Source organism: Gaoshiqia sp. US2 (assembly GCF_059705485.1).
Map to the genome: position 1 here is coordinate 5305342 of NZ_AP048550.1, position 57671 is coordinate 5363012.

Genomic DNA, 57671 nt, shown 5'->3' on the forward strand with positions numbered 1-57671 from the left:
CGACTACGATAGCTGCGACCGCCTGTTTTTTGACGAACTGACCTTTGAACGGGTCATGGATATCGTTGACCTGGAAAACCCCAAGGGAGTCATCCTCTCAGTGGGCGGCCAAATACCGAATAACCTGGCGATGAAACTTTACCGGCAGAACGTGCCGATCCTGGGAACTTCGGCCCTGAAAATCGATAATGCCGAGGACCGCAAAAAATTCAGCGCCCTACTCGACGAGATTGGTGTTGACCAACCCCGCTGGAACGAGCTGACCAGCATCGACGATATCTACAAGTTTGTGGATTTGGTTGGTTTCCCGGTACTTATCCGGCCTTCCTACGTGCTTTCGGGCGCAGCCATGAACGTGGTGTCGAACCGCGACCAGCTGGAACACTTCCTGCAAATGGCCTCCGATGTTTCGAAAGAACATCCGGTAGTGGTCACCGAGTTCATCGAACTGGCCAAAGAAGTGGAAGTTGACGCCGTAGCCGATAAAGGCGAAATTGTCGCTTACGCCATTTCGGAACATGTCGAATTTGCCGGGGTGCACTCGGGCGATGCCACCATCGTGTTTCCGCCGCAAAAGTTGTACGTGGAAACCATCCGGCGGATCAAGAAAATCTCACGCGAAATTGCCAGGGCGCTCGAAATCACGGGGCCGTTTAACATGCAGTTTCTGGCTAAAGACAACGATATCAAGGTGATTGAATGTAACCTGCGGGCATCGCGCAGTTTCCCCTTTGTGTCGAAAGTAATGAAGATCAACCTGATTGAAATCGCCACCCAGGTGATGTTGGGCCTTCCCTACACGAAACCCGACAAATCGCTGTTCGAGCTGGATTACGTGGGCGTTAAAGCCCCGCAGTTCTCCTTTGCCCGCTTGCTGAATGCCGATCCCGTTTTGGGTGTCGACATGTCGTCGACCGGCGAAGTGGGCTGCATTGGCGAGAACTTCTACGAAGCCCTGTTGAAATCGATGTTATCTGTGGGATACAAGTTCCCGGAGAAAAACATCCTGATTTCTTCGGGTCAGGCCCGCTCGAAACTGGAATTACTGAACAGCGCTAAGATGCTGGCCGAAAGGGGATTCAATATTTACGCGACAGAAGGTACGCACCGTTTCCTGCGCGAAAACATGGTTGAGTCGACCCTGCTGCACTGGCCCGACGAAGAAGACCAGAAGCCAAATACGATTGACTACCTGCGCGAGAAAAAAATCGATCTGGTGGTGAATATACCGAAAAACTACACCAAACGCGAGCTGAGCAACGGGTATAAAATCCGTCGGAATTCGATCGATTACAATATCCCGCTGATTACCAATGCACGCGTGGCCAGCGCTTTTATTTACGCCATCTGTAAGTATAAGCTGGAAGACATCAGCATTAAGCACTGGGACGAATACAAAGCATAAGCAGATCAGCGTTTCATGATATAATCCCGGCTGCCTGGCAGTCGGGATTTTTTATGGTGCCTCCGGCGAATGCCCATTTTTATTCTCAATTTGTTTCCATTTTTCAACAATGTTTTCTTCTCCCTCGAAATAACCCGGTTTTGAATCTTTACCGAATACCTCCATCGACGGAGCGATTAACAATTTATTCGAATCGGGATACTCGCAAACATCAAAACCAATAAACGTCCGTATATCCAGGTACATACAAATCCCGGATGTGTGATTATATAACTGATGCGCACCGGATTCTCCCATCTCAAAAAAGATCAAATCTCCGCTACCGACAATATCCAATCCATCGGGAGTCCTTAAGGTTGCGGAGCCGGAAATTATCAGAAACAGTTCCTCCGCATGCCGATGAAAATGATATGGCGCAGAATATTGCCCCGGGTTTAATTGTCTTAAATCGAAGTTTAAATTTCTCGAAAGAAAAAAATAACTGTTTCATAATCCTGTATGAAGTTCAATATCATGTCCCTTAATCAGGTGTGCGGTCAGAACTTCCGGAAGCATTGGGTCTTTCCGTTTTCACCTCTTATTTCGTCAGAACATCGTTTTTCCATCAAAACAGCGTGGTATTATTCCTGTTTTGCACCCAAATTACAAAACCTGATCAAATAAACCTCACTTATCGGCCAAGTTAATATCTCGAAGAAAATCTGAGGAGTTATTCATCTTGTTCCGGCGAAGTTCTTTACGCAGTTCGGAGGAAATAAAAATTTCGTTTTTCGTGAACATAACCCCGTTTTTTTTGTCTGTATAAACGATTTTAAAATCGTTTATTTATCCTAATGTCATGAGCGCGCCAAAAAAAGATCTGATTGGTGACCATTCATCTTTCTTTCAAACAAACCGGGCCGATTATCTGCTTGTTATGGACGAATTCCGTTCCCGCTTGTCGGTCGTTTGTTCGCATGGCCCTGAGCTGGCGGTGCAAAAGCACCGCGAACGCGGCAAATTGCTGGCCCGGGAGCGCATTAACCTCTTGCTCGATCAGCAGACGCCTTTTCTCGAACTCTCGTCGTTCGCGGCCTGGGGTCAGTACAACGATGCCTTCCCGTCGGCCGGAATCGTAACCGGTATCGGCTTGGTGCAGGGCCGCGAATGTATGATTGTGGCCAACGATGCCACGGTGAAAGGCGGGACCTATATCCGCGAAACCATCCGCAAACAGGTACGCGCCCAGGAAATTGCCCTGAAAAATAACCTGCCCTGCATTTACCTGGTCGATTCGGGCGGAATTTTCCTGCCCGAACAAGCCAATGTATTTCCCGATCGCTTTGACTTTGGCCGGGTGTTTTTCAACCAGGCCCGCATGTCAGCCGAAGGAATTCCCCAAATAGCGGTAGTGATGGGCTCTTGTACGGCCGGAGGCGCTTATGTGCCTGCCATGAGCGACGAAACCATCATTGTGCGTAACCAGGGAACCATTTTTATTGGTGGCCCGCCACTGATAAAAGCAGCAACCGGCGAAGAAGTAACAGCCGAAGAGTTGGGCGGCGGCGAAGTGCATGCGCAAGTTTCGGGAGTTGCAGACCATTTGGCCGACGACGATGTTCAGGCATTGGAGATTTGCCGGAAAATTATCGGCGGCCTGCCCAAAACAAACAAACAACCGGTTGATTTGGCCGAAGCCGCCGAACCGCTTTTCCCTTCGGAAGAGATATACCGTTACCTGTCAACCGATCTCAAAAAGCCCATCGATGTAAAAGCGGTTATTGATCGGTTGATTGACGGCAGCGATTTCCGCGAATTTAAAGCCGGTTACGGAAAAACGCTGGTCACAGGCTTTGCCCGGATCAAGGGAATTCAGGTGGGCATTCTCGGTAACCAAAGCTTTCTGACGGCCGAAAGCGCCCGAAAGGGTGGACATTTTATCCAATTGTGCAACCAGAGGCAAATTCCGTTGTTATTCTTACAAAACATTACCGGCTTTGTTGTCGGAAAAAAATATGAACACGAGGGCATTGCCCGAGATGGCGCCAAGCTGATCAACGCGGTGGCTAATTCAACTGTCCCGAAAATCACGGTGGTGATTGGCGGTTCGTTTGGAGCCGGGAATTACGCGATGGCCGGACGCGCGTATGATCCCGATTTTCTGTTTATGTGGCCGCATGCCCGCATTGCCGTAATGGGAGGCGAGCAGGCCGAAAGCGTTTTACAAACCATTGGCGGAAATTGCGAAAACGGCAGCTTGATCGGGCAGTTTGAACGGGAAAGTTCAGCCTATTTCAGTTCGTCCCGCTTGTGGGATGACGGCATCATCGATCCGGCCGAAACACGCGATATTTTAGGCCTGACCTTTTATGTCACCCTGAATCAAAAGTTGAACAAAGCCGGTTATGGCGTCTTTAGAATGTAAATGATGGAAAAATTCAAACATATCAAATTCAGTAAATCGGGAATTCAATCCACGATTCTATTAAACCGTCCGGGTTTGCACAACGCGTTGAACCCGGAAATGATGGAAGAACTGCATGTCGCACTTGACGACCTGGCCGGCGACGAAACCATCCAATTTGTGGTGTTGGCCGGCGAAGGTCAGTCGTTTTGTGCCGGCGCCGATATTAACTGGTTTGCCGGTACCGTTGATCGCGGGAAAGGCGAAAACTGGCAGGAATACCTGCGAATGGCCGAGCTGCTGAAAAAACTGGCCTGCTTCCCCAAAATAACCATTGCCGCGGCACATAAAAATGTGTTGGGCGGAGCCAATGGTTTGCTGGCTGCCTGCGACTTTGCGGTGGCCGAAAAATCAACGGTCTTTGCTTTTGGCGAAGTAAAACTGGGCCTGATACCGGCCATCATCCTGCCCTTTGTGGCCAAGCGGCTATCCACCCAAAACATGAAGAAACTGATGTTCTCGGGCGAGCGTTTTGGAACCGTGGAAGCGCATGCTATCGGGCTGGTCGATTTTCTGGCAGACGACGGAAAACGAATGGAGGTGGTGGATCAGCTGATCGGCAGCCTGAAAAAGGTTTCGCCAAATGCACTGAAAGCATGTAAACAACTGATCCTGAAGATTGATACAGGAGAAGTAGGAGTCGACAGCAGCGAATACACGGCTGCAGTTTTGGCCAACCTGGTCAACTCGGACGAAGGGCAGGAAGGCCTGCGGGCTTTCCTCGAAAAACGAAAGCCCGAATGGTCGGTCAAATCATTCATGACGGGCTTGCATAATCAGTGATTTCGGGCTGCTTCAGATTCCGGCTTGTATCAAATCAATCAGCATCGTACTTAACCTGTTCAATCTTTGAAAAAGTATTTCCATAAAATATTAATTGCCAACCGCGGCGAAATTGCCGTTCGAATTATACACACCGCCCGGAAAACAGGCATGAGGACCGTTGCTGTTTTTGCCGAAGACGATGAAAATTCCCTGCATGTTCAACTGGCCGATGAGGCTTTCTTACTTCCGGGAAACAGCCTCTCCGAAACTTACCTGAATCAGGAAAGATTGTTGGACCTGGCGCTTCAGTCCGGGGCAGAAGCCATTCATCCGGGATACGGTTTTTTGTCTGAAAATGCTGGCTTTGCCCGAAAAACCGAAGCCGCCGGGTTGGTATTCATCGGCGCTACAGCCGACCAGATCAGCCTGATGGGCGAAAAAACGCGGGCCGTTGGTTTTGCAAAAAGCCTCGGTATTCCGGTGATTCCGGGCCTGCATGGCCGGGTTGACGATGTGGCAGGCAGATTGGGCCTTCCCGAATTCCCGCTGTTGGTAAAAGCTTCGGCCGGTGGCGGCGGCAAAGGCATGCAGATTGTTGAACAGGAAGCTGATTGGCTGCCGGCCTTGCAACGTGCCCGACGACAATCGCTCGAATATTTTGGGAACGATGAAATTTTTGTGGAGAAATATTTGCCGCAGTCCCGTCACATCGAAGTGCAAATTGTGGGCGACGGCGAAGGAACCGCGGTGCATTTATACGAGCGCGAATGCAGTATCCAGCGGCGTTATCAGAAACTGCTCGAGGAGGCTCCCGCTGCTTCCGTTTCAACCGAAATAAAAGAAAAACTTTATGCCGATGCCCTTCGCCTGGCCCGGGCGGTGAATTATCGCGGTGCCGGCACCGTCGAATTTTTGGTTGACCGACAGGGAAATCATTATTTTCTCGAAATGAATACCCGCTTGCAGGTGGAACACCCGGTTACCGAAGCCATCACCGGATTGGATTTGGTGGAATGGCAACTGGCTGTTGCAGCCGGGCAGGGTTTGCCCTTTAGCCAGTCCGAAATCAGTCAAACCGGGCATGCTATGGAGTTCCGGATTTGTGCCGAAGATCCGGAAAACGGTTTTTTACCTTCTTCGGGAACGGTCAGGGCATTGTTACTTCCTGAAAACTGCCGGTGGGATAGTTTTCTTTTGGAGAACACGCGCGTTTCGCCGACTTACGATTCGCTGTTGGGAAAACTGATTGTGTACGGCGCCACCCGGCAGGCAGCACTGCATCAGTCAGAACAGGCTTTGTCGTCTTTGCTGATCGGCGGACTGCGGACAAACCAGTCATTCCTTCGGAAACTCGTTCAAAGTGAACTCTTCAGACAAAATAACATCCATACCGGCTTTCTGGAGAATGGCCTTCCCGGTTTCGTTCAGCAAATGCGCGACGAACGGGAAAAGATACCGTTTGATCTGCTGTTTGGCGTTTTTTTGCTGTTTCATTTTTATCGCCCTTCCTGCAAAACAAACCTCTGGAACCAGACCGGGTACTGGCGTTTACACCCCGTTTTTCAGATTGAAATGAATGGAAAAATCTTCCCGGTTCAATTCATGAAACGAAAAAAAGCTTATTTGTTAAGTCTCGGGAGTGAACAGCATGAGCTTTGCGATGTTTCATATAACAATAATCAAATCACCTTGAGCCGGGATGGAACCATTCACCGGTTTTACGTGATTGATCAGGGACAGTCAACCGGGATTTATGGCAACAGCTACCAGTTTACGCTGAAAAGTCCTTCTGTGCAGGGACAAGTCAGGCTGGAAAAACAAACCGGGAACAGGGATGGCGTTATCCAATCGCTGATCCGCGCTGATTTGCACGGGAAAGTGATTGACGTGATGGTTCAACCCGGCGAACGGTTAACCAAGGGTCAAGATTTATTGGTGATTGAATCGATGAAAACGGAGTTTACCGTTCAATGCCCGGTAGATGCCGTTGTGAAAACAATTTATGTATCGAAGGGAAAAATCGTTCAGGATAAAGAAATATTAGTGGATTTTGAATCCTAAAAAAGCGAGAAATCAGATATGAACGCGTTGTTAAAGAAAGTACACCACGAGCTGAGGTCCAGAGTCAGGGCCTTTGCCGAAGAAAAAATCAAGCCTGTTATTGGCGAATTTGAAGCGCTGGAACAGTTTCCTGCTGAGTTGATTAAATCCATGAGCAGCCTCCGGGTATTTGGGATGCACGCTCCGGTTGAATACGGGGGACAGGGCAGCGATTACCTTTCCTTTATTGTGGCTGTTGAGGAGTTAGCCCGCGTCGACAGTTCGGTAGCTGCCACGCTGGCTGCACATAACTCGCTTGGTGTTGGCCCGATCATTGAGTTTGGGACAGAGGCCCAAAAACAAAAATACCTTCCATCGCTTTGCACGGCGCAAAACCTTTGGGCTTTTGGACTGACCGAAGAAAATGCGGGATCGGACGCCCAGGGTGTGGAAACCGTTGCCGGGGAGAAAGAGAGCGGTTGGCTGGTTAACGGTCATAAAAAGTACATCACCAACGCGGCATCCGATATGGCCGCGGGGATTAGCTTTGTGGCCCAAACCGGGATACGTGCCGACGGGAAAAAAGAATTCACCGCCTTTTTGGTATCAAAAGGCACCGACGGTTACACCCGCGAATTTATGAAACAGAAGTTCCTGTGGCGGGCAGCCGACAACGGGATGGTTTATTTTAAAGATTGTTACATTCCGTCCGAAGATCAGCTGGGCGAACGTGGACAGGGAATCAAAATCATGCTGCGAACCATCGATTCCGGGCGCTTGTCAATTGCTGCAATGGGGCTGGGATTGGCGCAGGGTGCATACGAAATGGCCGTTTCATTTGCCAAAAAACGAAAACAATTCGGAAAGGCGATTTCCGGCTTTCAAACCATCGCGTTCAAACTGGCCGACATGGCCACGAAAATTGAAACAGCCCGTACCTTTTTATACCACGCCTGCTGGCTGAAAGATCAGGGAGAACCATTCGGTACCCAATCGGCTATGGCAAAACTTTATTGTTCGCAGGTGGCCAGCGATGTGGCCAGCGATGCCTTGCAGATTTTTGGCGGAGCCGGTTTCTTTCGCAACGACGAGTATCCGATTGAACGTTTCTTCCGCGACCAGCGTTTGTTGTCGATCGGCGAGGGGACCTCGGAGGTATTACGCATGGTGATTTCGCGGGATGTGTTGAAGGATTAAGGTAGGGAGCAGGGACAAATGAAATGATCGTTCTGCTGAATTACGCTGCGTTGTGCCGCATGAAATCCGATTTTTTTTACAAAAACGAACCGCATTTTGAACGTATTTTATAAGGAACGGGCCAATCCGTTTTTTACTTTTGCCTGTAACCTTATTCAGCTGATACATGGACAAAGACCGTAAACTGGAACACATTCAACTGGCATTTGATTCGCAAACCGGGTTCCCGGAGCAGGATCGGCGCTTTATTTATGAACCCCTGACGACGGCTCATCCCGGATCGGAACCATTCGCTTTTCCATTTTTGGGAAAAACGATGAATGCCCCGGTTTGGGTGTCGAGCATGACGGGTGGCACGGGAATAGCAAAAAACATCAACCGGAATATGGCCCGCGCCTGCGGCGAACTGGGTTTGGGAATGGGCCTGGGCTCGTGCCGTACAATTCTGTTTGATAAAACCCATTGGGCCGATTTTGATGTCCGTGACGAAATCGGGCCCGACCGTCCGTTTTGGGCTAACCTGGGCGTGGCGCAGGTCGAAGAGCTGTTGAAAGAAAAGAAGGAACAGGCGATTGTCGATTTAATTGGCAACTTACGCGCCGATGGACTGATTGTCCATGTCAACCCCTTGCAGGAATGGTTTCAGCCGGAAGGAGACCGGATTGCACAACCGCCGCTGGAAACCATCCGCCAGTTATTGTCGAAGGTAAAGATACCGCTCATTGTGAAAGAAGTGGGACAAGGCATGGGGCGCGAAAGCCTGAAGCAATTGCTGCAACTGCCCTTGGCCGCGATAGAGTTCGGCGCGTATGGAGGAACCAATTTTTCGCGACTCGAACTGAAACGCGATGATCAGCAAACCCGCGAATTGTACGATCCATTTGCTTACGTGGGGCAAACGGCCCTTCAAATGGTGAACGATATCAACCAATTGGTGAACGAAATCAATCCCGTTTGTCAGCAATTAATTATTTCGGGCGGCATAAAAAATTATTTAGACGGTTATTATTTGGTTTCGCTGAGCAAATTGCCTGCTGTTTACGGAATGGCTTCATCGGTGTTGAAACAGGCAACCGGCGATTACGAAACCTTAAAACGATATTTGGAAAATCAGCTTAAAGCATACCGGTTGGCGCAAACTTACCTGCGTTTAAACCCTAATTATGAAGGACAATAAACCCATATCAGGATTTTCAAAGCTCAGCAAAGCGCATAAAACCGACTGGCTGGTGCAGCAACTTGAACTGGATGAGTCGTTGGCAGATTTTCTGGCTGCATTTGAACTGAAAGATAAAATCCGGCAAACCATCATCGCCGATCTGAGCGAAAATCAGATTTCTAATTTTCATTTTCCCTTTGCTGTGGCCCCCAATTTTCTGGTGAACGGACAATACCGGGTTTTTCCCCTGGTGACAGAGGAAAGCTCGGTGGTTGCTGCTCTGGGCAAGGCTGCCGGTTTTTGGGCTAAACGAGGCGGTTTTCATGCCGGGCTGTTGGGCGCTGCAAAAAAAGGGCAGCTGCATTTTTCGTGGACGGGAAATCCTCAAAAACTTCATGATCATTTTGCAGAAATACGAAAAGGACTGATCGATGAGGTCGCTCCGTTCACCCGGAACATGGAAAAACGCGGCGGCGGCATTCGGGGTATTCAATTAATATATTTGCCCGAAATACTGCCGGCTTATTACCAGCTGGATGTGTCGTTTGATACGCAGGATGCGATGGGCGCCAACTTCATCAATTCGTGTCTCGAACAGTTCGGAAAAAGCCTGAAAGCCTGGTTGAACAATCAAACCGCCTGGCCGGACGAGGAGAAAGACTGCGAAATCATCATGGCTATTTTATCAAACTATGTTCCGGATAGCCGGGTAAAAGTATGGGTGGAATGTCCGGTGGAAAAGTTGTCCGATCAAAACGATCGGGAAGAAGCGTATCGGTTTGCTGAAAAATTTGTCCGGGCGGTGCAGATCTCGCGCAAAGATGTATCGCGGGCGGTTACGCATAACAAGGGTATTTTTAACGGGGTGGATGCGCTGGCCCTGGCAACAGGCAACGACTTTCGGGCCATTGAAGCGGGAGGGCACGCTTTCGCCGCCCGCAACGGACAATATGCCGGTTTAAGTGAGGCCAAAATTGAAGATAACCGCTTTATCTTTTCGATGGAATTGCCGCTGGCCGTTGGCGTCGTTGGAGGTGTGACCGCCCTGCACCCGATGGCCGGACTCGCTATGCAGATTCTCGAAAACCCATCGTCCACCCAACTGATGCAATACCTGGCGGTAGCCGGACTGGCATCCAACTGGTCGGCCGTTCGGGCCCTGGTGACAACCGGTATTCAACAAGGGCACATGAAAATGCACCTGAGCAATATCTTAAATAGTTTGGGTGCAACCGATGAACAAAAACAGGCCGCCCGGTTTTATTTTCAAAACCGGAAAGTGAGTTTCGCAGACGTAGAGCAATACCTGAAAAATGACACAGGACCTTAAACAAACCTATTACGCGCACGGAAAATTGTTGCTGACCGCCGAGTACATGGTGTTGTACGGCGCCAAAGCCATTGCCCTGCCGCTGCAATACGGCCAGCGGATGGAGGTTGCCCGGGGCCGGCAGGAAGGCGTGTTGATCTGGAAGGCATTTAACCAGGAAAAACTTTGGTTTTCGTGCGAGCTGGAATTACCATCTTTTCAGCTGATCAACAGTTCCGATATTGAAAAGGCGGTTATATTACAGGATACTTTTCACGCAATCCGGCAACTTAATCCCGGATTCCGGCCCGGAAATTCACTGGAGATCCATACCCGGACCGATTTTAACAACCAATGGGGACTCGGGAGCAGCAGTACGCTGATAGCCAACCTGGCCCGCTGGGCCGAGGTCGACGCTTTCAAACTGAATGAATTGATATTTCACGGAAGCGGCTTCGATATTGCCTGTGCAACGGCCTCAGGCCCTATCTGTTATCAGAAAGATCAGGCGCCTGAACCGGTCTGTCTCGCTTACCCGTTCCTCGGCAACCTGTATTTTGTATACTCGGGAACAAAAAAAAGTACCCGTAACGAGGTCCACCGGTTTCTGGATAACAAGGCTGGAAGCCGGAATGAGGTGGAGCAGGTCAGCCAATTGTCTGAACAAATTGCGCGCGAACAGAAATTGGACGGTTTTCAGAAATTAATGGCCGAACACGAAAAGCGGATTTCTTCGCTGTTGGACGTTCCAACGGTCAAATCGGTCTACTTCAGTGATTTTGATGGTGAAGTGAAGTCACTTGGCGCCTGGGGCGGCGACTTTTACCTGGCAGCTACCCGGCTCAGCGAGCGCGATGTGTTTCAATATTTTAAAGAAAAGGGATTAAACGTTGTTTTTCCCTGGAAAGAACTGGTATTAAATGAACAATAAGGGAATGAGTGAATTACAGGTAAGTTGGGTGTGCCCGTCGAATATTGCGCTGGTCAAATACTGGGGAAAGAAGCCCGAACAGTTACCCCTCAATCCATCGTTAAGTTTCAGTTTAAAAAAAGCAAGGACCCGGACACGCGTTCAGCTTCTTCCTGAAAACAAAAGACGGGTATCATTTTTATTTGAAGGAGAACCCTCGCCTTTTGCTGCGCGGGTCGAAAAATACCTGAACCGGCTATCCATCGAAATGCCCTGGATGAATGATTATTCATTTTACATCGAAAGTGAGAATACCTTCCCGCATTCGGCCGGTATTGCTTCTTCGGCCTCTGCTTTCGGGGCACTCGGCCTGTGCCTGGCCGAGCTGGACGGCCAACTGACAGGAACCGTGCAGGAACCGGAGCAATTTATCCAGGTAGCCTCGCGCCTGGCACGCCTGGGTAGCGGCAGCGCTTCGCGGTCGGTGTTGCCGGGTTTTGCCTGGTGGGGAAAGTCGGCTGCTTTTCCCGGCTCAACCGATTGTTATGCCTTGCCGGTCACCGCCATTCACGATTGCTACTTTTGGTTGTGCGATGCGGTTTTGCTGGTCGACTCGGGAAAAAAGAGAGTTTCGAGCTCGGCCGGGCACGAGTTGATGAACAAGCATCCGTACCAGGCTGCACGAATCAAACAGGCAAATCAGAATATGGAGCAATTGGTGCAGGTGATGAAAACCGATAACCGGTTCCGCTTTTTGGAGTTAGTCGAAAACGAAGCCCTGAGCTTGCATGCCCTCATGATGAGTTCAACACCTTCTTTTATGTTGTTGAAGCCCGAAAGCCTTTATATCATTGAAAAAATACGTATTTTCCGGGAACAAACAGGCTTGCCTGTCGGTTTCACCATCGATGCCGGACCGAATATTCATTTACTGTACTGGGCGGAACATCAACCGGAGGTACATGAGTTTATTCAGAACGAGCTGTATCCGTTTCTTGAAGACGGCAAATGGTTGGATGACCGCATCGGCAGCGGACCTGTAAAAGAATGAACATGAGGGCTTTTTCTGCAAAATTGTTGTTGTTTGGCGAATACGGATTGATGTTTGGGGCAAAGGCATTGGCCATTCCGTTTGCAAATTACCAGGGAAGCCTGGTTAAACCCGAAAGCGCTGATTCTGATCCGGGAAACCGGGACAGTGTGGTTGAACTGGAACGTTTTGTTTCGTGGATTCAGCATGAAGGCGTAAATGCGAAAATGAATTTTCCGCTCGACCTAAGCCGGCTAAACCTGGATATCGGGAAGAACCTGCACTTTCGTTCGGATGTGCCTTTGCAATATGGCGTAGGTAGTTCGGGTGCGCTTTGCGCGGCCCTGTTTCACGAATACAGTTGTTACGGGCAACTGATTGGACGGGAAAAACGAAAACACAGCCTTCCTAATTTGTTAAAACAGGATTTTGCCTTGCTCGAGTCTTATTTTCACGGGCGTAGTTCGGGACTCGATCCGCTCGTTTCTTTTTTAAATCAGCCGGTATTGCTCGAAGACGGGCAAATTTCTCTTCCCTCGTTAACCTTGGACCAACTGCCCTGGTCGGTTTACCTGATTGATACCGGAATGACCGGCGCCACCTCGCCCCTGGTCAGACTTTTCCTGAATAAAATGGAGGATCGGGATTTTAACGCTTTGTTTCAGCAGGTGTACCTGCCTGCCAACGACGGAGCAGTTGCGTCGTTTATCGCACACAATCAAACAAAACTGTTTACCTGTCTGGAGGAGATTACCCGCTTTCAACTGGCTCACTTTTCAGAGATGATCCCCGCTGGTTTTGTCGAAATGATCAGTTCGCTCCGTGGGCAGAATATCTTTGTCAAGTTGCTCGGATCCGGTGGTGGCGGTTTTTTACAGGCTTATGTTCCCAAAAATGTTCAGTTTCCGCTATTGCAAGGCAGCATAAAGGTGTTTTAGCTTTCCTGAACCTCATATGGTCAGCCTGCTTCGGTTTGTCAAATCAGGAACCGAAAAACCCTTATATTTATAGCCCGTATTGATTCAAGATATTTGGCACACGAACAGGTATTCTGGCCGACAGATACGGCCGGAAGCTGATTCTTGTCCCTTCCTTATTTTTATTTGGGTTGGCTGGTTTTACCTGTTTCTTTACTAAAGTTTCCCACGTTGGGAAGTGTTGATTTATATGAGGATTGAAATTAAATAAGTAGTGGTAAAATAGAATTTAAATTGCTATATTTGAGTTAGTTACACATCAAAAAGCAGTTTATTCACAAAACCACTACTTATGGGATCAAAAATAGCATATTTAAGCGAATTAGAGAGCGTTCTTTGCAATGATGAAAAAACCAATGAGGGGATCCTCCATTTCTTTTCGGCCTTCAGGGTTGGCCGGTTTTTAGGCTCCTTCAATTCTTTCAAGAGCAAAGGGTACGACGTTTCTGTACTTTTACTTTCACTTCTGGTTTTCAGGTTACGCAGCGAAAGTATTTGCAGGATGCAAAACCGGTGCAAAAATTTTCTTGAAAGCATTGACGACAATACCTTTTATCGTTTGATGAACAACCAGTGGATGGACTGGCGAAAATTACTGATGGGCTTTGCCAAACAATTTGCCTGGCAGGCAAAGGCCAAGGGCGGTCCTGTTTCAGGGACAACTTGTTTTGTTTTGGATGATACGGACATTGAAAAAACGGGCAAAACAGTCGAGTTTATCGGCAGGGTTTTCAACCATGTGACCAAACTTTACCCGTTGGGTTTTAAAATGCTCCTGCTTAGTTTTTGGGACGGAAAGACACTGGTTGCAACCGACTTCTCGCTCCACCGGGAGAAAGGGCAAAAGGGGACTTACGGTTTGTCAAAGAAAGAGTTGCAATCGCAGTTCAGAAAAAAGCGTGACGGCAAATCTCCCGGGCAAAAAAGGGTCGAAGAATTGGACATGAAGAAAGGCGAAGTTGCTGTTTCAATGCTCCGGCGGGCTGTAAAAAATGGGATTATAGCCAGTTATGTTTTGATGGACAGTTGGTTTGTGAACGATTACATGATCAAAAGTGTCCGTGCCATCAAAAAAGGGGCCATGCATTTACTGGGGATGTGCAAGCTTGACAGGCGAAAATACATGGTTGGCAACAAGGAATTGAACGCCCATCAGTTGATCACTAAAAACCAGAGGAAGAACAGCAAGTATTCCAGAAAATACAAGTCAACCTACATCTCCACCGTGGTCGATTACAAAGGTGAGAAAGTCCGGCTCTTCTTCATACGTTACAATAATGCAAAGAACTGGACATTGCTATTGACAACCGATTTGACCCTGTCTTTCGTACAGGCGGTTGAACTGTACCAAATCCGTTGGACCATTGAAGTCTTGTTCAAGGAATGCAAGCAGTACCTGCGTTTGGGCGCAAGCCAGAACACTGATTTCGATGGACAAATTGCAGATGCAACTATCATCTTGGCAACCCATACGATATTGTCGCTGCAAAAGCGGTTCAGTTCTTATGAAACCATGGGCGAGCTGTTCAGGGAAACACAACAGCAACTGCTCGAACTAACTTTGTGGGAACGCCTGGTCAAGGTATTCTTTAAAATGTTGACCCAGATGGCCGCGATACTAAACATTGACAGTGAAGCATTAATAGAAAAACTAATGCAAAGCGACCAAACAAGTAGGCAACTACTGGCAATGCTCAAGGCACTGGATGAATTTGATGATAATGACCAAAATAACAACAAAACTGCCATCTGCCAGGTAGTAGCTTGATAACATGATAATTAGTTGCCAACTGAACAGATAATTATGAAATTTAACATGCCCAATTATAGGGCTTAATATATGTGGGAAACTTTAGTTTCTTTATCCGCGATTACCAATGGCTGTTGGTTTTCAGGTTTATCCAGGGGGTTGGGGCCAGTTCCTTGTCCAGCATGGGCATCACCCTGATTGGCGATATCTTTCCCGGTGAAAAACGGGTGGCCGCCATGGGCTATAATGCCAGCGTTTTGAGTATCGGGACGGCCACGTATCCTGCGGTTGGAGGTGTATTGGCCTCCCTCGACTGGCCCTTCATCTTTGTACTGCCGGTGTTGGCTATTCCATTGGGTCTTTGGGTCATCTACGGGCTGAAAAATCCGGAACCAACGACAGAGCAAGGTTTAAAAGACTATTTCGCGAATGTGTGGCAAACAATCAACCGGCATACCGTTTGGGGCTTGTTTCTTGCAAACGTCCTGCTGTTTGTCATTTTGTATGGCGCGTACCTGACTTATTTTCCCCTGTTACTGGCAAGCCATTTCAAAGCAGGTTCAGCGGTTATTGGTATCACGATGTCGCTGATGTCGTTGGTTACAGCGATCACCTCCTTTAATTTGCCGCGCATCAACCGTTTTTTGTCGTCCAAACAACAATTGACAGGTGCATGCGGGTTCTATTTTTTCTCCATGTTGATTTTAAGTATGGCAACACGTTGGGAGATGATCATTGCCGGAGTATTGTTTCTTGGCTTGGGGCATGGCGTGATGATCCCATCCATTCAAACCTTGCTGGTAGGCATGGCGGGTATTGAAGAGCGTGCCGCCTTTATGTCGTTAAACGCGATGTTGCTGCGTTCGGGCCAAACCATTGGCCCTTTGCTGATCGGCGTTTTTTATGCGATGGGTGGCTTGCCGGCTGCTTTTTGGGCCGGCGCCGGTTTGGCGGTCCTGATGGCTGTGTTGATTGTAACGATGATCAAATCCTGATCTCCCGGCCTGCCCGGATGCTGTGTTATTCCACCATTTTCAGGATACGTAGCTTCTTGCCGGTTTTGTAGTTGATGGCAACCAGAGATAAGCAGGATCCGATGATCACAACAGCCCCGATGGTTTCGACCGAAGAAAATTCTTCACTGAAAATAAAATAACCCGCGAGCAGGTTTAAAACGGGGACCAGGGATTGAAAGATGGATCCCGTAGCCACGTTTACATACCGATAACCTTCAGTCATCAATAATTGGCCGAGCGTTGCGACCAGCCCAATCAGCAACAGGATGACCAGGTCGAACGAGTTTCCCGGACTTTGCGTTAGTCCCGAAGGAATCAAAAAAAGCCAGAAGCCCATAATGCTCTGGGCAAAAAAAATGGAATAAGAGTTGTCGCTGTCGTGGAGTTTTTTGACGAAAACGACGGCAAGTCCGGTTGTCAACGATCCGGCGATGCCAATCAGTTCGTACCCGCTAAACCCCGAAAGCGATGCTGAGCCATGTTTGAACGAAAGCAATACCAGCCCGCCAATGGATGCAATAATGGGGATAAATTTAACCGGTTCAACCTTTTCTTTTAAAATAAGCATACTGAACAAGGTGGCGAAAACCGGGTACGAATACACGTAAACCGAACCTTTTCCGATGCCCAGTTTAACGATAGACAGATAAAAGAGGTACACAGCGATCCCGCCGATAAGCCCGCGCAGCAACAGGAATTTACGATCGCGGAATTTCATCGGGATGATGCGGAACATCCCCAGCAGGCCAATGATCCCTAAGCCAACAGAAAACCGGAAAAAACTGGATTGAAATGATGACACGTGGGGAATCGCCCGTACCAGAATGGCCATCAGAGCAAATGCGATGACGGAGCTTAATGTCAGCAGGATTCCTTTTAAATGGGTCGACATGGGCGATCTGGTATCATTGGATGAATGAAAATCGTTTTTGGGAACTAATCACTCGGATAGATGAAAAAAATCAACCATTCCGGCGCGAATATTTCTCCGCCTGCAGTGGTTGATTTTTTTAGTTTTGGCAGCAACTGATTTATTCTTCAATAATCACAATCTGTTCAATCAGGTCGCCGGCACGGATGGCATCAATCACTTCCAGTCCTTCGTAAACTTTGCCAAAGCAGGTGTGATTGCGGTCGAGATGTGCCGTATTCTTCCGGCTGTGGCAAATGAAGAACTGTGAGCCCCCGGTGTTTCTTCCGGCATGTGCCATCGATAGTACCCCGCGGTCGTGGTATTGGTTGTTCCCGTTAAGTTCACATTTGATCGTGTAGCCTGGTCCGCCTGCTCCGGTTCCGTCAGGGCATCCTCCCTGGATGACAAAATCGGGGATAACCCGGTGAAAGGTCAGTCCGTCGTAAAAACCGGATTTCGAAAGTTTGACAAAATTTTCGACCGTGCCGGGGGCGTCGTCTTCGTAGAAGTTCACCTTCATCGTACCTTTGCTGGTATGAATTTCTGCTTTTCTCATGATAGATCTTTATTTGATTCAAGGCAAAAATACAAAATTACCAGGCTGAACTAAAACGATTCTTCTGTTTTACGGTCACTGTTCTTATAGATCTGAAACAAACTGAATGAAAACAGGAGGGCAGCAGCCATGTAAAGGATTAAATAGACAGCAGTGTTATTGATGAGTTGGTCAGGACTGATGTTGAAACCGAACTTCCATATAAAAGCAAAGGCCAGTGCGTTATTCACGATGTGAATGAGGATGCATAAAAATAAAGACCGGGTTTTCCAGTAAATAAAGCCAATAAAACATCCGATAACGAAAGCGGTAACCAGTTGCGACAGATTGAGGTGGATGATCCCGAATAACAGGGAAGAAAGGATGATGGCTTTCACCGGGTGGTAATTTTTCAGAAAACCCCGCAAAATGATACCTCTGAAAATGATTTCTTCGAGTATCGGCCCCAACAGGATAATGTGTAAGGCAGCCAGTATTTTATGGCTCATCAGTTGATGGAAAATTTGTTCGAAACTGCTTGATACAGGAATGAGTTGTTCGATCGGCTGAAGTAGAAAATCGAGCGCCAGGATGGAGAGCAATGCAAACGGAGCAAAATGGTAAGCACGAAACCGAAGCTGATCGGATAATAGGAAACTCTCCGTTGTTTTGATTTTTCTGATAGCAAAACCGATGAGCCAAATTTCGGCGAGAACAACGGGTATGGTAACAAGATAGGCGGTCAGCGTAGTATACTGGTCGTCGTTATTCAGGAAGATTCGGATGATCAAAAAAGGAATCGTCAGCAGAACGGCAAACAGGAATAGCCTTAAAATCAAACCGATTGAATTTTTGATAGATGGATAATGTTGTTGCATGAGTTATTCTTTAATGATCGGTACAGTAAAGTTATGATCATTTGACGAAAGAGTTTCGGATTTTTGTTAAAACTTGACGAATAACTCATTTTGAGCAGTTAAACCTGCATATTTCTGTCATAAACGATGGGTATTATGTTCGTCAGAATAAAGAAGACGTCTGTATGAGACGTCTGGTATTAAACCGCTGCTATTAAACATTTCGGAGGGCTTAAAAACTTGCCTAAAATCAGCTTTTTATCCGCTATTCCTCATTTCCTTTGTTTGAAATAACAATAATTCATTTTGAATCAAAAAGAGCAAGATGAGAACAGATATCAATGATTTCATGGAAGCCTTAAAGGCCCGGACTCCAAGTGAAACGGAGTTTCATCAGGCAGTTCAGGAGGTGGTTGAATCCATCTGGGATGTTTACAAAAAGAATCCAAAATATCAAAAGGCGAAGGTTCTTGAGCGCATGGTTGAACCCGAACGGGTCATCCTGTTTCGTGTGCCGTGGATTGACGACCAGGGCGAGGTTCAGATTAACCGCGGTTACCGGATTGAGTTTAACTCGGCATTGGGCCCTTACAAAGGGGGCTTACGCTTTCACCCTACCGTAACCTTATCGATCCTGAAATTTTTAGGATTTGAGCAAACCTTTAAAAACAGCCTGACGACCTTGCCGATGGGAGGCGGAAAAGGCGGCTCGGATTTCAGTCCGAAAGGAAAATCGGACAATGAAATCATGCGTTTCTGCCAAAGTTTTATGACTGAATTACAGCGGCATATCGGGCCAAATACAGATGTCCCTGCAGGCGATATTGGTGTGGGCGGCCGCGAAATTGGCTATTTGTTCGGACAGTATAAACGGATTCGGAACGAGTTCACCGGTGTGCTCACCGGCAAGGGCCTCGCCTGGGGCGGAAGCCTGATCCGGCCGGAAGCAACCGGTTTCGGTGCAGTCTATTTTGTTCACCATATGTTGGAAAACCTGGGAAAAGACATTGCTGGGCACACTTTTGCCATATCCGGTTTCGGGAATGTAGCCTGGGGCGCTATCACGAAGATAAATGAGCTCGGCGGAAAGGTCGTCACCATCTCAGGCCCCGACGGTTACATTTATGACCCGGAAGGTATTGGCGGCGAAAAACTGGAATATCTGCTGGAGCTCCGGGCAACGAACAATGATGTGGTTGAACCGTATGCCACTGAGTTTGGCGCTGAATTCCATTCAGGAAAAAAACCCTGGGAACAGAAAGTCGATATTGCCATTCCCTGTGCGACCCAAAACGAAGTAGACCTGGATGATGCCCAAATGTTAGTGGGCAATGGTTGTTTTTTGCTTGCCGAAGCTTCCAATATGGGTTGCACCGCCGAAGCGGTTGAATACCTGACCGAGCATATTCATTTTGCTCCGGGAAAGGCCGTTAATGCCGGTGGAGTAGCTGTTTCGGGACTGGAAATGACCCAAAACAGCCAGCGTCTGAACTGGAGCAGGGAAGAAGTAGATGCCCGTTTGCATATCATTATGCGCGATATTCACGAAACCTGCGTGAAGTATGGGAAGAACGGATCAAAGATTAACTATGTGAAGGGCGCCAACCTGGGCGGATTTGTGAAAGTCGCCGATGCCATGCTTGCCCAGGGCGTGGTATAATAACCCGCTGCAAACAGATTGAATGGTCTGAAAAAGAGTGATTTTCTTTTCAGACCATTTGTTTGAATTAGCGATAAGATAATATTAAAAAAAAGGTCATCTGCTTTTTTAGTATTTTCTTTGCGGTTAAATTTTTTTCTATGTTGATTGATACACACTCGCATATCTATTCTGAAGACTTTAATGTCGATTTGGAAGAAGTTATTCAGCGGGCAGTTGAAAAGGATGTCAGAAAAATTATCTTGCCCAACATTGACAGTTCGTCGGTTAAAAAGATGTTTGATCTGACTGATCGGTACCCGCAAGTCTGTTACCCCTTAATGGGCTTGCATCCGACTTCGGTAAATGAAGATTTTGAAGAAGAACTGGAACTGGTTGAGTTTTGGTTGAAAAAAAGGAAATTTTTTGGCATCGGAGAAACCGGGATTGACCTGTATTGGGACAAAACCTTTATACGGGAACAAACCGAAGCATTTCGCCGGCAAATCCAATTGGCCAAAAAATACGATTTGCCGGTGGTGATTCACGTCAGGGAGTCGTTTGATGAGGTTTATGCCGTATTGAAAGAAGAAGCGGGTGAAAACCTGCGGGGGGTTTTCCACAGTTTTACCGGAACAGCCGAACAGGCATCTCTTGTTACTGATCTGGGATTTTTGATTGGAATAAACGGCATCGTGACTTTTAAAAACAGTCATTTAGGGCAGGTAGTCGAAAAAATTGATCCATCTCATGTTTTATTGGAAACAGATGCCCCATATTTGGCGCCTGTTCCGTTCCGGGGAAAACGAAACGAAAGCTCCTACCTGGTTTATGTGGCTGAAAAGCTCGCAGAAATCTATCAGCTGTCGGTGGATGAAATTTCCGGGATCACAACGCGTAATGCGGAAAATTTATTTCATATTTGACGGGGCTGAATAAGTTATCTTTGCATCGGTATATGGAACTGAAAAGACCATCGATCTTATTAATTTATACAGGCGGAACCATTGGGATGGTTCAAAAGTCTGAAACCGGAGCCTTAAGCCCGGTGAAATTCGACCAGATTCTGGATGAAGTGCCTGAATTGAACCGTCTGGGTTATTCGCTGGAGTCGATTACCTTCAACCCGCCGATTGATTCGTCGGATATGACCCCGAAAATTTGGGGAAAGCTGGCGAAGACCATTCACGAAAACTACAGTAAATTCGACGGATTTGTGATTTTGCACGGGACGGATACCATGGCCTATACCGCTTCTGCATTAAGTTATATGCTCGAAAACCTCGACAAGCCGGTGGTGATGACCGGCTCTCAGTTGCCTATCGGCATCCTTCGTACCGACGGGAAAGAAAATCTGATTACCTCGGTCGAAATTGCCGCTGCCCGGGAAAACGGACATGCTATTGTCCCCGAAGTCTGTATATATTTCGACTTTAAATTATCGCGGGGAAACCGGACAAGCAAGCGGCACGCTGATCATTTCAGCGCATTCAGTTCAACAAATTACCCCCTGCTGGCCAAAGCAGGGGTCGATATTATTTATTTTCACGAGAATATTTATCATCCAAAAAATAAAGGCATATTAAAAGTCAGGACGAATTTCGACGAAAATGTGGTCGTTCTGAAGATTTTCCCGGGGATGAGCAGGCTTGTTTACGAGAACATCATCAATATCCCGGGGTTAAGGGGAATTGTACTCGAGTCGTTTGGTTCGGGTAATGTACCTACATCACCCTGGTTGATTCGGCTGATTAAGAAAGCAATTCGACAAAGGATTATTATCGTCAATGTCACACAATGTGAGGGAGGCGCCGTAAAAATGGGCCATTATCAGGCCAGCAGGGAACTATTGATGGCAGGAGTGGTAAGCGGGAAAGATATGACAACGGAAGCAGCCGTTACAAAATTGATGTTTTTGTTGGGACAGGGATTGAGTGATGATGACATAAAGCTCCATTTGAATAAAAGTCTGAGCGGTGAAATAAGTGAGTAGCTTATTTTTTTTTCACATTTTTTTTGTAATTTGCAGCCCTGAAAAAAATGGTGCCAGCATATTGGAGAGATGCAGGAGTGGCTGAACTGGCACGCCTGGAAAGCGTGTGTACCTCAAAAGGGTACCGAGGGTTCGAATCCCTCTCTCTCCGCGTAAAGGGTTTATACGTTCTTAAACAAACCTGTAAAGAAAAAGTTTTGAACTTGGTCCGGGGGATTCAACGGTTCCTGGTCATTCAGAATAAAAAACAAATAGTATACAATAAAAATTAAGGAGATTTACTAATTAAAATTGAAACCAATGATGAAAAAACTATTTGCGTTTATAGCAGTTCTTGGAATGCTTTATTTGGGAGCATCGAACAATGCCGTAGCTCAGGATCAAACAGGAGGGTCTGCTACAGAAGTGGCTGCCAAGCAAGCTGATGCTGAAGAAGCTGCAGCTGCCAAAGCAGAGGCAGGACAGTCCTTGCACAGCCAGTTGAAACAAAAATTCATTGAAGGTGGTGCCGGATTTATGTCTTTTGTATTGATCTGTTTGATTTTAGGTCTTGCCATGGCGTTGGAAAGAGTAATTTATTTGAATCTTTCAACCAGCAACAACAAAAAATTATTGGTTAATGTGGAAGAAGCTTTAGCCAATGGCGGAATTGAAGCTGCCAAAGAAGTTTGCCGTAATACACGTGGTCCGGTTGCCAGTATTTTTTACCAGGGTCTTGATCGTTCAGAAGAAGGTATCGATGTGGTAGAAAAAACAGTTGTGGCATACGGTGGCGTACAAGCTGGTTTGTTGGAAAAAGGATTAAGCTGGTTGGCATTGTTTATCGCTTTGGCTCCGATGCTCGGGTTCATGGGAACTGTAATCGGTATGATCGCAGCTTTCGACGCGATTGAAATTGCCGGTGACATTAGCCCGTCATTGGTTGCCGGTGGTATTAAAGTAGCTTTGATTACAACAGTATCTGGTCTTGTGGTTGCCATTATTCTGCAAATTTTCTACAACTATTGCGTTGCTAAAATTGACAGTATTGTAAACAGCATGGAAGATGCTTCTATCTCTTTGATCGACATTTTGGTAAAACACAATCTTAAAAAATAATTACACTTATGAAGCTTGAAAAAGTATTAAACATTACATTGTGGGTACTTTTGGCAGTTTCAGCATTTCTGATTGTGTCTTTAATGATGAATCTCAGTGATAATGAAGCTGATCCAACTATGGGTGCCTGGATCAATACCAACCTTACCTGGTCGTACATCTTGCTGGGTATTGGTGCGGCTGTTGCAATTATTTTTGCCTTAGTACAAACTTTTACCGATAAAGCAGCAGCTAAAAAGGGATTAACCGCCCTTGTTTTTGTCGCAGTTGTTCTGGTCCTCTCTTATATTCTGGCCTCAGATGCAATGCCTCAATTTCATGGTGTGGAAAAATACATTGCCGACGGCAGCCTTACCAATTCCATTTCAAAATGGATTGATACGGCGCTGAATGCAACGTATATCTTACTATTCCTTGCCATCATGGGAATCGTAGTTACCTCTGTATCTCGTATAGTAAAATAATTACGTGGTTTGTGTATCACAGGAAAAAATTAAATTATGGCTAGAAAAATTCCCGAAATACCTTCAGCATCACTGGCCGATATTGCCTTCATGTTGCTGATTTTTTTCCTGGTAACAACCACGATGGATGTGGACAGTGGTCTTGAACGCCGCCTTCCAGCAATGCCCCCGGAAGATGAGAAGCCGGATGACACGCCTCCGATTAAGGAGCGCAACGTTTTTGTAGTATTGCTGAATGCCCAGAACCAGTTGCTGGTTGAGGGCGAATGGATGAACGTTGGAGATCTTCGTGAGAAAGCCAAAGAATTTATGGCCAACCCTTATGATGAAGAACATTTGCCTGAAAAAACAATGAAGGAGCTTCCTTATTTCGGGCAGGTTGGAATTACAAAAGGGGTAATCTCTTTACGAAATGATGTGGGAACCCAATACGGAACTTACATTGCTGTTCAAAACGAGTTGGTTGGTGCCATTAATGATCTGAGAGAAGAATTGGCCAGACAAAAGTTTGGTAAATCCTATAATAATCTCGATAGAGATCAACAAGACGCGATAAAGGAAATTTATCCTTCAAGAATCTCTGAAGCTGAACCTAAAAAAGTGGGAGGAAAATAGTATGTCAAAATTCAGAAAGAATGACTCTAAGGAATTACCACCAATTTCAACAGCATCATTGCCCGATATCGTGTTTATGTTGCTCTTCTTCTTCATGGTGAGTACAACGATGAGGGAAGTTACCATGATGGTACAAATTCACCTTCCTGAAGCAACTGAACTTTCCAAACTGGAGAAAAAATCATTGGTAAGTTATATTTATGTGGGAACGCCGCATAGACAATTTCAAAATGTGTTTGGCTCTGAGCCTCGTATCCAGCTGAACGACCAGTTTGCCAATGTATCGGATATCATCGATTACGTTACAAACGAACGTGAAACCAGGGACGAAGCAGATGTGCCCTTTATGATTACATCCCTGAAAGTGGATGAATTTACGAAAATGGGTATTGTGACAGACATCAAACAGGAGTTGCGTAAAGCTTCTGCCTTGCATATCAACTACTCATCCCGTAAAAGAACGACTAACGATTAGTCTTTTATCTATTATAATCTTGAAAAGGGAAGCTTTAAGAGTTTCCCTTTTTATTTTAAATGAATGAACATGGCAACCTTATTATTTGATCAGACTCCCTACGAAAAAGTTCGTGAAGGTCTGGAGCGAAAAATCATTCATACCAATAACCTGATGACGGTATTGATTGACTTTTCGGGTGGTCCCTGGGCCGAGCCGGAACCAATGCACAGTCATCCGCATGAACAAACCTCATATATTGCCGAGGGGGAAGTCGTTTTCTTTTGTGAAGGTGAAGAGCCGGTTCGGCTAAAAGCCGGCGATTTGTTTGCCGTTGCATCGGGCAAAAAACATACGATCCAACTGATCACTGAAAAAGCGCGTCTGGTGGATAGCTTTAACCCGTTGCGCGAAGATTTTCTGAAATAAAAAGAAGCCGACGACGAGTGTCAAGAGGCGAATCCTGCGTGAAGCAGAGAACAGTCGCAAACTGCCTCGTTACCACTTCGCTCAAACGACGGGCAGACAGGACATGATCAGGTTATCCTGACAGATTCCTTCGCTGCCGCCGTTTTATAATTCATCTTCTGACAGACACTCATTAACGGGCGTTGCGCCCGACAGGGATGATACTCCTTGATTGCTTGTTTTCTAAATTAGCTGTGTGTAAGATTTACTACGTCAAGTTTTGTAATTTGGAGAGCAAAACCGGAATCACAACCACCAACCGAAGCAAGACCTCCTGATGATCTATAAATTCAGGTTGGGAAACTGACGAGGAAGAAATGACAAGAGTCGGATTATGATTACACGGTTGCTGCTATATTACATCGAATAAAAAAATCGTATATTTATAATCGAAAAATTTAACAGGCAAGTGAAAATGAAAATATAATTTCTTTTAGATAAATCATAATTACAACTGCCAAACGGTTGTCGAATTGTTTAATCTTTAACGAAAGAAATTATGTTGATTCTGCAAAATATTTCATACATACACCCAAACAAGGATTTACTGTTTTGTAACATTAACCTTACAGTAAACAATCATGAAAAAGTAGCGTTAATCGGCAACAACGGGACAGGAAAATCTTCATTATTGAGAATAATTGCGGGTGAACTGCAAGCCTCAAGCGGGCAACGAAGTGTCGATACTCACCTCTGCTACATTCCACAGATTTTTGGACAATACAACCATTTAACCATTGCGCAAGCATTGAAAATTGAACACAAACTCAATGCTCTGAAAGATATTTTGAACGGAAATATAGCCCAAGAAAATTTCACTTTACTTGCTGATGACTGGACTATTGAAGAACGCTGTAATGACGCGTTGCAATATTGGCAATTAACCGATTTGAACTTGTCGCAAAAAATAGGAACATTGAGTGGCGGGCAGAAAACAAAAAATTTTCTTACTGGTATTTCTATTCATCAACCCGAATTGGTTTTGTTAGACGAGCCAAGCAATCATCTGGATATCACAGGCAGACAACTATTCTTGACGAACCGACAAACAATTTAGACATTCAAAATGTGGAAATACTAACAGCTGCCATAAATGAATATCAGGGAACACTGATTGTTGTATCTCACGATGAAATATTTTTAGAACAGATAAAAATAGAAAGGATAATTGAACTCTAACAATAAGTACAGCAGTTAATCGGAAAACTCTCCCCGCCAGCAGATACTGGCGGGGAGAGTTTTCTTGTACAGCGTTTTTTTAAGTTGCAGGCAACTTTTTCGTAACACGAGAGTGATATTCGATATTTATTTTAAACGTTTCGGGCAGCCCTCTCCCCCCTCTGTTATCAATCTTTTTTTAGATCCAGTTTGATATTCAGTTCGCTCAACTGGGCATCTTCAATCGGCGATGGCGCATCGTTCATGACGTCGCGGCCCGAGTTGTTTTTCGGAAAGGCGATGGTGTCGCGGATACTATCTAAGCCGGCAAACATGGATACCAGTCGGTCGAAACCAAAAGCAATACCGGCATGTGGCGGAGCGCCGTATTTGAAAGCGCTCATCAGAAAGCCGAACTGGGCTTCGGCCGACTCTTTCGTAAAACCTAACAAGTCGAACATTTTCGACTGGAGTTCCGAGTTGAAAATCCTGACCGATCCTCCGCCAATTTCAACGCCGTTAATGACCAGGTCGTACGCATTGGCCCTTACTTCTCCCGGATTGGTGTCGAGTAAGGGAACGTCTTCGGGTTTTGGCGACGTAAACGGATGGTGCATGGCGTAGTAACGTTGTGTTTCCGGGTCCCATTCCAGTAAGGGAAAGTCTACCACCCACAAAGGTTTAAAGGTGGTTTTATCGCGTAAGCCAAGTTGATTGGCCATTTCGAGCCGAAGTTCGCCCAAAGCATTTAGCGTATGTGCTTTTTCTCCGGAAAGTACCAGCAGCAGGTCGCCCTGCTCTGCACCAAATTCACCGGCCCAACACCTCAGCTCGTCTTCCGGGTAGAACTTATCGACTGACGATTTGATGCTGCCGTCGGTATTCAGCTTCACATACACCAGGCCTTTGGCGCCTATCTGCGGGCGCTTTACCCAATTGGTCAGCTCATCGAGTTGTTTACGGGTATATTCGCTGCATCCTTTGGCACAAATTCCGCCAATGTATTCTGCCTCATCAAAAACTTTAAAATCTTTTCCTTTTACCAGCCCGGTAAGCTCTTTAATCTTCATCTCAAAGCGGATGTCGGGTTTGTCCGATCCGTATTTTTCGATGGCTTCTTTGTAGGGCATACGCTGAAAGTCGCCTACTTCAATGCCTTTTACTGTTTGAAACAGGTATTTGGTTAATCCTTCAAAGGTATTTAACACGTCTTCCTGCTCCACAAACGACATTTCGCAGTCGATCTGGGTGAATTCGGGCTGACGGTCGGCTCGCAAATCTTCGTCGCGGAAGCATTTCACAATCTGGTAATAGCGATCGAACCCGGCCACCATGAGCAATTGTTTGAAAATTTGCGGCGATTGCGGAAGCGCGTAAAATTCACCCGGGTTCAAACGCGAAGGAACAACAAAGTCGCGGGCCCCCTCTGGCGTCGATTTCATCAATACCGGGGTTTCCGTTTCAATAAAATTCTGATCGTTCAGGTACAGGCGTACTGCGTGGGCCATTTTCGACCGGAGAATCAGGGTATTGCGTACCGGGTTCCGGCGCAGGTCGAGATAGCGGTATTTCATGCGAATATCGTCTCCGCCATCGCTTTCGTCCTCAATGGTAAAGGGAGGAACGGCCGAGGGGCTTAAAACAGTCAGCCTTTTGACTTCGATTTCGATGTCGCCGGTAGAAATATTTTTATTTTTACTGCTGCGTTCGCGAACCAGTCCGCTTACCTGGATCACACATTCGCGCCCGAGTTTTTTCAGGTTCTCGTTAACTTCGTCCGATGTATTTTCGTTAAAAACCAGTTGGGTGATTCCGTAACGGTCGCGTAAGTCAACGAAAGTCATTCCTCCCAACTCGCGTTTACGTTGTACCCAACCGGCTAAGGTGGTTTCTTTTCCCTGGTGTTCCATGCGCAATTCACCACAGGTGTGCGTTCTGTACATAGTGTTGTTTCTTTTTGTTTGCCAGCAAAAATAAACAGATTTTGCCATTTAAATTGTAGGTTTGCCAATATTATTGAATTGATTTTTAGCATGGAGCCATTTGATGATGTATACTTTATGAAAAAGGCATTTCAGGAAGCGCGATTTGCCTACGACAAAGGCGAAATTCCCGTGGGAGCGGTTGTTGTTGCCAATAACCGGATTATTGCCCGGGCCCATAACCTGACCGAAATGCTAACGGATGTGACCGCCCATGCCGAGATGCAGGCAATCACGGCAGCCGCTAATTTACTGGGGGGTAAATATTTGAATGAATGTACCTTGTATGTTACGCTGGAGCCCTGTGTCATGTGTGCGGGTGCGCTGGGATGGGCCCAGCTTGGGCGCCTGGTTTATGGCGCTACCGACGAAAAACGCGGATTCACGCGATTTGCCCCCAAAGCCCTGCATCCAAAAACCGAAGTTACCCCCGGTGTGCTGGCAGATGATTGCGCCGATTTGATGACGGCTTTTTTCAGGGAAAAACGATAAACTTCACGAAAAGGAACCGGATTGTCCCCGCATTATTCTGAGATTTCGAAACCCACTTGTTTTAAATCTTCATAATATGTTGGGTACGATTTGGTGATGACCATCGGATCGTCGATCTCAATTTCTCCAAACATGGCAGCAGGGGCAAAAGCCAATGCCATGCGATGGTCGTGATAAGTTAAGATAAGCGGCGTTTCTTCTTTTCTGAACGGAAAAGCGCCGTCCCAGGATAATTCTCCGTGACGGGGTTCTTTTACTTCAGCCCCAAACCGGGCCAGTTCGTTTTGCAGGGCCGATATACGGTCGGTTTCTTTAATTTTTAAGGTTTCCAGTCCGGTAAAATGAAAAGGGATCTGCTTCAAAACACAAAGAACAGCCATCGTTTGGGCTACATCCGGATTTTCTGAAAAGTTTAACCGGAGGTGTTTGGGTTGAATCAGGGCTGTTTTTTTCAGAATCACGCCGGTGCCGGTATCCCGGCTTTCAACGCCGAATTGCTCAAACCAGGGAGCAATGGAGCTGTCGCCCTGTAAGCTGTTTAGTTGAAGGTTTTTTAGTTCCACCTCTCCTTCGCCGGCCAGGGCCAGCAGCTGGTACCAGTACGAAGCGGCAGTCCAGTCGGCTTCAACCGTAAAAGGTATGGGCCGGTAAGTTTGCTCGTTGATGCGGATCTCATTCCCTTTCCACACGGATTGGACGCCGAATTGTTTCATCAGGTCAAGTGTCAGCGCGATGTAAGGACGTGAGGTGATTTTATTTTTTAAGCGTAAGGTTAAGCCTCCCTGGATGGTGGGTGCAATCATCAGCAGGGCCGAAATGTACTGGCTGCTGACACTTCCGTCCAGTTCCAGGATCTTTCCTTTTAAGCGGCATCCGGTAATTTTCAGGGGAGGATAACCCTCGTTTCCGAGGTATTCAATCCGGGCCCCCAGTTCGGTCAGGGCATCTACCAATAGTTTTATCGGGCGTTGTTTCATCCGTTCAGAGCCGGTAATGGTCCATTCGCCAACAATTTGCGACAAAAAAGCCGTCAGAAAACGCATGGCTGTACCGGCGTGGCCAATGTCGAACGAGTTGGTGTTTGAATTCAGGACCTGTTGCATGACGATCGTGTCGTCGCTGTTATGCAGGTTCTGAATCTCGTAGGGGCTGTAGCTTAAGGCATTCATGATCAGCGCCCGGTTGGCAATACTCTTCGAAGAAGGCAGGTTGACGACCCCCTTAATCAGCTTATCTGGTTTGGAAAGCAAATATCTCATATCCGGATTTTTTAAATCAGACCGTCAGATTCCGGTAAAAATCAAGCGCTTCGAAGATCAACTCCTTGGAGCAGTCCTGGTTTATCTCCACCTGTCCGATTTTCGACAATAAGGTGAAATTGATCCGGTTGCCTTCATTCTTTTTATCGTGGGTCATCAGTTCGTACAAAGCGTCGTAATCATCCGGGCTGATTTCAAATTTTCCGTATTTACGAAGCAGCCAGCCCGAAATGTGTTGCAGTTCCGAATCATCGAATAAACATCGTTTTGCCGACAGGTACAGCTCAACAATCATCCCGTAAACAACAGCATACCCGTGTAAAACCGGTCGTTCCTGGTATAAGGCGTAGCTCTCGAAAGCATGCCCGGCAGTATGGCCGAAGTTCAAAGCTTTCCGGATGTTTTTCTCGGTCAAATCATTCTGCACATGCCAGTCTTTGATGGCAACCGAGTGGGCAATAATCTCCTGCAGCCTGCCGTAATCGATCTGTTCAAGATCGTAGTCCTGCAGTTCCTTCCAGTGGTCCGGGCTTTTAATGAAGCCGTGTTTGATCATTTCGGCATATCCCGAAAGAAAGTTCTCCCGATCAATGGTTTTTAAGAAATTGGTATTGATCAGGACGGCGTCTGGTTCGTTAAAAACGCCGATCTCGTTTTTCAATCCGTTGAAGTTGATGCCGGTTTTGCCGCCAAGCGAGGCATCAACCTGGGCCAACAAGGTTGTGGGGATATTTACAAAGGCCATTCCCCGCTTAAAGGTGGATGCAGCAAATCCACCCAAATCGGTTAACATACCACCACCCACATTGATCAGCAGCGATTTGCGGTCGGCGCCGTATTTCGAGAGCGCTTCCCAAACTTCCTCCACCGAGCGGATTGACTTGTTTGTTTCGCCACCTTTTATGACAATTTTACGTATGTTTAATTTGGAAATGATCACTTCAATGAACGGCAGGCATAACAATTCGGGTCTTTCTTCCGTTAAGAGGAATACTTTACCTTCGGGAAAAGGGGCAACAATTCTTTCGAGTTCCGGTTCAATCTGTTGGGAGAAGATAATATTTGAATGTATTTTTGACGGAGCCATTTTCATCTGTTTTTTAGGTGATGGCAAAGTTAAAATTATTTTAGAAGTCCTTATAAATTAAAAGTATCTTGCTGGCATTATTTACGATTTAACGATTGCTATGGAAATTTCAAACAAAAAACGAACGGTCAGGATTAAACGCGGTTTTAATTTAATAGTGGTGAGTTTATTACTCGTTACCATCTTTTTTGTTTGGAAAGAAAATAATGCCGGCGCTTTAATCGCGGGAGGCGTGCTGGTTATTTTTGTTGTAGCAGTTATTTTCGTGAATATCAATTATGTATATTACAGCTCTGTTGGAAATAAAATACTGCTCCGCTATTATCCGGTTATCACCTTTTTTGGGAAAGATTACAGCTCCATTGAATTTGATAAACATTTGCTTTATTCCGCGAAAGTTAAAAAAGTCTTTTTATTTTCGGATTTATACCTGGCCATACGGACGAGTAAAGGAATAGCCGAATACCCCGAAGTCAGCCTGTCAGGCATGTCGCGTGAGGATATCAGGGCGATTCAAAACGACCTGCACGAATTACTTCAACTTGTCCATTAGCATTTGCTAATTTGCTCGGAAAGGTTTAAATTTATCATAAACCTTTTAGTCCAATGAGTTATCCTGAAGAATTAAAATACCAGATCGCGTTATCATTAATTCCCCTGGTTGGCAGTATTACCGCCAAGAACCTGATTGCTTATTTGGGTAGTGTTGAAGCGGTGTTTGACGCCTCAGAAAAAACATTGACGAAGATTCCGGGCATCGGGAAAGGAATTGCTGACAATATCATCAAGGCAGACGTTTTATCCCGGGCTGAGGAAGAGATTGAGTTTATGAAGCGCAACGGTATTCAGGCTTTCTTCTATTTAAATGATGATTATCCTGTCCGCTTAAAATCGTGTATGGATGCCCCCTTGGTGTTGTTTTCAAAAGGAACAGTCAATTTTAATAACGAGAAGGTAGTTGCAATCGTTGGGACCCGGAATGCCACAGACTACGGACGTAAAATATGTGACGATCTGGTTGCTAAAATGGCCGAACGGGGAGCTTACTGTGTTGTAAGCGGATTGGCCTATGGGATTGATGTTGCGGCTCACAAAGCCTGTTTGAAACACGGGATTCCAACAATCGGCGTATTGGGGCATGGCCTGGATTGTGTGTACCCCTCACTGCACCGGTCAACAGCCGAAAGGATGATGGAAAACGGCAGTTTGGTCAGCGATTTTCTGAGCCGTACCATTATCGACAGGCAAAATTTTCTGCGGAGAAACCGAATCATTGCCGGACTGGCTGATGCCACCGTCATTGTTGAGTCGGCAGAAAAGGGAGGATCGCTGGTTACGGCTGATATTGCCGGTTCGTATAACCGCGACGTATTTGCCTTTCCGGGCAGGAGCGCCGATAATTTTTCGCGGGGCTGCAACCGGCTGATCAAAGAAAATAAGGCTAACCTGATCGAAAACCTGGATGATTTGGAGTATTTTATGTCGTGGCAACAAAACATTGATAAACCGCGAAAAATTCAGAAACAATTATTCGTTCAACTGAATGCGGAAGAACAAAAAATTGTGGACGCGCTTGAAACCGGTGTCTTGTACATCGATAACCTATGTCAAACGGTTGGCCTGCCGATGGGACGCGTTTCTTCACTTTTGCTGGGACTCGAGTTCAATGGTCTGGTGGAGAGTTTGCCCGGTAAGATGTACCGGTTAAACTAAACGCGGTTTCTGTGTCTCGGAATTTGAATGTATCTTTGCCGCCTATGATAACTTTCGAAGATCTAAAAGTCAATAAGTCAATTTTAAAAGTCCTGGAAGAAATCGGCTTTCAATCGCCTACCCCGATCCAGGAGAAAGCGATCCCGGTGATTCGTTCAGGCGTTGACGTGTTGGGTATTGCCCAAACCGGAACGGGGAAAACAGCTGCTTACTTATTGCCCGTTTTTATGAAGCTGGTGAAAGCCGAAGGAGACGACCCGCGCGTCCTGATTTTAGTTCCAACACGCGAACTGTCCATCCAGGTGGGCGAAGACATTGAAGTCCTGACACGGTACAGCAACCTCAGGTACGCGGCAGTTTACGGCGGAATTGGCTGGACGAAACATGCTGAATTGATTAAGCCGGGAATCGATATTCTGGTGGCTACGCCGGGACGACTCATGGATTTGTACCGGGCGGGCGCCGTTTCATTCAAAAAAATAAAAACCCTGGTGATCGACGAGGCCGACCGCATGCTCGATATGGGTTTTATGCCGCAAATCCGGCAGATCCTCGAAATCATCCCGGTTAAACGTCAGAACCTGCTTTTTTCGGCTACCTTTAACGAAAAGGTGGAAGAAATGAGCCATGAATTTCTCGACTTTCCGGAGCGGGTTGAGGTAACGCCATCGGCTACCCCGGCGCAGTTGATTCAACAGTTCTATTATAAAGTACCGAATATCCGGACAAAGCTGAACCTGATTCAGCAGTTGCTGGAAGACGAAGAAACCTTTAACCGGGTATTAATTTTTGTGAAGACAAAAGAACACGCCGACAGTTTGTTTAAAATCATTAAACGGAAGACGGAAGGTGAAAAGCGAATCCTGCATTCAAATAAGGGGCAAAGTACCCGTATTAACGCGATTAATACCTTCAAAGAAGGAGATGTCCGGATTCTGATTTCTACCGATATTTCGGCCCGGGGGCTGGATGTTTCGTTGATCTCGCATGTGATCAATTTTGATTTGCCACAGCGTTACGAAGATTATGTGCACCGGATTGGACGGACGGCGCGTGCCAATAATCGCGGCGAAGCGATCACGCTGGTTGATCCCGCCGAAGAGTATCATTTGCATAAAATTGAAAAAATGATCCGGATGGAAATTCAGGAAAGGGAGCTTCCTGAGAATCTGGTTATAACTGAAACTCCAAAAACGGAACGGCAAGAGCAGTTGCGGGAGATCGATCGTCAGAAAAAACTGGAAAATCCTGATTTTAAAGGGGCATTCCACGAAAAAAAGTACCGTCCGTCTGCCAAGCCGTTAAACCCGCCTAAGCACCTGTCGAAAAACAAACAGTACAGAAAGGGCGGCGGCAGGAGATAGCCAGGGTGAAAGGACCCGTGCAGGGCGTCTTTTTTATTCGGGGTTGAAATCAGTTCACCGAAAGAATAAAATAAAACTGGCAACCTTCTCCGGGAAGGGCTTGGCTTGAAACGCCCACTTCGCCACCGAGTTTTTCCACAATCCGCCTGACAATAGGCAGACCCAAGCCGTTTCCTTGCGCCCGTGTTGTTTCTAACCTGACAAACCTGGTGAATAGTTTTTTCTGGTCTTCGGGCCTTATGCCTTCCCCGTTATCCTTAATCCAGAACTTAATCCGGTTATGACTGTCAAGCGCGTCGAAACCCAGTTCAATGACCGGGGGCTTTCCTCCGTATTTCATGGCGTTGCTGATGTAATTGATCCAAACTTCTTCGAGCCAGGCCGGGTGCGAATTGACGGGCGGCCATTTTTCGGGTTTCAGGATGACGGCCTGGTGTTGCCTGATGGAAGTATCCAGCCGTTTTTCACATTCCGAGATGACCTGCTCCATATCCACCGGCACCAACTGAACGTCCTGCTGCCTGATGGTGGACATAGTCAACAGTTCATTGATGACGTAAAGCGTTTTTTCGGCCGAAGAACAAATCATTTTGTTTATTTCAAGAACATGGTTGTACTGTTTGTTTTTGATCTCCGCCTCCATCAGTTCGGTCAACGGGATTACCGCGCCGATGGAGTCTTTCAGGTCGTGGGCTACGGTATGGGCATAGGCGTTCAGGTCGGCAATCAGCCTAGCATTTTCTTCAATTTCTTTTGTGAGCTGCTGGTTCGAAAGCAATATTTTTTCTTCTTCCCGATGCGGCAAAACTTCGGTTAATTTTCTGCCGATCAGATTTTTGTGTTCGGCCTGGAGCAAAGCGAGCATCGACTCGTTGACATCGGCGATCCGCTGTTGATAATCGATGAGCAATACAGCATCTTCCATGATATTGATCAGTTTGTTGCGGGCCAGCGGAATGAGCTCGAAAGCGCCGAAACGGATATTAATGTATGCCAGGATGGCGCCGGATACCAAAAAGCAGGCGGGTGTCCAGTCGAAACCGGGGATGGGGTTGATTTTGAACACATAGATGATATTGCCGGTAACCGGAACAATGCAGGCGATAATAATCAGCCAGGCAGCATGATCGGTTTGCCTTGTTGCCTGTTTGATCAGACTCAGGATGTTGATGACGCTTAGGCTCAGAAGCGTATAGATGCAAATGAAAATGATCCAAAAGAAAGGGCCATACCGGTAAATAGTTGTATTGTTCTCCGGGTCAATGGCTGCTTCCCTCCAGTGCAGGTGATGTATATCGTTGGTTAATACCAGCGCTATCAGGATAATGGAAGTGAAAAACAAGCCCGTCCCGGGTTTTGGAGATGCGTCGCGGATTTCTGATTTGAAGTGTTTGGAGAACAGGTAGAAGCAGACCGGCGTGAATACAATCCCCAGATAGGATAATTTTGACCAGAAAAGTTTGGCTTCCAGTGCCGTGGCCGAGTATTCGAGGCAATAAAAAATAGCCCAGGTTGCTGTCGAAAGCTGCATCAGGGTCAGGTATTTCATCCCCGGCGATTCTTTGTACTGGTACATGTACAGGCTGATCATGATCCCGCCAAATGCAGTGAAGGCTAAAAATATACTTAATAGACTTATCAAGTACGTCCCTGATTCAGTTAACATGAAAGTTGAATTAGTATATCGAATTGGACGTAAATATATTAATTAGCCAGTAAATGTTCAAGCAATATTTTCAGACCGATGGAGACGAGAATGGCGCCGCCCAGAATCTCGGCGTATTTATTGATTTTTGGACCGGTTTTTTTCCCGATTAAAACGCCGGTCATGGAAGCCAGAAAAGTAACTGCCCCGATAATGATAATAGCCGGGATAATTTTATCGAGCAATATGGCCACACTGAATCCCACCGCCAGGGCGTCGATGCTGGTTGCAATGGCAAGCACAACGGCTACTTTCATGTTCAAGGGGTCTTTTATTTCCCGGCTTTCTTTTGAGAAGATATTTTCGGCAATCATTCTTCCGCCAATGGCCGACAGCAGACCAAAACCAATCCAATGATCAAATGGATCGATTAAATGACGGACACTGCTTTCCAAAAGCCAGCCGATTAACGGCATGAATGCCTGAAAAACGGCCAGAATGAGCGCCAGTTTCACTGCCTGGAAAAAGCGGATTCGTGGAAGACTAAGCCCGCTGGTAACCGAAACGGCGAACGAATCGAAAGATAGTCCCAAAGCAATTATGAAAACTGTCGCGTAGTTCATGTGTATTAAATGCGCCGCAAAACTAATAAAAATCGTTCAACCAATCGGGCAAATTGACAGGGCCGATTGATTCTTTTCGTATTGATTTTGATCATTCTTTTTCGTCGATCAGGCCAACACCGTTTTGTTTCCCCAGAAAGTGGCCAGCGCCAGTCCGCTTACAATATGCCAGACACCCCACCACGCGGCCACAACGGCCATGCCTCCCAGGGCGAGGTTCGGAGGAAAAATTTTAGGGTTAAAAATCAAGGCCAAAGCCAGTCCGGAGTTCTGAATCCCCGTTTCGATGGCGATCGTCCGCCTGTCCGGGATCGGCCGTCTCGTAATGGTGCTGAAAAGATATCCTACGCCCAGGGCCAGGGCATTATGGATCAGGACAATGAAAAAAACGAGGTGTACATATTTCAGGAAATGACTGAAATTAGCCCAAAGTAAGATCACAACCATCATGATGAAAAATATCACCGAACCGGTTTTGAGGAGTTTCTTAATTTTTTCGGTGGTTTTGGGAAACTTGTAAGCAAAAAGCAATCCGGCAATTACCGGGATGCCAAGTAAAATAAAAACGGTCTCAAACATTTGCCATTGATCAATTTCCAGCGGCCTCAGCAGCGCACTCGCCGAATGATTGTAATACCGGATGTAGAAATCGCCCCATAAAGCAAAGTTCATCGGGGTGATAAATATCGCGTAAATGGTGGCAATTGCAGTTAAACTGACCGACAGGGCGGTATCAGCCTTGGCCATCGAACTGATGAAATTGGAAATATTTCCTCCGGGACAGGTTGACACCAGGATCATTCCCAGAGCGATGGTGGGTGCAGGGTCTAAAATTAAAACCAGCAAAAAGGTGAAAAACGGCAATAATAAAAATTGGGACATCATCCCGGTAATCACTGATTTCGGCCTTTTTACAACATCAATGAAATCGGAAAACCGGATATCGAGAGCAACGCCAAACATGACAAAAGCAAGCGCAATATTTAAAAATAACAGGCCTGAAGGGGAAAAATTCAGTTTGACATGATCTAATGCTTCCATCGATGGGTTCATAAGTCGGGTTTATATGAAAGAGGTCAAAAATAAAAAAAACTATTGACAGGTCTCAATACTTGTCAATAGTTTTAAAACAGTCTGGTTTGCAATGGCGAACATTCCGTTATTTATTCTCAATCAAGGAGATGATTTTTTTGGCGATATCTGTATTATCCATGATACCGGTAAACTGCTCTGCCCCCGGGCCAAACGCGAATACGGGGACCATCACGGCCGTATGACCGCCGGTTGTATAGTTTCCTTTTACCATACCGGTTTCCAAATTGCCCCCGGCAAGGGCAAATCCGCCGGTCTCGTGGTCTGCCGTAACCACAATCAGCGTTTCTCTGTTGTTTGCTGCAAATTCGAGCGCTACGCCAATGGTACGGTCAAAGTCGAGCATTTCTTCAATCAGAAATATGGTGTTGTTTTGGTGCCCCCCCCAGTCGATCTGAGATCCTTCGACCATCAGGAAAAATCCTGCTTTCTGATTACGCAAAAGCCTGATGGCTGTTTCTGTCGCTTTCGGCAACAGATCTCCGCGCTGCGTATACCGGGCGTTGTGTTCGGGCGCGGTTAAGCCGGCCAGTTTTCCCGATTTAACGGCTACGATGTCATCCAGCTCCGTGAGTACCTGGTAGCCTTTGGCTTTCAGATCGACCGTCAGATCGCGGCCATCTTTTCGTTGGGTAAAATGGTTGTAGCCTCCGCCGATAAATACGTCAATGTCGGTATTCAGGAAGTCAGCGGCAATTTCTTCATATCCGTTACGGGATGGCTGGTGGGCAATAAACGAAGCCGGAGTTGCGTGGGTAATGGCCGAAGAGGAAACAAGTCCGGTCAATTTTCCTTTACGTTCAGCAATTTCGAGCATCGTTGGCTTTGCCATGTCAGCGGTGTCCACTCCGATGGCGCCGTTGAGTGTCCGGTAGCCGCTCGACAGGGCTGTTCCCCCGGCAGCCGAGTCGGTAATGTAGTTGTTTGCCGAATGGGTATTGGAAAAGCCAAGGCGCTTGAAGTTATTCAGGAATAGTTGTCCCCCGTTTGCCGTTACGCCAGCCGAAACCTGGGTTGTTCCCATTCCGTCGCCAATCATCAGGATGATGTTGCGCGGTTTTTTTGATTTCGCCCTGTCCACATAGGTTTTTACCGGGTAAAAGTTTTTTTCTGCTGAATAAACTTTTACCGAATCTTCCGGTGAGAGTGTCTTATAGTTTTCCTGCCCGTAAGATCGTTGGAACAGAAAAACAGATACCAATAAAATGATTGTTTTTTTCATCCGAATACCTGATATTACAATTACAAGGCCCCAAAAATAGGCGTAATATCGGTAATCGGGTTAATTTAAGTTTAAATAAGTGTGAAAATCATGAGCGGTTACCCGGATGATTTGACGATTCCCATTCATCTTTATTAAAATCAGCCACCAGTGAATAGTTGATTTTCTGTCCGGTAGCAACAGGCTTTATGATGCCAAGCGCGATAAAATCGGAAATAATTTTTTCAGCTTTCCGGTAAGTAATTCCTGCTTTCCGGGAGAATGCTGATTGACTGATGATGGTATTTTTTTCCAGAAAATCGAGTAAAAATTTTTCGTCGGGCGAATAGTTGATCAGAATCCCTTTCGGGCTTTTTTGTTTTCGCCAGGCTTCAATCATTGCTTTGCTGGCCAGTTTGTTCTCGTCGTTTTTGCGAAAATAGGCCAGCCACCTGCCGTTTTCATCCAGGGCAAAATAGGGTTTGTCCGGATTCTTTTCCACAGAGATTTCCAGAACGACCTTTCCTTCGACCTGGTGTTGACGGGTTGAAAAATTGATTTCGGGTTTGCTGTAAATTTTGGCTGCCGATTCAATCATGTAATATTCTTCGTCCGAACGCACCCCGGCAATGTTGCCGTTGTCTTTCACCCCGATCAGCAAGCGACCCCCGTCGGTATTGGCAAAGGCAACCAGCGATTTGGCAATTTTTTTTGAATCGCTGATACAATATTTAAAATCCTGGGTTTGGTGTTCACCTTCCCGGATCATTTTAAACAAATGCAGGCTCACATCAAAATGTTTTAAACATCAATTCCAAAGAAAATCCGGGCCAGATAACCCAGTCCGAATGAGATTAATCCAACCACGGTGCTTAAACCAACCATCTCCCAGAAGCGTTTGCCAAATGGCTGGTCGTTGGCCACCGAGATGTAGTAACTGTAAATAAAAACCAGGAAAACCGAGTCGAGTACGGCGATTATCAACGCAAAGAACGGCGAACGGAATATCAGGAAGGGAGCAACCAGAAAAACCACCGCGACCAGATAGGCCAGTCCGGTAAAAATGGCTGATTTGACGGCTCCTTCCTGTTTGCCTTCCGATCGGGTTGACAGGTATTCAGACGACGACATGGATAAGGCGCCTGCAATTCCGGCAATGATTCCGGCCAGGGCCACCAGCTTCGTATTTTGCAGGGCAAAGGTTAAGCCCGCCAAGGTTCCCAGAATTTCAACCAGGGCATCATTTAAGCCAAGAACAATGGATCCGATGTATTCCAGTTTGTCTTCTTTAATCAGGGAAATCAACTGGTTTTCATGATCTTTCTCATCGTTACTGATGTCCAGCGCCTCAGGGATTTCTTTCGCCATCTCGTTGTAATTTATTTGCGCTTTTTCTTCTCCCTTTTCCATCAGCTTAATGCCAAACGTGATCCCGAAAATGCGTGAGATCCAGTAATATTTCCGGATATTCCAGCTACTTGGAGACACTTCCCTACCGGTATATTTCATCCAGATTTGGTAATGGCGAAACTCATCGCCGGCAATTTGATCCAAAACCCTGGCGTTGTTTCCGTCTTTTATGCTTTTTGCCAGCTTTTTATAGATGTGGTATTCGGTAATTTCATTGCGCTGGGCAACAATGAGCTGTTTCCTTGTTTCGGGTGATAAGGATTTGCGTTCCATGTTTTAGTTTTTTAGCCACTCATACAACTGGTAGTGCTCGGCTGTCATGCCCAGCTTTTCGTAAACCTGGTGAGCGGTGCTGTTTGTTTTTTCGGCATATAACCGAATTCCTTTCAGATTTTCATCCTGTTCGACAATGGACCGGATGTGCCGGTACATCGCTTTATAGACTCCTGTTCCCCGGTGTTCGGGCAATACATAAACCGATTGCACCCACCATACGGTGCCGTTTCTCCAGTCGCTCCACTCAAAGGTGGTGAGCAGGGATGCGACAACCTGTCCGTCGGTTTCGGCAACGTAATAGCATCCTTTTGACGGGTCGGAAAAAACGGCTTCAACACCGGACTCGAGGGTCGAAGCATCTAACCGGAGTTTCTCGGTTTCCCAGGCCATGGCAAGCTGAAAGCCGGTAATGGCTGTTGCATCGGCCGGGACCGCTTTTCTTACAATCATTTTCTTGTGAATTATTTGACGGTTAAAAATAGTAAAAGTAGTTTTATTGGATCGAAAAGCTAAAACAGTCGTCTATGAAAATTGTTGTTGCCTCGCAAAATCCGGTTAAAGTGAATGCCGTAGTCAGTGCATTTCAGTTGTGTTTTGATGAATGTCCGGAAGTTGAAACCGTTGGTGTTTCCTCCGATGTGACTGATCAGCCGATGAATGACAGCGAAACCTTGTCGGGTGCGAGAAATCGCGTGCGCAACGCGTTACTTTTGCCTGTTTCCGGCGATTTTTATCTGGGTATTGAAGGTGGTATTGAAATGCTTGACGGACGCATGTTTGCTTTTGCCTGGGTGGTTGTTTCCGATGGGAAAAATGAAGCGCAGGCGCGTACATCGGCCTTTGAACTGCCACCCGAAATCAAGGAGCTGATTTTCCAGGGACTGGAATTGGGCGAAGCCGACGACCGGGTGTTCAATAAACAAAACTCCAAGCAGCAGAACGGCGCTGTCGGCTTGCTGACAAACGACCGCGTTACCCGGGAACTACTTTACCGGCAGGCTGTTATTTTGGCGCTGATCCCTTTTCTGAACAGCGAACTGTATCTGTCAAAGGGCTGAGCCACCCTGCCGGCCGACGTTCATTTTTTTCAATACACGCTGCAGACTGATTTTGTCTTCAGTCAGCATAATGATCTGGATTTGATGTTTGTCGAGGCTGGCTTTGGCTTTAGGACCAATTTCGCCGGTAATAATCCGGCTTACACCCTTGGCCTTCAGCAGGTCAACTACCCGCGGGGCAACATCATCGTTTTCTTTTTCAAAAGGATTGGCAATGAACTGAGTTTCCTGCCCGTTGACCAGCAGAAAATAAGGACAGCGGCCAAATCGAAGATCCATGCTGGCTGTCAGTTTTTTATCGGTGGCGCTAATAGCTATCATCTGTTTGTTTTTAATTTTTTCGATTGACTCCTTCTTGTTCATTTAAGGCTTCCCAGTATTCAACCGCGCGTCGTGTGTGAGGAATAACAATTGTGCCCCCAACAAGGTTTGCGATGGCGAAGACTTCGAAAATTTCTTCATCCGTCAGTCCCTGTTCATGGCATTTTTCAAGATGATACTTAATGCAATCGTCGCAGCGAAGAACCATGGACGATACCAGGCCAAGCATTTCCTTTGTTTTGACCGAAAGCGCTCCTTCCTGGTATGCCAGCGTATCCACACTGTAAATGCGTTTCATCACTTTGTTGTCCGAGCCCAGAATCTTTTCATTCATCCGCGACCGGTATTCCCTGAAATCGTCAATTAGTTTGCTCATGCTTGTTTATTTGGTTACCACCTGTCCAATCAAGGTGGTTTGGGTGCATTTTTCTATTTTAACATGAACGTAATCGCCCTTCCTAAAGTTTAGATTTGGGAATACAATTACTTTATTTTGCGAGCTGCGCCCGAAAAACTCATCTTTGTTCTTTTTGGAAGGACCTTCAACCAAAACTTCGAATGTTTTGCCAATATCTGCCCGGTTGCTTTCGAGCGACAAGCGGTTTTGAAGTTCGATAATTTCATTTAACCGACGGACTTTAAGCTGCTCCGGCACATCATCATCCAGGTGTTTGTGGGCGTAAGTTCCCGGTCGTTCAGAATATTTAAACATGAACGACATATCGAATTTTGCCCATTCCATCAGGGATAAGGTTTCCTGATGCTCTTCTTCCGTTTCGGAGCAAAAACCGGTAAAAACATCGGTTGAAATGCCACAGTCCGGAATCAGTTCACGAATAGCGCGGATGCGGTCCGTGTACCATTCCCGGTCATATTTCCGGTTCATTAGTTTCAGGATGCGGGAGCTACCCGACTGCAGCGGCAGGTGAATGTGCCGGCAAATATTCGGATGCGCGGCGATCATTTTCAATACCTTGTCCGACATGTCTTTGGGATGCGAGGTCGTAAAGCGGAAACGCACATCAGGGGCTTCGCCGGCAACCAATTCGAGCAGATGCCAGAATTTTACGGGTTTACGTTCTCCTTCAGGCAGCCATTTATACGAGTTCACGTTTTGCCCAAGCAGGGTCACTTCTTTGTATCCTTTTTGCTGCAAGTCGCGAACCTCGTTGAGGATATCCTTCGGGTCGCGGCTGCGTTCGCGCCCCCGGGTATACGGAACAATGCAGTAGGTGCAAAAATTGTTACATCCGCGGGTAATGCTGACGAATCCGGAGATTGATTTTTCCCCGATCCGAACCGGAGTGATTTTATCGTAGGTTTCAATTTCGGAAAGCTCAACATTTATGGCATGTTCTTTACCCAGGGCTTTGTCCATCAGGTAGGGCAAGTCGCGGTAAGCATCGGGGCCGGCTACCAGGTCAACGGCTTCGTGTTCGAGAAATTTGTCGCCCACCCGTTCGGCCATACATCCCAGGATGCCAACGACCAGCTGTTTATTTCGTTTTTTCGATCCTTTCAGGTGGTCGAGCCGGCCCCATATTCGCTGTTCGGCGTTGTCGCGCACCGAACAGGTGTTAATAAAGACGGCGTCGGCCTCTTCGGCCGACGGACAAAGCTCGTATTGCCGGTCCTGAAGAATGGCTGCTACCACTTCGCTGTCTGCAACATTCATCTGGCAGCCGTATGTTTCAATAAACAGTTTCTTTTTATTCATCGGGTATTCAAAATAAAGCCTGCAAATTTATTGATTTTGAAGCGATTTGGAAATTTATCATCCATACAAATTTCTTTTCGGGTATAACCGTCTGATGAGTTCGCAGTTACAAAAAGGCCAATGTGAATTTTTTATTTTTTATGGGATCCCTGGATGGTTGAATTCTTGTATTAAATCAAATCGCATTATATTTGCACTTTTAAAGGACACTGCATATGAAGTTTTCAATCGTTGGGATTATCCTTCTCCTTTTACAGTTGAGCATTTCTGCTCAGGAGAGATCCTACAAACCTTCTGAAAAATCTTCCAGACAACACCGGCTTAGTAACCAAATGGATATCCGTCAGGATTCACGGGTAGATTCCCTCTTGCAAACTCATGTTGAAATGAATAAACGACGGGAAGGGATTGACGGGTTCCGGCTTGAAATCTTTTTCGGTTCAGGCACCGGGGCACGCGAGGATGCCTTGAAGGTAAAAACGGAATTCTTAAAGAAACATCCGGAAGAGACCATTTATGTGACTTTTCAAAGTCCGAACTTTAAAGTGCGGGTTGGCGACTGCCGGACAAAAAGTGAAGCGCTGAAGTTGAAAGAGAAAATTAAAAAAGCCTATCCCAACGCCTTCATTGTTCCGGACATCATCCAGTTTCCAAAATTATATACAGATACAAAACAGCAATGAGTGAATTGATAAAACACGAGTGTGGGATTGCGCTGATTCGGTTAAGAAAGCCTTTAAGCTACTACCAGGAGAAATACGGAACATGGCAATACGGATTAAATAAACTCTACCTTTTGATGGAAAAACAACACAACCGCGGACAGGACGGTGCCGGTGTTGTTAGTGTGAAGTTAAATTTGAAACCAGGTCAGGAGTATATTAACCGTTACCGGTCGATTGAGCAGAACCCGATTAAAGATGTGTTTGACAAAGTTGGGAAAAGTGTTAAAAAAGCGCTGAAATCAGGAAAGAACATCAACGATCTCAAATGGGTTTACGAAAATTTGCCTTATGCCGGCGAACTGTATCTGGGGCACCTGCGCTACGGAACATTCGGAAACAACAGCATTGAATTTGTGCATCCGGTGATGCGTCAGAATAACTGGAAATCGCGGACATTGGTTTTGGCCGGAAACTTCAACCTGACGAATACCGACGAGTTGTTTCAAAAACTAATTGACCTGGGGCAGCATCCGAAAAACTATACCGATACGGTGACTGTACTCGAAAAAGTCGGTCATTTTCTGGATGAAGAGAACCAATACCGCTTCCGCCAATACAAAAATGAAGGTTATACAAACCTCGAAATCTCCCCTTTGATCGAGAATACGCTGGATATACAAAGTATCCTGGAGAACGCCAGTAAAGACTGGGACGGAGGTTATGCCATTGCCGGGTTAATTGGTCACGGCGATGCTTTTGTGGCGCGCGATCCCTGGGGAATACGCCCCGCCCACTATTACGTGGATGATGAAATTGTGGTGGTGGCCTCCGAGCGGCCTGTTATTCAGACTGTGATGAATGTCAAAGGCGACCAGGTAAAACAAATTAACCCGGGAGAGGCTCTGATTGTAAAAAAAGACGGCCATGTTTCCACGCAAATGATACGTGTTCCGCATAAGCGGAAATCCTGTTCGTTTGAACGGATTTATTTTTCGCGCGGAAGCGATAAAGATATTTACCAGGAACGCAAAGAGCTGGGCCGATTGCTGGCCCCTACCATCCTGAAGGCGATCAACTATGATATGAAGAATACCGTTTTTTCATACATACCCAATACCTCCGAAACCGCTTTCTACGGAATGATGGGCGGAGTCAGGGAACATTTGCTGGCCTGGAAAAAAGAACAGATCCGCGCTAAAAACGGCGGTATGCCCGAAGCCGAACTGGAAGAAATTATTTCGCTGGAACCCCGTGTCGAGAAAATTGCCGTTAAAGACGTGAAGCTGCGTACCTTTATTGCCGATGATGCCAGCCGCGACGACCTGGTAGCCCACGTGTACGATGTGACTTACGGGCTGATCAAAGAAAACGAGGATACCCTGGTGATCATCGATGATTCGATTGTACGGGGAACAACCCTGAAGAAAAGTATCCTGAAAATTCTGGACCGCTTGAACCCGAAACGGATTATTGTTGTTTCATCGGCTCCGCAAATCCGTTATCCGGATTGTTACGGCATCGACATGGCCGTGTTGGGTAAATTTATTGCCTTCAATGCTGCCATTGAGTTGCTGAAAGATCACGGCAAAGAACAGTTAATCGAAGAGGTATATCATAAATGTAAGGCGCAGCAGAATCTTCCGAAAGAAGAAATTGTGAATTACGTGAAAGAGATCTACCGGCAGTTTAGCCCGGAACAAATCTCGGCTAAAATTGCCGAATTGCTGAAACCGGATGGCTGTCATGCCGAGGTCGACATTGTTTACCAAAGTGTTGAGAACCTGCACCTGGCTTGTCCGAACGATACCGGCGACTGGTATTTCACCGGCGATTATCCGACTCCGGGTGGAAATAAAGTCGTGAATACTTCCTTTATTAATTATGTCGAAGGTTTTGAAGGAAGGGCTTATTGAAAGTTACATAACCCCAATCATAAGAAAAGCAGGCCGATGACGCCTGCTTTTTTTTCGACCTTATTCCCGAAACCCGGAACGTCCTGTTCAAACGTCTGTTTGTCATCCCGATTCTCTTCATTATTCCTAACCCGGCAGGCTTCCTGCCCGTACATAGTTCTGAATGAAACTTTTAACGGATGAACCGATTTGTATTCAATAACTTATTAGCAGGCTTCATGGTCCTGGCGATAAGCGTTTCCGGACAAACTGATCCATATAAACAAAGCAGGCAGAACATGACAGACGAACAAATTGAAGGCAGAGGGATTCGCGACAAGGCTGTTTTGGCGGCGATGCGCACCGTACCGAGGCACCTGTTCGTTCCCGAAACGTACCAGGAGGTCGCCTATAACGACGGGCCGCTTCCGATTGGTTACGGACAAACGATTTCGCAACCCTATATCGTCGCTTATATGACGGAGCAAATCAGTCCAAAACCCGGCTTCAAGGTCTTGGAAATTGGCACCGGTTCGGGCTACCAGGCCGCTGTTCTGGCCGAAATCGTCGGGCAGGTATACACGGTTGAAATCGTTGAGGAACTGGGAAAAACAGCTGCCGAACGGTTGAAGAAACTTCACTACGACCGGGTACATGTAAAAATCGGCGATGGTTATTTTGGATGGGAAGAAGAAGCTCCCTTTGATGCCATTGTTGTGACAGCTGCCGCTGATTTTGTGCCGCCTCCCCTGATTAATCAGCTCAAGCCCGGGGGCCGGATGATCATCCCTGTAGGGTCGCCTTTCCAGGTACAGATGCTCAAACTGGTTGAGAAAAAAGAAGACCGGGTGACCACACAAAATTTGTTGCCGGTTCGCTTTGTGCCCTTTACCCGGAAAGAATGAGCCAGGGCGCCGATTTGCATATCAACCGAGTTTGTTTTGGCATCGCTCTGGTTTCAGCTGCCGTAATTGGCTTCCAAATCTCGCTGATGCAGGTGTTTTCAATCACCCAATGGTCTCACTTTACCCACTTGATGATTTCGCTGGCGCTGTTGGGATTTGGCGCTTCCGGTACCTTTTTGTTTCTGTTCCGGCAAAAATTGCTGGACCATTTTGAGACCCTGTTTCCGGTCTTTCTCTTTTTGTCGGCCATAAGCATGGCTACAGTAACATTCCTGACACATACCGAACCGCTTCGTTTTGATACCTACCTGCTTTTTAATACGTCCCGTCACTGGGGAAGACTGGGGATTAGCTGTCTGTTGTTGCTGTTGCCCTTCTTCTTTGGCGCGCTGGCGATCGCGATGAGCTTTTTGAAGTACCCAAACCGGATCGGAAAAACTTATTTTTTCAACCTGTCGGGCTCGGCGGTTGGCGGGGTATTGGTGCTGGGGCTGATGTGGATGCTCGTTCCGGCCGGTTTACCGCCCATCCTGGCCTTACTCCCCTTTGCGGGTGCGCTGCTGAATTGGAAGCGGACTACGGTTGTCCGGTGGATGACCTGGCTGGCAGTTCCGGTGTTGATCCTGATGAATGTTGTTTCGCCTGTCATGGAACGATCGGAATATAAAAGCATCCGGAAAACCTTGTTGTTGCCCGAAGCCAGGATTGAGCAGCAGAAAAGCAGTCCGTACGGTTTGGTCGAAGTGGTTAGTTCCCCTGCTTTACGCTACGCTCCGGGCTTAAGCCTGAATTATCAGCAAAACCTACCTCCCCGAAAAGCCGTGTTTAATAATGGCGACTGGCTGGGAGCGCTGATCCCGAAACCGGCAGAAGGCGACGAAACGATATTGGATCATACCACGATGGTTCTCCCGTATATCATTCAAAAACCAGCCCGGGTATTGGTGCTTCGGTCGGGTACCGGAGAGCAGATTGCCCTGGCGCGTTCGCAGGGGGTAACACAGCTGGATGTGGTTGAGCCAAACCGGATGATCAACCGTTTGCTAAAACACGAACTGGCCCTTGAAACCGACTCGTTGCTGTATGGCGAAGGAATTCGCCTGTTCGAGGTAGAAGCCAGAACATTTTTGCAGTCGACGGATACCCGGTACGATTTAATCCAATTGCCCGAAATCGGATCATTTTTCGGTTCATCCGGTCTGGGGGCGGTTCATCCGGAATTTGACCTGACCGAAGAAGCTTTTCGTGAAATGTGGAACCGGCTGAATCCGGGGGGGATGATCAGTGTTACCTGTTGGATGGATTACCCGGTGCGTAATCCGTTGAAAATTCTGGCGACCCTGTCCGGTTTGCTGAATGACGAACTGATGGTTGACCCGCAAAATCACCTCGTGGTGATCAGGAGTTGGGCTGCATTGACCTTTGTCGTGAAGAAGACGGCTTTTTCGACGGCTGCCTTCGCCCGTATCCGGGAGTTTTGCAGACAAATGTATTTTGATCCCTTACATTTGCCCGACGGATCCGGGTTTGTACCTGATGATTACAACAAGCTGGATGATCCCTGGTTTTTCGAATCGGTAGGGCAAATCCTGTCGGCAGGCCGGGGAGACTTTCTGGAACAATATCCTTTCCGGATTAAACCGGCCACCGATAACCGGCCTTATTTTTCGCAATACATTAGGCTAAAGTCGGCAGGCAAGCTGGCTGCCTTGTTGGGTAACCAGTCGGTTCCTTTCCTCGAATTGGGTTACGTGGTTGTATTTCTGACATTTATATTGTTATTGGCTGTATCTTTTTTGCTGATTATCCTGCCGCTGTTTTTTTCGGCCGGGAAAATGAGCCGAAAAAGATGGACCCTTTTTTATTTTGGCAGCATCGGCTTGGGGTACATGTTTTTGGAGATAATTTTTATTCAGCAGTTTACGCTGTACCTGGGTCATCCGGTTTACGCGGCAACGGCCGCGATCAGTATCCTGCTTCTCTTCTCCGGCATCGGGAGCTTCCTTTCATCCCGGCTCAAGCCATCGGGCAAAAAATTATTTTTTTTATGTGTTGTTGTGACAGGTATTTTGTTGCTTTACGCGTTTTTGCTGCCTGCATTTCTTCGAGAGACAATCGGCTGTCCGGTTGAGTTTAAAATACTGATTATGCTCGTTGTTGCCGGTATTCCTGGTTTTGCAATGGGTTTCCCGTTTCCCGCCGGGCTGACTCAATTAAGCAATCAACATCCCAACGAAGCACCCTGGGCGTGGGCAATCAATGGTTGTGCTTCGGTGATCAGTACCAGTCTGGCTGTGATTATTTCGGTCGAAACAGGCTTTTTTTGGGTGTGGATCTTAGCGGCCGGTGCATACGGACTGGCTGCCTGCATTAATTTGAAGGGAATAACGCTGGCCCGGTAAAGCCGTTCGAACCGGTTGCAAAAGATCCAAACCAAAGAAGGAAGGGAAAAGAAGCACGAAGCCGGCTGAACAGGCGAAAGATACCAAGATCCCGAAAAAAGCTGCTTCCATCTTCCGCCGGAAATAGATTGCTTTGTTTATTTCTCAGGCAGCCAGACTTTCATTTTATTGGCTCCGCGGTTGTTCCAGGCATAGTAAGGGATAGCCATAAACTGTTTGACGCCTTGTTCGTTTTGTGCGGTAACCGTTGAAACGCCGTTCAGCAGTTCCGGGACGAAAGTCGCGGTGAATTGGGTATTCGCTGAAATATTCAGGGCCTCAATTTCCGGATTATCAACTTCTTCGATACAAAAAACAACCGGGCCGCGTTCAAGGGCCAGTTTGCCGCGATCTTCGTCAACCAGTTCGTGGGCTTTCACTTTTTTCACGTCCATCGGCAGCGAATATTCAATTAAATCGCCAGCTTTCCAGAGCCTTTCGATGATGGCATAACCCTTTTCATTTTTTACTTCGATGGGTTCACCGTTTACCCGGATCATGGGAGTTTGCTCTCCCGCATTCGTGTAGGAATATAAATTGCCCGGCACCGGCTGGTTCACTGCCCATCCGGGAATACGCAGGTACACCGGGAAACGGGTTTCTTTTTGGGGCGAAACCGTCAGTTTGATTTCGCCTTCCCATGGGTAATTGGTTTCCTGGCCGACGGCAACGCTTGTTCCCTTTATCTCCATTTCGGTTGCACTTTGGATAAACAGGTTCACATAGATCCGGTCGTTGGTTTGGGCGTAAATGTATCCGGGCACAGATGGCATGAAGCGGCACAGGTTGGTCGGGCAGCACGAGCAATCGAACCAGGGCTCGCGGGTGAGGCTGCCGCCGCTGTTAAAATGGTAGTGCCTGTCGCATTCGAGCGGATTGGGGTAGAAAAAGTTTTTCCCGTCGAGCGCAACGCCCGAGATCACCCCGTTGTAAAGGCTGCGTTCGAGTATGTCGATGTATTTCGAGTCGCCATGCAGCAAAAACAGGCGGTAGTTCCAATACACGTTGGCAATGGCCGCACAGGTTTCGTTGTAGGCGGTCAGGTTGGGCAGTTCGTAGTTTTCGCCGAAGGCTTCGCCCTGGTGGCGCGAACCGATGCCACCCGTGAGATACAGCTTTTTATACACCACGTTCTCCCAGATTTTATTAGCCGCGTTCCGGTAGGCTTCATCATCGTATAAAGCGGCAATGTCGGTCATTCCGGCATACATGTAAGCGGCACGCACGGCATGGCCTACGGCTTCGTCCTGCAAAACCACGGGCTGATGGTCCTGATTGTAGGGGCCCCAGGTTTCGCGCAATTCCGGTTTTCCGCGTTGATCGAGAAAATGACGGGCCAATGCCAGATAATCTGCTTTTCCTGTGATCAGGTAGAGTTTGATCAGGCCGGTTTCGACGATCTGGTGCCCGGGAACCTGCGGATTTTTGTCAGGGCCAAAAACGTCAACCAGCAAATCAGCGTTTTTGGTGGCAATATCCAGAAAATTCGTTTTGCCGGTAGCCCGGTAATGCGCGGCGGCGGCTTCGAACAAGTGGCCGGAATTGTACAACTCGTGGCTCCATGCCAGTCCTTCCCATCGTTCGCCCGGCGGGCACCATGCTGCAGGCGAAACCGTGGGGTCGATGGTTTTCCAGGTGGTGAGGTAACCATCATCTTCCTGCCCGACGGCAATCAGGCTGATGACCGAATCGAGGTAGGCATCCAGCTTTGGATCGGGCGTTGTCGTCAATGAATACGAAGCGCCCTCGATGATTTTATACACATCGGTGTCATCAAAAGGCATTTCCCCTTTGGTCTGGCCTTCCATCAGCCCGCCCGCAATCAGAAAATTGTCCATCCGACCCATTTCCTCGCATTTGGCAAAAGATGCCGGAATGGTGACGGTGCGGTTGGTTTCTATTTTAGGCGACCAAAAATGATCGTCCAGGTGCACCTTGTTAAATGGCACACCCGTGATCGGGTAATCGGGCTGGATGGTTTTTGTTTCCTGCCCCCTGGGAGCACAGCCCGCAAAAATGATCAGGAGAAGAATTGATAAAAGGGTGTATGTTTTCATAAGATTAAGAATTTAGGTGGTGGATTGGTTATTTGGTCATTGGTCATTGGTCATTGGTCATTGGTCACTGGTACTGGTTACTGGTTACTGGCGAAGACAGGTCACTCAATCCCCGCGATTCCCTTCAGGGTCGGTTTTACTTCAATGATGTTTCCTTCGCTGTCAAACTCCAGCTTGTCAATACACACTTCGCGGTGAAAGCCCCCTGAACCTCGCGGCATGTCCACTCCTTTTGGGCGGGTAAACCGGTGATACACCACATACCAGTCGTCTTTTCCCGGAACCTGAATGGCCGAGTTGTGACCGGTAGCAAAGATGTTGGTTTCCGGATCTCCCTGAATGACGATGTTGTTTTCGGGGATCGTCAGTGTGCCCAGCGGCGCGTCGGAAGTAGCATAGCGCACTTTATAGTTGGGGCTGCGGGTATCGTCTTCCGACCACATAAAATAGTAGGTTCCGCTGCGATAAATCACATAGGTGCCTTCGCGGTAGGTTCCGTCAATGTTGAATTGTTTCAGCGTTTTCGGGTTCAACGAGATCATGTCGTCGTTCAGTTCAGCGCCGGCCATGTAGCCGTTGCCCCAGTAGAGGTAACTTTTTCCGCTTTCAGGATCGGTAAACACATCGGGGTCAATCTCCTGTCCGCGGTTTACGCCCAGAGTTTTGAAATCGATCAATGCTTTGCCGCTGTCGGTAAATGGCCCGGTGGGATTGTCGGCCACAGCCACACCGATTTTTTGTGCTGCCGTGAAATAATAGAAATACCTGTATTCTCCGTTTATTTTCTTTTCGACAATGCAGGGCGCCCAGGCGTTGCGATCGGCCCAGCTCACATCCTTTTTCAGGTCGAGGATCACCCCTTCATCGATCCAGTCAAGCAAATTATCCGAAGAAAAAACCTTGAAGGAAGTTCCGCTCCAGTTCATAAAACCGTCGCTGGTTGGGTAGATGTAATATTTGCCGGTTTTTTCGGCATACAAAATATCCGGGTCGGCGTAAAAGCCTTCGAGCACCGGGTTGTGGTCTTCCGACGCAGAAACCTGGTAAACCACTTCGCCTTTACCTTCGATGTTGAAAGTGTAAGCAACCGGCCCGTTGGTGAAGTCCTGCGCTCCTTTGGGCTGAAAATCAATGCCCGGCCAAACGCTGAACGTTGGGTCAAGCTGTTTCAAATCGGCCCCTCTTTTTACCGGAAGATAGATGGTTTTATCGTCGTCGTTGATCACCACATTTTGCTGTTTCACTTCAGACGATTTGACTTCCAGCAGATCATCAAGCTGTCCCCACTGAGCAATTAGTCGCTTCAACTCCCCACCGGTAATTGGCATCACGGTTCCGTGGCGCGGGTGAAAGTTCATCGAAACCGCTTCGTCAATCACCGCAAAGTTTTTCAGATCAGTACTTTTGGTAAACTGGTAGCGCCCGCTGGTGTACACATCATACATCAAAATGTATTCGTCCGAACCGATCAGCTTAAAGATTCCGCTGCCCTCAACCGGGCGGGTTTCGCAATCCACACGTTTATCGCTCACCAGTTCATAACCTTCCGTCAGCTTGTCCGAAAGAGCCAGTTTAATGCCCGGTTCTCCATCTTCCGATTTCATAAACAGGTGGTAGGTTCCATCCTTTAAAATGATGTCGCCATCGATCGCTGCGTTGTTCTTCGGGCTAAAAAATAGTTGTTTGGGCGCGGCTTCCAGGCCTGTGAAATCTTCGTTGGCAAAGGCATAATAAATGATGTCCGGATCGTCGCCCTGCTTCATCGAAAAGTAAATCAGGTACTTTCCGGTTATTTCATCATAAAAAGTTTGCGGCGCCCATACCCGCCAAACACCGCCAAACTCTTCAGGAAAGGTTTCCGGAATATTCACTTTCGACGATTCCCAGTTGATCAGGTCTTTTGATTTCAGCAACACCATGACGTAGTTTTTCCATCCCATATCGGGCACGTACAAATCGGTTACCACCATGTAGAACCAGCCGCCGGCACCACGCAAAATATGCGGGTCGCGCACGCCGCCCGAGGTGCTTATTTCCTTCGAATCCAGAATGGGCTCGTTGTTGTTCAGGGCGCGATAGTTGTAGCCGTCGAGGCTGACAGCAAAGTGGATAGCCTCCTCGCCCGGGCCATTGCCGGTAAAATAGGTAAAGAGGTAAGCGGAAAGTTCGTCGTCCGGTTGAGATGGTTTGCATGAGCCAAACAGGGCAAGTACAGCAAACAGCAAGCTGGCCATACGAATGGAGTGTTGTATTTTCTTTGTCATCGTATTGAGTATTAAAGTAGTCGTATTTGATCTTCTGAATTTGCTTTTGCTCAGATTACTTCGATTTCATCCGGATTACTGAAAAGGAATAGGCCGGCAGGCTGTACCCAAATTCTGAAGAAACAGAAACCGTGCTGGTTTCTGGCTGGGCGTTTTCATCTGTCGGGTCTCCTTGAAGCACGTTCAAAACCGCCTCGCCTTCTGCTATCGGAAGGTCCGCCAGCTTGATTTTGGCATCTACCGCAACCGGTAACAGGTTGGTCAGTTTCAAGATGTAATCGCCTGTTTTACTGTCGCGAACCAGGGACGAAGCGATGCGCTTTTTCACGTCTTTCTTGTTGTCTGAAAGATTGATCTTCGAAGCGATGTACTCGTCGCCTGCGTTCTGTCCGAACAGTACCTGCACATAGTAATCTGTTGTGGGAAACACTTCGGTATTGTTGAAATAAATCAGGTCGGGGTTCCATTGCGTATGCCCTTGTTTGGCCAGCAAGGGCGCGTATGAAGTCATGCTCACCACATCGGCATTGCGTTCCACATTGATCAGGTGCAGGGCATCGCACAAGGCAGTTTCCATGTTCAGCCGGCGCCCCGGAATGTGCGTGGCATATTCGCCCAAATAGACTTTGGATTTCGAGCGGTCGTAACGGTCGTAGTAGTCCTGGTTATTCAGGTACCAGCCCGGCGGTTGGTAGTAATGCTCGTCCACCACCGGCAGGTTCAGCTCCGTGGCAAAATCCCAGCCCACGCGGTAGTCTGTCCCTTCGGAGAACGGCCCGACTGTGCCAATCACGGTAATCTCCGGATGCTTTTCTTTGATGGCCTTATAGATCATTTCGAAACGTTCCTTGAATAGGTCGGTAATCAAATCTTCATTACCAATGCCAATATATTTTAGTTTGAAGGGTTCGGGATGTCCGGCCTGCGCGCGCACTTTTCCCCATTTCGAATTTTTATCGCCGTTTGCCCATTCAATCAGGTCCAGAATATCCTGCACATAATCATCCATGTCGCATAGCGGGATGCCGCCTTGCTGCCCATGTCCTCCGTCAGATGAATTTTGGCAAGGCACGCCGGCAGCAATCACCGGAAGCGGTTTGGCTCCAATGTCTTCGCAAAACTGAAAGTACTCAAAATAGCCCAGCCCCATCGACTGGTGATAGTTCCAAATGTTGCGGTCGGGTGTGCGTGTTTCGGGTGGGCCTACCGTGTTTTTCCAGCGATAGATGTTGCGCAAACCGTCGCCGTGGGCCACGCAGCCTCCGGGAAAGCGCACAAAACGCGGATGCAGGTCGGCAATCGCTTCGGCCAGATCAGCCCGCAAGCCATTTTTGCGGCCTTTAAAGGTTTTCTGCGGAAAGAGCGACACCAGATCGAGCGCCACTTTGCCTGTAAACTGCGGGATCACCTGTAAATTGGCATCATCAATCGTCTCTTTGGCGGTGAGCGTCAACTCCAGTTTTTTCCAGTCGGCGCCAACTGATTTCGTGCTTCCTTCGGCATATACCTTTCCGCTGTCGTCCACCAACCGAATGAGCAGTTTGCCTTTGGCTCCATCCAGCCCGCGGGCAAACACCGAGAAATTATATTGCTCGCCGGCTTTTAACGGGATACCATCAAAACCTTCATTCTGCAATGCTTCACCCGCTTTTGATATGCTCAACACGGCATAGTGCTTTTGGTTGGGGTGAACAGGCAAGAGAGTATCAACAGCAAACCCAGTTTCGGAGCCGGTAAAGCTCCAGGCTTTTTTGCTGTCCCAGCTTTGATCGCGGAATTTGGTGTCGGCCGGGTGGTACTCGAAGCCCCGGTTTTGCACCAGCTCGGCATATAAACCTCCGTCGGCAGCATAGTTAATATCTTCAAAGAAAATACCGATGAGCATATCGCTGATGGCTTTGCTGTTTTCCGGATCTGCGGTAATTTCAGCGGTCAGCGGTTCCAAATCCGCAAAACGAGTCGCATCATCGGTGAGCCGTTCGCCCCGTTGAATCTCTTTATATTGGTTCAATTCATAAAACTTGATCAAGCCGTCAGTCAGCTGCCATGAAACTTTAGAGACCGTTCCCAACTGCTTTTCGCCATCCATCAAAACTTCTTGGCGAATATTCAGACGGTCTTCCGGCGTTCCTTCGACGGTTGGTGTGTAAGTCTTGAAAACGTTGGTTGTGGTTTTATAGATTTGCTGTGCATCGCCGCTCAGCCAGGTTATTTTATAATTGTTGGTTTCGGGTTGAAACAAAACTTCCGGCAGCTGCACATTGCCGTTGTCCATCACATAAGGATAATCCTGCGAATCCCAGGTAAACAAGTCGTTGCTTTGCGCATGGGCAAACTGCCCCACCGCTTCGTTCAAACTCCAGACAGCGTTCCAGCTTCCGGCCTTATCCTGAAACAAAAACGGTGTCAGCATACGTTTCTGCGAACCCCAGGTTCCAAAATCGGAAAACAGGAAACGAAATTCCGGCCCAATGCCGTGCCAGTTTTCCCGGTCAACACTCCAGGCATAGTGGAGCCCGTTGCCGCCCCGGTTTTTGGTTGTTGCGTACGAAAACACCCAGGCCGAATCGGGTTCGTTGGCAAAGCATGGTTGCAGTAGGGTCGCTATAGTCAGAATTAGTAGTAAATAGAATTTTCTCATCGTCTCGTCATTGAGTAGTTGTTCCTCTAAATTAACGGCTTAATTTGAATAAACCACTGGCATGCGCAGCCAATGCTCTACTAAAGGTGCCCGAAGCCTGGCCCAAATCTTCGCCGCGCCACAAATCTGTAACCGTACATTCCGCGTCAAGCCCTAATTCAGTAAGAGCAACCGATACCTCAACCGGCGCTTCGCTGTCGGAAATATTGAACAGCGCCAGGTATATGTCGCCGGTGTCCGGATTTTTTGAAGTGATGGCCACCTTCCCGCCTTCGTTGAACAACTGACGAACATTCTCACTCTCGCGGTGCATTTTCAGCACTTCTTCGTTGGTCAGCAAAGAAAGGGTGAACTCATCGTTACTCGGCAGATCGCCGCCAAACATCAGGGGCGATTTAAAGATGGTGAACAAGGTCATCAGTGTATATTGCTCATCCGGAGTCAGGCGGCTCATGCGGTCTTCACCCCGTTCGCCGCGGATGGAGATGCGCCCCAGCGGAATCATATCGCAGTCGGGCCAGGTGCCCGGGGCGATGTAAGGATACCACTTCCGGCTAATATCCATTAAGTGGGTGATGTGGTTCCAGGTGTCCCAAACATCGTCGACCATGCGCCACATGTTGGCATGTTCTCTTACATGTTCTGCCGCTTCGATTGGTGTTTCACCCGGCGAAGTACTCAATACAATCGGGCGCCCGCACTGGTCGATGGCCTTGCGGATCAATTCAATTTCGGCTTGATGATAGGGCCGCGACAAGTCATCAATCTTGATGAAATCGATTTCCCATTCAGCATATAGGTCAAAGATAGAATTGTAGTATTCCTGTGCACCGGGTTGATCGGCCAGAATAGTGTAGTTGTCGCGCAGCCATTGGCATTGTAGTTCGGTGCTGTAAATCTGGTCGGCTGTTATGCCATCGGTTCCAAGAACCGGAAGCTTCTGCTCAACGGCCACTTTGGGGATTCCGCGCATGATGTGGATTCCGAACTTCAGCCCCTTGCTGTGAATGTAATCAGCCAGCACTTTAAAGCCCTTTCCCTCAGCCGCCGACGGGAACCGGTTAACAGCGGGTTGATAACGGCCATATTCATCAATCACGTAGCGCGGATCGGTTTGGTTGTAGCCGCCGGCTTTGTCGTTTTCAACAAACCAGCGAATATCCACCACAATGTATTCCCAGCCGTAGGCTTTCAGTTTTTCGGCCATGTAGTCGGCGTTGGCTTTTACTTCGTGTTCTTCCACGGTGGGGCCATAACAGTCCCAACTGTTCCAGCCCATTGGCGGGCTTTGGGCCCAGGTTTTAAACTCTCCTTTGGCAAAAGGTTCGGTTTTTTTGGGAGATTGGCAGGAAGACAAGGAAGCAAGGAGGC

50 protein-coding genes, 1 tRNA gene and 1 pseudogene (2 of these 52 only partly in view) are annotated in these 57671 nt (G+C 47.3%); 31 read left to right on the forward strand and 21 right to left on the reverse strand.

The genetic code is table 11. From position 1 onward, the window contains the following. A protein-coding gene (carB, locus tag AC6H3C_RS21380; RefSeq protein WP_497517581.1) for a carbamoyl-phosphate synthase (glutamine-hydrolyzing) large subunit crosses the window boundary here: on the forward strand, positions 1 to 1405 show its 3' portion. 1835 nt of this gene lie to the left of the window's left edge; 1405 of the gene's 3240 nt are visible here — the last part of the coding sequence; the start codon falls outside the window, past its left edge; it ends in the stop codon at positions 1403 to 1405. A gap of 51 nt (positions 1406 to 1456) precedes the next feature. On the opposite strand, the pseudogene AC6H3C_RS21385 reads toward carB, so the two are convergent. Continuing rightward, positions 1457 to 1834: pseudogene (locus AC6H3C_RS21385) on the reverse strand (cupin domain-containing protein); the annotation flags it as partial. Positions 1835 to 2243: 409 nt separating this feature from the next. Here AC6H3C_RS21385 and AC6H3C_RS21390 point away from each other — a divergent pair. The 11 genes from AC6H3C_RS21390 to AC6H3C_RS21440 all read left to right on the forward strand — a co-directional run bounded on the left by AC6H3C_RS21390 (position 2244) and on the right by AC6H3C_RS21440 (position 15980). Further along, positions 2244 to 3809 (forward strand): carboxyl transferase domain-containing protein, encoded by a 1566-nt coding sequence (locus AC6H3C_RS21390; RefSeq protein ID WP_497517582.1) that lies wholly within the window; start codon positions 2244 to 2246, stop codon positions 3807 to 3809. After that, the gene (locus AC6H3C_RS21395) at positions 3810 to 4631 is read left to right on the forward strand and encodes an enoyl-CoA hydratase-related protein (RefSeq protein ID WP_497517583.1); all 822 of its coding nucleotides are present in this window, start codon (positions 3810 to 3812) and stop codon (positions 4629 to 4631) included. Positions 4632 to 4697: 66 nt separating this feature from the next. Beyond that, entirely contained in the window at positions 4698 to 6674 is a 1977-nt protein-coding gene (locus AC6H3C_RS21400) for an acetyl/propionyl/methylcrotonyl-CoA carboxylase subunit alpha (RefSeq protein ID WP_497517584.1), read from the forward strand. An 18-nt stretch (positions 6675 to 6692) separates the two neighbouring features. Next, positions 6693 to 7850: an acyl-CoA dehydrogenase family protein gene (locus AC6H3C_RS21405; protein WP_497517585.1), complete on the forward strand. Its 1158-nt coding sequence runs from the start codon at positions 6693 to 6695 to the stop codon at positions 7848 to 7850. Between the two features lie 166 nt (positions 7851 to 8016). Then, positions 8017 to 9027 carry a beta/alpha barrel domain-containing protein gene (locus AC6H3C_RS21410; RefSeq protein ID WP_497517586.1) on the forward strand — a complete coding sequence of 337 codons (1011 nt, stop codon included), beginning with the start codon at positions 8017 to 8019 and terminating at the stop codon, positions 9025 to 9027. Next, a complete protein-coding gene (locus AC6H3C_RS21415; RefSeq protein WP_497517587.1) occupies positions 9014 to 10339 on the forward strand; it encodes a hydroxymethylglutaryl-CoA reductase in 1326 nt (441 codons plus the stop codon). The genes AC6H3C_RS21410 and AC6H3C_RS21415 overlap by 14 nt, the downstream gene beginning before the upstream one ends. Continuing rightward, positions 10323 to 11249, forward strand: a complete 927-nt coding sequence (locus tag AC6H3C_RS21420; protein WP_497517588.1) for a GYDIA family GHMP kinase — start codon at positions 10323 to 10325, stop codon at positions 11247 to 11249. The genes AC6H3C_RS21415 and AC6H3C_RS21420 overlap by 17 nt, the downstream gene beginning before the upstream one ends. Positions 11250 to 11253: 4 nt before the next feature. Beyond that, positions 11254 to 12279: a diphosphomevalonate decarboxylase gene (locus tag AC6H3C_RS21425; protein ID WP_497517589.1), complete on the forward strand. Its 1026-nt coding sequence runs from the start codon at positions 11254 to 11256 to the stop codon at positions 12277 to 12279. Positions 12280 to 12281: 2 nt separating this feature from the next. Next, positions 12282 to 13196, forward strand: a complete 915-nt coding sequence (locus AC6H3C_RS21430; RefSeq protein WP_497517590.1) for a mevalonate kinase family protein — start codon at positions 12282 to 12284, stop codon at positions 13194 to 13196. A gap of 331 nt (positions 13197 to 13527) precedes the next feature. Then, the gene (locus AC6H3C_RS21435) at positions 13528 to 15003 is read left to right on the forward strand and encodes an IS4 family transposase (RefSeq protein WP_497516226.1); all 1476 of its coding nucleotides are present in this window, start codon (positions 13528 to 13530) and stop codon (positions 15001 to 15003) included. A gap of 74 nt (positions 15004 to 15077) precedes the next feature. Beyond that, entirely contained in the window at positions 15078 to 15980 is a 903-nt protein-coding gene (locus tag AC6H3C_RS21440; protein WP_497517591.1) for an MFS transporter, read from the forward strand. Positions 15981 to 16005: 25 nt separating this feature from the next. Here AC6H3C_RS21440 and AC6H3C_RS21445 read toward each other — a convergent pair whose 3' ends face one another. From AC6H3C_RS21445 to AC6H3C_RS21455, 3 genes are all read right to left on the reverse strand, one after another. Beyond that, positions 16006 to 16893, reverse strand: a complete 888-nt coding sequence (locus tag AC6H3C_RS21445) for a DMT family transporter (protein WP_497517592.1) — start codon at positions 16891 to 16893, stop codon at positions 16006 to 16008. 139 nt (positions 16894 to 17032) lie between these two features. Continuing rightward, positions 17033 to 17470: a peptidylprolyl isomerase gene (locus AC6H3C_RS21450; protein WP_497517593.1), complete on the reverse strand. Its 438-nt coding sequence runs from the start codon at positions 17468 to 17470 to the stop codon at positions 17033 to 17035. 50 nt (positions 17471 to 17520) lie between these two features. Then, entirely contained in the window at positions 17521 to 18327 is an 807-nt protein-coding gene (locus tag AC6H3C_RS21455; protein WP_497517594.1) for a CPBP family intramembrane glutamic endopeptidase, read from the reverse strand. A 304-nt stretch (positions 18328 to 18631) separates the two neighbouring features. Between AC6H3C_RS21455 and gdhA the strand changes: the two genes are divergently transcribed. The 10 genes from gdhA (at position 18632) to AC6H3C_RS21505 (ending at position 26094) form a co-directional block, all read left to right on the forward strand. Beyond that, positions 18632 to 19966: an NADP-specific glutamate dehydrogenase gene (gene gdhA / locus AC6H3C_RS21460; protein WP_497517595.1), complete on the forward strand. Its 1335-nt coding sequence runs from the start codon at positions 18632 to 18634 to the stop codon at positions 19964 to 19966. A 140-nt stretch (positions 19967 to 20106) separates the two neighbouring features. Then, positions 20107 to 20871 carry a TatD family hydrolase gene (locus tag AC6H3C_RS21465; RefSeq protein ID WP_497517596.1) on the forward strand — a complete coding sequence of 255 codons (765 nt, stop codon included), beginning with the start codon at positions 20107 to 20109 and terminating at the stop codon, positions 20869 to 20871. 32 nt (positions 20872 to 20903) lie between these two features. Continuing rightward, positions 20904 to 21938, forward strand: coding sequence for an asparaginase (locus AC6H3C_RS21470; protein ID WP_497517597.1), 1035 nt, complete (start codon positions 20904 to 20906; stop codon positions 21936 to 21938). A gap of 63 nt (positions 21939 to 22001) precedes the next feature. Continuing rightward, positions 22002 to 22089: transfer RNA gene (locus tag AC6H3C_RS21475), tRNA-Ser, on the forward strand. Positions 22090 to 22238: 149 nt separating this feature from the next. After that, positions 22239 to 23036 carry a MotA/TolQ/ExbB proton channel family protein gene (locus AC6H3C_RS21480; RefSeq protein ID WP_497517598.1) on the forward strand — a complete coding sequence of 266 codons (798 nt, stop codon included), beginning with the start codon at positions 22239 to 22241 and terminating at the stop codon, positions 23034 to 23036. 8 nt (positions 23037 to 23044) lie between these two features. Beyond that, entirely contained in the window at positions 23045 to 23500 is a 456-nt protein-coding gene (locus tag AC6H3C_RS21485) for a hypothetical protein (RefSeq protein WP_497517599.1), read from the forward strand. 36 nt (positions 23501 to 23536) lie between these two features. Continuing rightward, positions 23537 to 24115 carry an ExbD/TolR family protein gene (locus AC6H3C_RS21490; RefSeq protein ID WP_497517600.1) on the forward strand — a complete coding sequence of 193 codons (579 nt, stop codon included), beginning with the start codon at positions 23537 to 23539 and terminating at the stop codon, positions 24113 to 24115. Position 24116: 1 nt separating this feature from the next. Continuing rightward, entirely contained in the window at positions 24117 to 24590 is a 474-nt protein-coding gene (locus tag AC6H3C_RS21495; RefSeq protein WP_497517601.1) for an ExbD/TolR family protein, read from the forward strand. Between the two features lie 69 nt (positions 24591 to 24659). Further along, positions 24660 to 24998, forward strand: coding sequence for a cupin domain-containing protein (locus tag AC6H3C_RS21500; protein WP_497517602.1), 339 nt, complete (start codon positions 24660 to 24662; stop codon positions 24996 to 24998). Between the two features lie 538 nt (positions 24999 to 25536). Then, the gene (locus AC6H3C_RS21505; RefSeq protein ID WP_497517603.1) at positions 25537 to 26094 is read left to right on the forward strand and encodes an ATP-binding cassette domain-containing protein; all 558 of its coding nucleotides are present in this window, start codon (positions 25537 to 25539) and stop codon (positions 26092 to 26094) included. Between the two features lie 289 nt (positions 26095 to 26383). Here the strand turns inward: AC6H3C_RS21505 and aspS are convergent, their stop codons facing one another. Next, complete coding sequence (aspS, locus tag AC6H3C_RS21510) at positions 26384 to 28138, reverse strand: aspartate--tRNA ligase (protein WP_497517604.1); 1755 nt, start codon at positions 28136 to 28138, stop codon at positions 26384 to 26386. A gap of 90 nt (positions 28139 to 28228) precedes the next feature. Between aspS and AC6H3C_RS21515 the strand changes: the two genes are divergently transcribed. Then, entirely contained in the window at positions 28229 to 28669 is a 441-nt protein-coding gene (locus AC6H3C_RS21515) for a nucleoside deaminase (protein ID WP_497517605.1), read from the forward strand. Positions 28670 to 28701: 32 nt separating this feature from the next. Here AC6H3C_RS21515 and AC6H3C_RS21520 read toward each other — a convergent pair whose 3' ends face one another. Then, positions 28702 to 29928, reverse strand: coding sequence for a 3-phosphoshikimate 1-carboxyvinyltransferase (locus tag AC6H3C_RS21520; RefSeq protein ID WP_497517606.1), 1227 nt, complete (start codon positions 29926 to 29928; stop codon positions 28702 to 28704). A gap of 16 nt (positions 29929 to 29944) precedes the next feature. Then, positions 29945 to 31015: a 3-dehydroquinate synthase gene (gene aroB, locus AC6H3C_RS21525; RefSeq protein ID WP_497517607.1), complete on the reverse strand. Its 1071-nt coding sequence runs from the start codon at positions 31013 to 31015 to the stop codon at positions 29945 to 29947. A 100-nt stretch (positions 31016 to 31115) separates the two neighbouring features. Between aroB and AC6H3C_RS21530 the strand changes: the two genes are divergently transcribed. From AC6H3C_RS21530 to AC6H3C_RS21540, 3 genes are read left to right on the forward strand one after another with little or no spacing between them, the layout of a single operon-like run. After that, complete coding sequence (locus AC6H3C_RS21530; protein ID WP_497517608.1) at positions 31116 to 31568, forward strand: hypothetical protein; 453 nt, start codon at positions 31116 to 31118, stop codon at positions 31566 to 31568. Positions 31569 to 31621: 53 nt separating this feature from the next. Beyond that, the gene (dprA, locus tag AC6H3C_RS21535; protein WP_497517609.1) at positions 31622 to 32728 is read left to right on the forward strand and encodes a DNA-processing protein DprA; all 1107 of its coding nucleotides are present in this window, start codon (positions 31622 to 31624) and stop codon (positions 32726 to 32728) included. A 44-nt stretch (positions 32729 to 32772) separates the two neighbouring features. Continuing rightward, entirely contained in the window at positions 32773 to 34092 is a 1320-nt protein-coding gene (locus tag AC6H3C_RS21540; RefSeq protein WP_497517610.1) for a DEAD/DEAH box helicase, read from the forward strand. 49 nt (positions 34093 to 34141) lie between these two features. On the opposite strand, the gene AC6H3C_RS21545 is transcribed toward AC6H3C_RS21540, so the two are convergent. The 7 genes from AC6H3C_RS21545 to AC6H3C_RS21575 all read right to left on the reverse strand — a co-directional run bounded on the left by AC6H3C_RS21545 (position 34142) and on the right by AC6H3C_RS21575 (position 40789). Next, complete coding sequence (locus AC6H3C_RS21545) at positions 34142 to 35734, reverse strand: sensor histidine kinase (protein ID WP_497517611.1); 1593 nt, start codon at positions 35732 to 35734, stop codon at positions 34142 to 34144. 62 nt (positions 35735 to 35796) lie between these two features. Beyond that, positions 35797 to 36360 carry a manganese efflux pump MntP gene (locus tag AC6H3C_RS21550; protein WP_497517612.1) on the reverse strand — a complete coding sequence of 188 codons (564 nt, stop codon included), beginning with the start codon at positions 36358 to 36360 and terminating at the stop codon, positions 35797 to 35799. 108 nt (positions 36361 to 36468) lie between these two features. Beyond that, positions 36469 to 37413 (reverse strand): bile acid:sodium symporter family protein, encoded by a 945-nt coding sequence (locus tag AC6H3C_RS21555; RefSeq protein WP_497517613.1) that lies wholly within the window; start codon positions 37411 to 37413, stop codon positions 36469 to 36471. Between the two features lie 106 nt (positions 37414 to 37519). Further along, entirely contained in the window at positions 37520 to 38674 is a 1155-nt protein-coding gene (locus tag AC6H3C_RS21560) for an alkaline phosphatase (RefSeq protein WP_497517614.1), read from the reverse strand. An 88-nt stretch (positions 38675 to 38762) separates the two neighbouring features. Next, positions 38763 to 39443 carry an AlbA family DNA-binding domain-containing protein gene (locus tag AC6H3C_RS21565; protein WP_497517615.1) on the reverse strand — a complete coding sequence of 227 codons (681 nt, stop codon included), beginning with the start codon at positions 39441 to 39443 and terminating at the stop codon, positions 38763 to 38765. A gap of 11 nt (positions 39444 to 39454) precedes the next feature. Next, positions 39455 to 40336 (reverse strand): VIT1/CCC1 transporter family protein, encoded by an 882-nt coding sequence (locus AC6H3C_RS21570; protein ID WP_497517616.1) that lies wholly within the window; start codon positions 40334 to 40336, stop codon positions 39455 to 39457. Positions 40337 to 40339: 3 nt separating this feature from the next. Next, on the reverse strand, positions 40340 to 40789 hold the full coding sequence (locus tag AC6H3C_RS21575) for a GNAT family N-acetyltransferase (RefSeq protein WP_497517617.1): 450 nt from the start codon (positions 40787 to 40789) through the stop codon (positions 40340 to 40342). A 74-nt stretch (positions 40790 to 40863) separates the two neighbouring features. Here AC6H3C_RS21575 and yjjX point away from each other — a divergent pair, with 74 nt between their 5' ends. Further along, on the forward strand, positions 40864 to 41397 hold the full coding sequence (yjjX, locus tag AC6H3C_RS21580) for an inosine/xanthosine triphosphatase (protein ID WP_497517618.1): 534 nt from the start codon (positions 40864 to 40866) through the stop codon (positions 41395 to 41397). Here yjjX and AC6H3C_RS21585 read toward each other — a convergent pair. Genes AC6H3C_RS21585 through miaB form a run of 3 tightly spaced genes read right to left on the reverse strand, consistent with a single transcriptional unit; the run spans position 41386 to position 43435 of the window. After that, positions 41386 to 41718, reverse strand: coding sequence for a NifB/NifX family molybdenum-iron cluster-binding protein (locus AC6H3C_RS21585; RefSeq protein ID WP_497517619.1), 333 nt, complete (start codon positions 41716 to 41718; stop codon positions 41386 to 41388). The genes yjjX and AC6H3C_RS21585 overlap by 12 nt on opposite strands. A gap of 10 nt (positions 41719 to 41728) precedes the next feature. After that, positions 41729 to 42094, reverse strand: a complete 366-nt coding sequence (locus tag AC6H3C_RS21590; RefSeq protein ID WP_497517620.1) for a carboxymuconolactone decarboxylase family protein — start codon at positions 42092 to 42094, stop codon at positions 41729 to 41731. A 6-nt stretch (positions 42095 to 42100) separates the two neighbouring features. Beyond that, complete coding sequence (miaB, locus tag AC6H3C_RS21595) at positions 42101 to 43435, reverse strand: tRNA (N6-isopentenyl adenosine(37)-C2)-methylthiotransferase MiaB (protein WP_497517621.1); 1335 nt, start codon at positions 43433 to 43435, stop codon at positions 42101 to 42103. Positions 43436 to 43650: 215 nt separating this feature from the next. On the opposite strand from miaB, the gene AC6H3C_RS21600 reads away from it, so the two are divergent. From AC6H3C_RS21600 to AC6H3C_RS21615, 4 genes are all read left to right on the forward strand, one after another. Then, positions 43651 to 44118, forward strand: a complete 468-nt coding sequence (locus AC6H3C_RS21600; RefSeq protein WP_497517622.1) for an SPOR domain-containing protein — start codon at positions 43651 to 43653, stop codon at positions 44116 to 44118. After that, positions 44115 to 46013 (forward strand): amidophosphoribosyltransferase, encoded by a 1899-nt coding sequence (locus tag AC6H3C_RS21605; RefSeq protein ID WP_497517623.1) that lies wholly within the window; start codon positions 44115 to 44117, stop codon positions 46011 to 46013. Before AC6H3C_RS21600 ends, AC6H3C_RS21605 begins: the two co-directional genes overlap by 4 nt. A gap of 179 nt (positions 46014 to 46192) precedes the next feature. Beyond that, on the forward strand, positions 46193 to 46897 hold the full coding sequence (locus AC6H3C_RS21610) for a protein-L-isoaspartate(D-aspartate) O-methyltransferase (RefSeq protein ID WP_497517624.1): 705 nt from the start codon (positions 46193 to 46195) through the stop codon (positions 46895 to 46897). Next, positions 46894 to 49299 carry a hypothetical protein gene (locus tag AC6H3C_RS21615; protein ID WP_497517625.1) on the forward strand — a complete coding sequence of 802 codons (2406 nt, stop codon included), beginning with the start codon at positions 46894 to 46896 and terminating at the stop codon, positions 49297 to 49299. Before AC6H3C_RS21610 ends, AC6H3C_RS21615 begins: the two co-directional genes overlap by 4 nt. A gap of 137 nt (positions 49300 to 49436) precedes the next feature. Here the strand turns inward: AC6H3C_RS21615 and AC6H3C_RS21620 are convergent, their stop codons facing one another. From AC6H3C_RS21620 to AC6H3C_RS21635, 4 genes are all read right to left on the reverse strand, one after another. Then, complete coding sequence (locus AC6H3C_RS21620; protein ID WP_497517626.1) at positions 49437 to 51395, reverse strand: glycoside hydrolase family 127 protein; 1959 nt, start codon at positions 51393 to 51395, stop codon at positions 49437 to 49439. Between the two features lie 101 nt (positions 51396 to 51496). Further along, the gene (locus tag AC6H3C_RS21625; RefSeq protein WP_497517627.1) at positions 51497 to 53659 is read right to left on the reverse strand and encodes a glycoside hydrolase family 43 protein; all 2163 of its coding nucleotides are present in this window, start codon (positions 53657 to 53659) and stop codon (positions 51497 to 51499) included. Between the two features lie 55 nt (positions 53660 to 53714). Further along, entirely contained in the window at positions 53715 to 56300 is a 2586-nt protein-coding gene (locus tag AC6H3C_RS21630) for an alpha-L-arabinofuranosidase family protein (protein ID WP_497517628.1), read from the reverse strand. A 31-nt stretch (positions 56301 to 56331) separates the two neighbouring features. Then, positions 56332 to 57671: the 3' portion of a glycoside hydrolase family 27 protein gene (locus tag AC6H3C_RS21635; protein WP_497517629.1), read on the reverse strand. The gene runs 31 nt beyond the window's last position; 1340 of the gene's 1371 nt are visible here — the last part of the coding sequence; its start codon lies off the right edge, out of view — the gene reads right to left on this strand; it ends in the stop codon at positions 56332 to 56334.

Excerpts from the sequence above, each read along its gene's own strand:
- AC6H3C_RS21390 (WP_497517582.1), top strand. The coding sequence starts at position 2,244 with ATGAGCGCGCCAAAAAAAGATCTGATTGGTGACCATTCATCTTTCTTT.
- AC6H3C_RS21395 (WP_497517583.1), top strand. The coding sequence starts at position 3,810 with ATGATGGAAAAATTCAAACATATCAAATTCAGTAAATCGGGAATTCAA.
- AC6H3C_RS21405 (WP_497517585.1), top strand. The coding sequence starts at position 6,693 with ATGAACGCGTTGTTAAAGAAAGTACACCACGAGCTGAGGTCCAGAGTC.
- AC6H3C_RS21410 (WP_497517586.1), top strand. The coding sequence starts at position 8,017 with ATGGACAAAGACCGTAAACTGGAACACATTCAACTGGCATTTGATTCG.
- AC6H3C_RS21415 (WP_497517587.1), top strand. The coding sequence starts at position 9,014 with ATGAAGGACAATAAACCCATATCAGGATTTTCAAAGCTCAGCAAAGCG.
- AC6H3C_RS21420 (WP_497517588.1), top strand. The coding sequence starts at position 10,323 with ATGACACAGGACCTTAAACAAACCTATTACGCGCACGGAAAATTGTTG.
- AC6H3C_RS21425 (WP_497517589.1), top strand. The coding sequence starts at position 11,254 with ATGAGTGAATTACAGGTAAGTTGGGTGTGCCCGTCGAATATTGCGCTG.
- AC6H3C_RS21430 (WP_497517590.1), top strand. The coding sequence starts at position 12,282 with ATGAGGGCTTTTTCTGCAAAATTGTTGTTGTTTGGCGAATACGGATTG.
- AC6H3C_RS21435 (WP_497516226.1), top strand. The coding sequence starts at position 13,528 with ATGGGATCAAAAATAGCATATTTAAGCGAATTAGAGAGCGTTCTTTGC.
- AC6H3C_RS21445 (WP_497517592.1), bottom strand. The coding sequence starts at position 16,893 with ATGTCGACCCATTTAAAAGGAATCCTGCTGACATTAAGCTCCGTCATC.
- AC6H3C_RS21450 (WP_497517593.1), bottom strand. The coding sequence starts at position 17,470 with ATGAGAAAAGCAGAAATTCATACCAGCAAAGGTACGATGAAGGTGAAC.
- AC6H3C_RS21455 (WP_497517594.1), bottom strand. The coding sequence starts at position 18,327 with ATGCAACAACATTATCCATCTATCAAAAATTCAATCGGTTTGATTTTA.
- gdhA (WP_497517595.1), top strand. The coding sequence starts at position 18,632 with ATGAGAACAGATATCAATGATTTCATGGAAGCCTTAAAGGCCCGGACT.
- AC6H3C_RS21465 (WP_497517596.1), top strand. The coding sequence starts at position 20,107 with ATGTTGATTGATACACACTCGCATATCTATTCTGAAGACTTTAATGTC.
- AC6H3C_RS21470 (WP_497517597.1), top strand. The coding sequence starts at position 20,904 with ATGGAACTGAAAAGACCATCGATCTTATTAATTTATACAGGCGGAACC.
- AC6H3C_RS21480 (WP_497517598.1), top strand. The coding sequence starts at position 22,239 with ATGATGAAAAAACTATTTGCGTTTATAGCAGTTCTTGGAATGCTTTAT.
- AC6H3C_RS21485 (WP_497517599.1), top strand. The coding sequence starts at position 23,045 with ATGAAGCTTGAAAAAGTATTAAACATTACATTGTGGGTACTTTTGGCA.
- AC6H3C_RS21490 (WP_497517600.1), top strand. The coding sequence starts at position 23,537 with ATGGCTAGAAAAATTCCCGAAATACCTTCAGCATCACTGGCCGATATT.
- AC6H3C_RS21495 (WP_497517601.1), top strand. The coding sequence starts at position 24,117 with ATGTCAAAATTCAGAAAGAATGACTCTAAGGAATTACCACCAATTTCA.
- AC6H3C_RS21500 (WP_497517602.1), top strand. The coding sequence starts at position 24,660 with ATGGCAACCTTATTATTTGATCAGACTCCCTACGAAAAAGTTCGTGAA.
- AC6H3C_RS21505 (WP_497517603.1), top strand. The coding sequence starts at position 25,537 with ATGTTGATTCTGCAAAATATTTCATACATACACCCAAACAAGGATTTA.
- aspS (WP_497517604.1), bottom strand. The coding sequence starts at position 28,138 with ATGTACAGAACGCACACCTGTGGTGAATTGCGCATGGAACACCAGGGA.
- AC6H3C_RS21515 (WP_497517605.1), top strand. The coding sequence starts at position 28,229 with ATGGAGCCATTTGATGATGTATACTTTATGAAAAAGGCATTTCAGGAA.
- AC6H3C_RS21520 (WP_497517606.1), bottom strand. The coding sequence starts at position 29,928 with ATGAGATATTTGCTTTCCAAACCAGATAAGCTGATTAAGGGGGTCGTC.
- aroB (WP_497517607.1), bottom strand. The coding sequence starts at position 31,015 with ATGGCTCCGTCAAAAATACATTCAAATATTATCTTCTCCCAACAGATT.
- AC6H3C_RS21530 (WP_497517608.1), top strand. The coding sequence starts at position 31,116 with ATGGAAATTTCAAACAAAAAACGAACGGTCAGGATTAAACGCGGTTTT.
- dprA (WP_497517609.1), top strand. The coding sequence starts at position 31,622 with ATGAGTTATCCTGAAGAATTAAAATACCAGATCGCGTTATCATTAATT.
- AC6H3C_RS21540 (WP_497517610.1), top strand. The coding sequence starts at position 32,773 with ATGATAACTTTCGAAGATCTAAAAGTCAATAAGTCAATTTTAAAAGTC.
- AC6H3C_RS21550 (WP_497517612.1), bottom strand. The coding sequence starts at position 36,360 with ATGAACTACGCGACAGTTTTCATAATTGCTTTGGGACTATCTTTCGAT.
- AC6H3C_RS21555 (WP_497517613.1), bottom strand. The coding sequence starts at position 37,413 with ATGAACCCATCGATGGAAGCATTAGATCATGTCAAACTGAATTTTTCC.
- AC6H3C_RS21560 (WP_497517614.1), bottom strand. The coding sequence starts at position 38,674 with ATGAAAAAAACAATCATTTTATTGGTATCTGTTTTTCTGTTCCAACGA.
- AC6H3C_RS21570 (WP_497517616.1), bottom strand. The coding sequence starts at position 40,336 with ATGGAACGCAAATCCTTATCACCCGAAACAAGGAAACAGCTCATTGTT.
- AC6H3C_RS21575 (WP_497517617.1), bottom strand. The coding sequence starts at position 40,789 with ATGATTGTAAGAAAAGCGGTCCCGGCCGATGCAACAGCCATTACCGGC.
- yjjX (WP_497517618.1), top strand. The coding sequence starts at position 40,864 with ATGAAAATTGTTGTTGCCTCGCAAAATCCGGTTAAAGTGAATGCCGTA.
- AC6H3C_RS21585 (WP_497517619.1), bottom strand. The coding sequence starts at position 41,718 with ATGATAGCTATTAGCGCCACCGATAAAAAACTGACAGCCAGCATGGAT.
- AC6H3C_RS21590 (WP_497517620.1), bottom strand. The coding sequence starts at position 42,094 with ATGAGCAAACTAATTGACGATTTCAGGGAATACCGGTCGCGGATGAAT.
- miaB (WP_497517621.1), bottom strand. The coding sequence starts at position 43,435 with ATGAATAAAAAGAAACTGTTTATTGAAACATACGGCTGCCAGATGAAT.
- AC6H3C_RS21600 (WP_497517622.1), top strand. The coding sequence starts at position 43,651 with ATGAAGTTTTCAATCGTTGGGATTATCCTTCTCCTTTTACAGTTGAGC.
- AC6H3C_RS21605 (WP_497517623.1), top strand. The coding sequence starts at position 44,115 with ATGAGTGAATTGATAAAACACGAGTGTGGGATTGCGCTGATTCGGTTA.
- AC6H3C_RS21610 (WP_497517624.1), top strand. The coding sequence starts at position 46,193 with ATGAACCGATTTGTATTCAATAACTTATTAGCAGGCTTCATGGTCCTG.
- AC6H3C_RS21615 (WP_497517625.1), top strand. The coding sequence starts at position 46,894 with ATGAGCCAGGGCGCCGATTTGCATATCAACCGAGTTTGTTTTGGCATC.
- AC6H3C_RS21620 (WP_497517626.1), bottom strand. The coding sequence starts at position 51,395 with ATGAAAACATACACCCTTTTATCAATTCTTCTCCTGATCATTTTTGCG.
- AC6H3C_RS21625 (WP_497517627.1), bottom strand. The coding sequence starts at position 53,659 with ATGACAAAGAAAATACAACACTCCATTCGTATGGCCAGCTTGCTGTTT.
- AC6H3C_RS21630 (WP_497517628.1), bottom strand. The coding sequence starts at position 56,300 with ATGAGAAAATTCTATTTACTACTAATTCTGACTATAGCGACCCTACTG.